At 74.7% G+C, this 57,671-nt stretch carries 20 protein-coding genes (2 of these 20 running past the window's edge); 4 read left to right on the forward strand and 16 right to left on the reverse strand.

What is annotated here, in order from left to right:
• Positions 1–237, forward strand: partial view of a hypothetical protein gene (locus J0910_RS03205; RefSeq protein ID WP_420157005.1) — the end only. Its footprint begins 345 nt before the window's first position; 237 of the gene's 582 nt are visible here — the last part of the coding sequence; its start codon lies off the left edge, out of view; it ends in the stop codon at positions 235–237.
• A 222-nt stretch (positions 238–459) separates the two neighbouring features.
• Here the strand turns inward: J0910_RS03205 and J0910_RS03210 are convergent, their stop codons facing one another.
• Entirely contained in the window at positions 460–657 is a 198-nt protein-coding gene (locus J0910_RS03210) for a zf-HC2 domain-containing protein (RefSeq protein ID WP_420157006.1), read from the reverse strand.
• 6 nt (positions 658–663) lie between these two features.
• On the opposite strand from J0910_RS03210, the gene J0910_RS03215 reads away from it, so the two are divergent.
• The gene (locus tag J0910_RS03215; protein WP_420157007.1) at positions 664–1,251 is read left to right on the forward strand and encodes a sigma-70 family RNA polymerase sigma factor; all 588 of its coding nucleotides are present in this window, start codon (positions 664–666) and stop codon (positions 1,249–1,251) included.
• A 562-nt stretch (positions 1,252–1,813) separates the two neighbouring features.
• Here the strand turns inward: J0910_RS03215 and J0910_RS03220 are convergent.
• Genes J0910_RS03220 through J0910_RS03230 form a run of 3 tightly spaced genes read right to left on the reverse strand, consistent with a single transcriptional unit; the run spans position 1,814 to position 4,294 of the window.
• On the reverse strand, positions 1,814–3,064 hold the full coding sequence (locus J0910_RS03220; RefSeq protein ID WP_420157008.1) for a Dyp-type peroxidase: 1,251 nt from the start codon (positions 3,062–3,064) through the stop codon (positions 1,814–1,816).
• Positions 3,064–3,663, reverse strand: coding sequence for a copper chaperone PCu(A)C (locus tag J0910_RS03225; protein ID WP_420157009.1), 600 nt, complete (start codon positions 3,661–3,663; stop codon positions 3,064–3,066). The genes J0910_RS03220 and J0910_RS03225 overlap by 1 nt, the downstream gene beginning before the upstream one ends.
• A 40-nt stretch (positions 3,664–3,703) precedes the next feature.
• Positions 3,704–4,294 (reverse strand): copper resistance CopC family protein, encoded by a 591-nt coding sequence (locus tag J0910_RS03230; protein ID WP_420157010.1) that lies wholly within the window; start codon positions 4,292–4,294, stop codon positions 3,704–3,706.
• Between the two features lie 179 nt (positions 4,295–4,473).
• On the opposite strand from J0910_RS03230, the gene J0910_RS03235 reads away from it, so the two are divergent.
• Positions 4,474–5,235 (forward strand): DUF1266 domain-containing protein, encoded by a 762-nt coding sequence (locus J0910_RS03235; protein WP_420157011.1) that lies wholly within the window; start codon positions 4,474–4,476, stop codon positions 5,233–5,235.
• A 19-nt stretch (positions 5,236–5,254) separates the two neighbouring features.
• On the opposite strand, the gene J0910_RS03240 is transcribed toward J0910_RS03235, so the two are convergent.
• The 5 genes from J0910_RS03240 to J0910_RS03260 all read right to left on the reverse strand — a co-directional run bounded on the left by J0910_RS03240 (position 5,255) and on the right by J0910_RS03260 (position 12,534).
• Positions 5,255–6,475: a PI-PLC domain-containing protein gene (locus J0910_RS03240; RefSeq protein ID WP_420157012.1), complete on the reverse strand. Its 1,221-nt coding sequence runs from the start codon at positions 6,473–6,475 to the stop codon at positions 5,255–5,257.
• Between the two features lie 247 nt (positions 6,476–6,722).
• The gene (locus tag J0910_RS03245; protein ID WP_420157013.1) at positions 6,723–7,823 is read right to left on the reverse strand and encodes an alpha-xenorhabdolysin family binary toxin subunit A; all 1,101 of its coding nucleotides are present in this window, start codon (positions 7,821–7,823) and stop codon (positions 6,723–6,725) included.
• A 68-nt stretch (positions 7,824–7,891) separates the two neighbouring features.
• Positions 7,892–10,222, reverse strand: coding sequence for a hypothetical protein (locus tag J0910_RS03250; RefSeq protein WP_420157014.1), 2,331 nt, complete (start codon positions 10,220–10,222; stop codon positions 7,892–7,894).
• A gap of 40 nt (positions 10,223–10,262) precedes the next feature.
• Positions 10,263–11,345, reverse strand: coding sequence for a hypothetical protein (locus J0910_RS03255; protein WP_420157015.1), 1,083 nt, complete (start codon positions 11,343–11,345; stop codon positions 10,263–10,265).
• 85 nt (positions 11,346–11,430) lie between these two features.
• Positions 11,431–12,534, reverse strand: coding sequence for an alpha-xenorhabdolysin family binary toxin subunit A (locus J0910_RS03260; RefSeq protein ID WP_420157016.1), 1,104 nt, complete (start codon positions 12,532–12,534; stop codon positions 11,431–11,433).
• 438 nt (positions 12,535–12,972) lie between these two features.
• On the opposite strand from J0910_RS03260, the gene J0910_RS03265 reads away from it, so the two are divergent.
• Positions 12,973–13,542, forward strand: a complete 570-nt coding sequence (locus J0910_RS03265; RefSeq protein WP_420157017.1) for a dihydrofolate reductase family protein — start codon at positions 12,973–12,975, stop codon at positions 13,540–13,542.
• 112 nt (positions 13,543–13,654) lie between these two features.
• Here the strand turns inward: J0910_RS03265 and J0910_RS03270 are convergent, their stop codons facing one another.
• From J0910_RS03270 to J0910_RS03300, 7 genes are all read right to left on the reverse strand, one after another.
• Positions 13,655–14,881: a cytochrome P450 gene (locus J0910_RS03270; protein ID WP_420157018.1), complete on the reverse strand. Its 1,227-nt coding sequence runs from the start codon at positions 14,879–14,881 to the stop codon at positions 13,655–13,657.
• A 95-nt stretch (positions 14,882–14,976) separates the two neighbouring features.
• A complete protein-coding gene (locus J0910_RS03275) occupies positions 14,977–16,206 on the reverse strand; it encodes a cytochrome P450 (protein WP_420157019.1) in 1,230 nt (409 codons plus the stop codon).
• Between the two features lie 11 nt (positions 16,207–16,217).
• Positions 16,218–17,435, reverse strand: a complete 1,218-nt coding sequence (locus J0910_RS03280; RefSeq protein ID WP_420157020.1) for a cytochrome P450 — start codon at positions 17,433–17,435, stop codon at positions 16,218–16,220.
• A gap of 109 nt (positions 17,436–17,544) precedes the next feature.
• A complete protein-coding gene (locus J0910_RS03285) occupies positions 17,545–29,157 on the reverse strand; it encodes a type I polyketide synthase (RefSeq protein ID WP_420157021.1) in 11,613 nt (3,870 codons plus the stop codon).
• A 105-nt stretch (positions 29,158–29,262) separates the two neighbouring features.
• Positions 29,263–39,570: a type I polyketide synthase gene (locus tag J0910_RS03290; RefSeq protein ID WP_420157022.1), complete on the reverse strand. Its 10,308-nt coding sequence runs from the start codon at positions 39,568–39,570 to the stop codon at positions 29,263–29,265.
• A 58-nt stretch (positions 39,571–39,628) separates the two neighbouring features.
• Positions 39,629–45,268, reverse strand: coding sequence for a type I polyketide synthase (locus tag J0910_RS03295; RefSeq protein ID WP_420157023.1), 5,640 nt, complete (start codon positions 45,266–45,268; stop codon positions 39,629–39,631).
• Between the two features lie 43 nt (positions 45,269–45,311).
• Positions 45,312–57,671 carry the 3' portion of a type I polyketide synthase gene (locus J0910_RS03300; RefSeq protein WP_420157024.1) on the reverse strand. 1,974 nt of this gene lie beyond the right edge of the window, so the window shows 12,360 of its 14,334 coding nt (coding positions 1,975–14,334); its start codon lies beyond the right edge, outside the window; the stop codon is at positions 45,312–45,314.

The following is a 57,671-nucleotide window of genomic DNA, read 5'->3' on the forward strand; positions in this document are numbered from 1 at the left end:
CTGGTCAGCGCCTGGTGGCTGCGGCGCGGCGAGGCCGCGGCGTTCACCCTGCTCCGGCTGGTCACCGACGCCGTCCTGGCCGCGCTGCCGGCCCCGGTCGCCCAGGGCCCGCGGCTCACCCCGCCGCCGCGCGCCGCCCGCCCCTGGGGCGGCCCCGAAGCGGCCCGCCGCACCACCCGCCTCCTCCGGCACGCCGTCGTGCTGCGCGCCCCGCCGCTCCCGCGGCCGGCCGCCTGAACCCGGGCGGCCCGGCCTCCGCACCGGCGCGCGCCGGGGCCGCCCCGAGCGGGCGGCCCGCGCCCGCCGGATCCCCTACTCACCAGCGCGCCCCGACGGGTGTCGGGCGCGCCGCCCGCCGTCCCCGCGTCCCGCGCCGCACCGCGCCGGGGCGCCGCACGGCGTGCGCGAGCAGCAGAGGAACCAGCGATGGGAACGGAAGCACGGAACGGAGCGGTCCGGCTAGCGCCGGGCGGGCCGGTCCGCGGAGGAGGAGCCGAGGGCCGCCGCGACGAGGGACTCCAGCTCCTCGAAGCCGGCGCGCCAGTCGGCGCAGGAGCCGCAGGAGCGGAGGTGCCGCCGGACGGTGCTCGGGCGCGCGCCGGGGTCCTCCCCGTCGAGCTCGGCGGAGAGCGCGGTCCGGCAGTCGATGCACCTCATGGGCCCATGATCGCGCAGCCGGGGACCGGCTCGGACGAGGACCGGCGGCTGACCGGGCTGGCCCTGGCCGCCAGGGACGGCGAGTCCGGGGCGCTCGCCGAGCTGATCGCCGCGACCCGGGGCGACGTGGAGCGCTACATCCGCCGGCTGGCCGACCCGCAGTCGGCCGAGGAGCTCGCCCAGGAGACCTACATCAGGGTGATGCGCGGCCTGCCGCGGTTCGCCGGGCGGTCCTCGGTGCGCACCTGGCTGAGGTCGATCGCCCGGTACACGGTGGTGGACCGGTACCGGGCGCAGGCCGCCCGCCCCCGGACCCGCCCGGTCGAGGAGGACGACGGGGCGGAGCGCGGCGCCCCGCCGCAGGGCTCCCGGATCGACGAGCACGTCGCACTGGACGACCTGCTGGCCGGGCTCGCCGAGGAGCGGCGCACCGCGTTCGTGCTGACCCGGCTGCACGGCTACTCCTACGCGGAGGCCGCGCGGATCACCGCCGTCCCGGTGGGCACGGTCCGCTCCCGGGTCGCCCGGGCCCGCGAGGACCTGGCCCGCGCCCTGCGCGCCGCGGACCGGGCCGGACGCCCCGAGCCGCGCTGACCGGGGGAGGGGAGGCCGGGACCCCGCCTCCCGCCCCGGAGCGGGACCGCTCCTCGGCCGGCCGGACGTCCGGGTGCTCCCGGGCGAGGAGAGGGCCCTGCCCTCCGCGCGGGCCCGTCCCGGCACGGCCCGGACGCCGCCGGACGGCCCCGGGGCGCGGGGCGGGCCCGCTCTTCCGTCCCGGAACGGGCCCCTTCGGCCCTCGCGGCCAGGGCGGCCGGACGGGTCGGCCCTGCGGCCCGGCCGGTGCCCGGGGCGGAAGGGCGGATCCGCCTCCTGCCCCGGAGCGCGGGCCCCCGGCCCTTTCGACCGTCCGCCCGGGGTGTGCCTTCCCCGCAGGGCGGGGGCCCCTTTCGGTTTCGGCCGGGGGCGCCGGACGGCCCGGTTCCGCGGAGGCCCGGGGGCGGGCGGGGCGGGGCCGCGTCCCAGGTCGCCGGCGGGCCCTCCTCCTTCCCGGTTACCCTCGCCTCGCGGCTCCGGGCCGCTTCCGGGCGGTGGGGTGCGCGGGCCGGCGCGGCGCCGCCACGGGGGAGGCGCGGCCCCGGGGGGCGCGGGGCCGGGGTCACCTCCGGAACAGGGGTTCGCCGATGAAGCCGTCCTCGGGGCAGCCGGGCGGGACGGCGAAGACCGCGGAGCCGATCGCGGTGACCCACTCGTTGAGCAGGTCCAGCTCGTCCAGGCGGCGCTGGACGGGGACGAACTGGCGGACCGGGTCGTGCTGGTAGGCGGCGAAGAGCAGACCGGCGTCCTGCCCCCCGGGGCCGGAGCGGTCGTAGTTGTAGGCGCGGCGGAGGAACCGCTCGGCGGGGTCGCCGCTGCGGGCCCGGCGGATGTGCGCGTACTCGGTGATCCGGGGGAACCCGAGCGGATCGAGCGCCTCGAAGTCCGGCTCGTCGTGCTCGGCCTCCCCGGTCAGCGGGGCGCCGTCGGAGAGCCGCCGGCCGACGGCGGCCTCCCGCCCGGTGCGGTCCAGCCGGTCCCAGGAGTCCAGGTCCATCGCGATCCTGCGCAGCACCAGCCCGGTACCGCCGCGCATCCACTCCGGGCCGCCCGCGCCGGCCCCTCCGCCTCCGCCGCCCCCTCCGCCCCACACCAGCCGGCGGAGGTCCTCCGTGCCCGGGGCGGGGTTGACCGTCCCGTCCACCTGACCCATCAGGTTGCGCATGGTGGTGCCCTCGGGGAGCGCGCCCCGGGTGTTCCGGAAGCCGTCCTGGACCCAGCGGAGCCCGGCGAACGCGCGGGTGTCCTTGGTCAGCATCCGGGCGGCGTGCGCCACGGCGAGCGGGTCGTCGGCGCAGACCTGCAGGAGCAGGTCGCCGCCGCTCCACTCGTCGCGCAGCCGGTCCTCGGCGAACCGGGGCAGCGGCCGCAGCCACTCCGGCGCCGCGTCCGGGTCGACCCGCTCCACCAGACCGGGGCCGAAGCCGAAGGTCACGGTGAGCCGGGCGGGCGCGGCGGCCAGCTCCGGTTCGGAGTCGGCCAGCGCGCCCTCGCCCCGGGTCAGCCGGGACGCGTCGTCGGTGAGCAGCCGGAGCAGCCGCCGGACCGCCTCGGCGCCGGTGCCGCGGTCCAGGTCGAACGCGAGGAAGGAGGCGAAGGCCTGCGGCGGCGTCTCGATCCCGGCCTGGTGCTCGCCGTGGAACGGGACGGTCTCGGCGCCGTGCGGCTCCGGGCCGTCCGGGGCCGGCGGATCGGAACCGCGGAGCAGCGCGCCCGCGCCGACCGCCCCGGCCGCGCCGAGGCCGGCGGCGGCCCCGCCGAGCAGCAGGTGCCGGCGGGACGGGCCGCGCCGCCCCGCGTCCGCGCCGCCCATCAGCGGCCGCCGTCCCCGCCGTGGCCGCCCTCGCCGCCGTGCTCCTCTCCGCCGCGGCCCTCGTGGCCCTCCCCGCCCCCGCCGTAGTCCTCGTCGGCGCCCTCGTACTCCTTGACCGGCGCGGTGAACCCGGCGGTCGAGCCGTCGGCGAACTCCAGCTCCACGGTGATCTCGGTGCCGGGCCGCAGGTCCTCCCGCAGGTCCATCAGCATGATGTGGTCGGCGCCGGGCTCCAGCAGGTGCGAGCCGTCCGCGGGGACCGGGAACCCGCCCTCCTTCTCCCGCATCACCGGGTTCCCGCCCTCGTCCGGGGCGACCTCGTGCAGCTCGACCCTGCCCGCCGCCGGGGAGGAGGCGGCGGTGACGGCGGCCTCCGCGCCGGAGCCGTTGACCAGCTCGCCGAAGACGCCGGTCATGCCGTCCTCCTCGGTGGCCGCCTTGACCCAGGCGTCCTCGACGGAGACGGCCTCGCCGCCGGCCGCGGGCGCACCGCCTCCGCCGTCTCCGCCGTCTCCGCCGGAGCCTCCGCCGTCCGGCGCGCCGCAGCCGGCGAGCAGCAGTGCGGCGGCGGCCAGCGCCGCGATGCGAGTGGTGTCCATGGTCATCGTCCTTCCTGAGGGTGAGCGGAGAGGGCAGGGGTCACGGCGCGGAGCGCCGGGCGGAGGCGATCGCGACCGCGGCGTAGCCGGCCGCGCCGAGCGCCGCGCCGGCCAGGCCGAGCAGTACCCACCGGCCGGCCGGGTCGGAGGCGGGGCCGGCGGGTTCCCGGTCCGGGGCCGCCGCCGGGGAGGGGGAGGCCTGCGGTGCGCCCTGCGCCGGGTCGGGCACCGGCGCGTCCGGGTCGCCGACGGTGAAGCCGAAGCCGCCGCTGACCGGGTGCCCGTCGCCGGAGACCACCCGCCAGCGCACCGCGTAGCCGCCGTCCGGGAGCCCGTCCACGGCCTGGACCACCTCGGCGCCGTCCACCTCGGGCTCCCCGGAGGCGACCGCCTCGCCTTCGGCGTCGACCACGGTCACCGCCGCTCCGACGTCCAGCAGCTCGCCGCTGAAGACCAGGGCGACCTCCTCGGGGGGCGACTCCAGGGCCTCCCCGTCCCCGGGGGCCGCGTCGATCAGCCGGTCGTGCGCCTGGGCGGGGGCGCTTCCGAGCGCGGCCCAGGCCAGCGCGGAGGCGGCCGCGACCGCCGCCGCGCGCCTTCGGTTCCGTCCGGTCGGCACCGCTGTGGACATGCGCCCCTCCGCTCCCGCGCCGGCCCCTCCGGGCGGCGTCGCAGAGGGAGTCGGATCCGGGCGCCCGGGAGTTCCCGGGAACCCGCCCCGGAGCGAACCGACCGGGCGGCGGGGTCGGATAGCCTCGGAACGCCTTTTCACCCTCCCTGGCGTCGTGTATCCGGAATGAGGCGATCCACATGGCCGTCCCGGCCGCCTCCCCGCGGCTCATCGCGGACCCGAGAGGGCACTTCTTCGGGCCGATGGCGCACGCCTACGCCTGCGGTGCGCAGATGGCGGTCGGCAACGAGGCGCCGTGGAACATCGTGTTCGGCTCCTGCTCCTGCTGCGGGGTGGCGGAGAAGCGGGAGATGCTCCGGGAGAGCTGGGGCGTGCACGACCCCGCGGAGTGGCGCTCCACCCTGGAGGGGCTGCTCGACGAGCGCAGCAGCGACCAGGGCGCCACCCTGGTGATGGAGATCCGCTGGCAGACCGCGCAGTGGTACCGGCAGCCGATCGACCCGGCCACCTGGCAGGCGGCGGTGGGGGACTGGTGCCGGCGGAACGGGCAGTCCGACATCCACGGGCCGCTGATCGAGACGGTCGAGCGGATCCTGCGCTACGAGGCCCGGCTGGCCGCCGACGGGGTGCTCCCCTACGGCGCCGTCATCCGCGACATGATCGCCTACGACTTCGGCCGCGCGGTGAACTTCGCCCGCTGGGGCGTGCACGCCGAGTACACCGACCCGGCCACCGCCGAGTCCTCCATCCTGCACGCCGGCGCGCAGAGCCGCCGGTTCTACTCCTCCTGGGCGCACCTGTCCGCCGGCTACATCCTGGGCCGCTGCCTCCGCTTCGACGAGGACGAGTTCGGCCCGTTCTACACCGGCCCGGTCGCCGCCCACCACGCCCTGATGCAGGACCCGCAGAGCCCCTGGCTCAACCTCCCGTTCCAGATGTGACCGGCGCCGGCCCGGCGGGTCAGGTCTCGGTGCCGCAGCTGCGGATCCACCGCTCGCCGTTGCCGAGGTGGTTGGTGTTGATGAAGTCCACGCCGGCCTCCTGCTGCGCGAGCCAGGCGTCGCGCCGGGCCTCGCCCTCGCACTCCTGGCGCCCGGGGACGATCTGGCCGTGGCAGGGGATGAAGTCCCCGTTGGAGCCGTCCCGGTACTGCTCGTCGGGCGCTCCCCAGAAGCGCACCTTGAGGCCGGAGCGGTGGGCCTGGTCGACGACCTTGTTCAGCTCGCCCTGCTCGCGGTCGTCGATCTTGTTGTTGCCCTGGTCGCCGCAGTGGCCCTTGCCCCATTCGGCGTTGAACATGGTGAAGTTCTCGGCGTACTCGCGGTCGTACTCGGGGCTGTCGATGTTGACCTTGGGCGGCAGTTCGCACCCGTTCACCGGCGCGATGTCGAAGCTGACGTTGTCCGGCTTGTTCCGCAGCACGTAGTCGTCGCCGGGCCTGCCGCCGCTGAACACCACGTTCACGTCGGGCGGCAGGCCTTCGAGCTGCTCCAGCGCCCGGTCGTACGCGCGCCGCCTGTCCTCTTCGCTCTCCTGGCCCTTGATCTCGACGACCAGCTGGAACGGCTCGTCGCGGCCCGGGTAGACCTCCCCGCCGTTCTCCTCGGCGCGCTCCTTCAGCGCCTCCACGTAGGTCGAGCGCAGCGTCCCCCGGGGGCGGTCGGTGGGGTCGTGCTTGAGGACGAGGTCGCCCTCCTCGTAGGTCATCGGGTCGTACTGCTCGCCGAACCAGGTGTCGTCCTCGCTGTAGGGCCAGATGTCGGCCTCGACGCTGGTGGCGCCGTGCCGGAGCGCGTCCTCCAGCGGGTGCTCGTTCTCGTAGTCGTTGTGCGCGTGCAGCCCCTCGGCCCACTCCGCGTCCGGGTCGGCGCAGCCCGGCTTCTCGATCGGGGGCCGCGGCGGCTCGTCGGCGGCGCCGTCCGGCGGGCCGGGGTACATCTGCGCCTCCGGGTCCTCGGCCGCGGCCTCGCCGCCGCTGCCGCCGGCCTCGCCGCAGTCCTCGCCGCCGGTGATCCGGCAGAACGCGGTGGCGCACATGTCGGCGACCCTGCCCGGGACGCCGACCGCGGTGACCCCGGCGAGCACCGCGGCGACCAGGAGGACGACGCCGCCGTACTGGGTGAAGGAGGCGCCGCGGTCGGCCCCCGGCCGGCCGCGGCGGGGGGAGGCGATCGGCGTCATGGCCGCTCCCGGTCGCATAGGAGGGGATCCGGGGCGCGGAGACCGTGCGCGGCCGGCGGCGGAGGGGCGTCCGCGGAGCCGAACGGGCGCACAGCGCCTCAGAACGGGACGGACAGGATCGTCCCATCCCCTTCCGGAACGGCACAGGGCTCCCGGACCCAAGTCCGGGCCCAAACGGCGCCGCCGCCCTCCCTCCGGAGGGGGAGCCCGGCACCGCCCCGGCCGGGGCGGTGCCGGGGCCGGCGCGTCAGCTCCGGGTCGGCGCGAACGCGGAGGGGGGCTTGATGTAGGCCCGGTCGAGGTAGTCCGCGGCCTCCGCCGACACGGCCTTCCAGTCGTCGATGGCCTGCTGGATCTGCAGGTCCACGATCTCCTCGGCCTTCTTGACGTCGTTCTCGGCCAGGTCGCGCAGCGCGGCCAGCTCGGCGGCGACCGACTCCCAGGCCGAGCGGATCGCGCCCAGGGTGCCCAGCGCGGTACCGGAGTGCGACTCCGTGCCCGCCAGCGACTCGCAGGCGTCCAGCACCGAGCGCCGGATGTGGGCGTTGCGGGTGAGCTTCTTCTGCTCGTCGTTGATCTTCTGCTCGATCCGGTCGATCTCCTTCCGGGCCTCCACCGCCTTGTCCGCGTAGACGGAGGCGACGGTCACGGCCGCGATGAAGCCGAAGAAGGGGACCCAGGCGTAGGCGGGCGTGGTCGCGGCCACCACCACGTCGCGGTTGTACTCCTCGTTGGCCTCGGCCAGGGCGGCGCGGTCGTCGGCGATCTGATCGCGGACCGCCCGCCACTCCGCGTCCTCGTGGTCGTAGCGCTTCTCGTACTTCTCCTTGAGCGGGGCGAGCAGCCGGGTGTCCTCGGCCGCCCGCTGCTGGAACGCCCGGACCAGCTCCGCGACCCCGCCCCCCTGCGCGGCCAGTTCCCGGGACCGGGCGATGCACCCGTCCAGGACCTCCTGGAAGCGGCCGCGGGCGGTCGGGTCCTCCAGCCCGCGCTCCTTCACCAGCCTGAGCAGCTCGCCGTAGGTGTCCTGGGCCTCGTGCCCGTAGACGCGGACCGCTTCGGCGACCTCGACGCTGCGCGGCATCACGGTGCCGTTCCACTCCGCGACGTGGCCGTGCATCGACGCGTAGCGGTCCCTGATGTCGGCGAAGTCCGCGGCGTCGTCGCCGGGGGTCAGCTGGAACCGGTTCCGGATCGACTCGTCGTCGGCGGGCAGCGCCAGCACCGCGGCGCAGTACGCCTGGAGGTGGTACCACTCGGCCTGGGAGAGCAGGAACCGCCGCCCGCCGTCCGAGCCGGTGCCGCGGAGCCGGTCGGCCTGCCCCTTGATGTCGATCTCCAGGGTCATCGGAGCCCCCGTCTCGTGGTCGTGCGGTGCGGCCCGGGGGCCGCGCGCGGCGGCCCCCGGGCGGGCGGTCAGTAGGACTCGTGCCGGATCATGTCGCCGGTCATCTCCACGGTGACCGAGGTGACCCCGCTCAGGTCCAGGCCGGGGTTGTTCTGCTTCAGCACGGTGAACCGCCAGCCGGTGAACGGGGTGGGCTGCATCAGCACCTTGCCGAACTCCTCGGAGACCTTGCCGTCCGTGACGATCTCCGGCCGGCCTCCGGTGATCCTGTACTCGAACGTCCGGTGGGAGGGGCGGGCGCTGAACGCGAACTCCGTGCCGCGGAACCGGTCCTGGTAGCCGCCCGAGCCGTGGATGCCGATCACGATGCTCTTCCCGGCGGCCGGGACGGCCCCGTCCAGGTAGATCCGGATCGTGTTCAACCGCACCCGGTCCAGCCCTTGGAATTCGGGGTGGCGCAGGTCGATCGGGAGGTCGAGGCCCTCCTTGCCGGACAGCCCCTCCAGCTTCTTCTTCTCCGTCACCTTCCACGAGGCGGTGCGCTGCTGCGGCGGCGGGTCGAAGCGGTTCAGCGCCGCCTCGTACTCGCGGGCGATGCCGGCCAGCCGCCCGGCCAGCCCGGCCGCGTCGGCGGCCATGGTGGGCACCGTCTCGGGTTCGGCCAGCGCCCAGTACCGGTAGGCGCGGCCGTAGTTCTCCAGCGCGATGAACATCCACCGCTTCTGGTCCAGGTAGCCCTGGTAGAAGGCCTGCGCGGCGCCGTCGCCGAGGGTCTTGGTCCGCTCCAGCTCCTTGATGTGGGCCTCCATCCGCAGGCACTGGCGGCGGGAGAGCTCGGCCTGCAGGGTGGCCCGGATCAGCTGCTGGGAGGCCTGGAGGTAGCCGGCCTGCGCGGTGACGAACGCCCGGCCGTAGACGGAGAGGCCCTCCAGTGCGGCGAGGTAGGAGGCGCCCTCCGCGAAGTGCCCGAGCATCGCACGCGCGATGACCTGGAAGTTCTCCCACTCGGCGATCGCGTTCACCGAGCCGTGGCCCGCGGTCTTGCGGAGCAGTTCCTCGATCTTCTTCATCGAGGCCGCGTCCAGGTCGCGGACCATCTCCTTCATCTCGGTGTCCAGGCCGCGCAGCTCGTTGATCAGCTCCAGGGCGTCCTGAATGGCCTTGGTGGTGCGGGCGATGTCCGCGGCCTGCTTGATGATGTCCTGCGCCAGCTCGATCGTCTTGACCAGCTTCGCGATCGCCGGGCCGGCCTCGAAGACGCCCATCGCGCCGGAGGCGATCGCGGTGCCCAGCGAGATCAGCGCGGAGGAGCCCTTGAGGACCGCTTCGAGGACGCCCTTCTTCTTCAGGTACTCGATCTGGCCCTCGAAGTCGCGCTTGGCCCGGTCCACCTCGTTCTTCTGGCTCTCCAGGTCCTTCTTGGCCTTGTCCAGCGCCGCGGCCGCGCCTTCGGCGTTGAACTTGGCCTGGTCGCGCAGCTGGGTGTGGAAGGAGTGGGTGTCCTTCATGTTCGCCAGCAGCACCTTGGCGGCATTGACCCGGTCCCCGATGGAGAGTTCCCGGTTGCGCAGCGTGATGTAGTTCCCCTCGTAGGCCGCCACCGCCTTCTGGTAGACGCCGAGGTGCTTCCCGTACAGGTCCCGGTTGAGGGAGGGGACGTAGCGCCCGTGCGGGAGGTCGCTGTCGTGCAGCTGGAGCAGGCTGCTCGCCTGGGCGAAGAGCTCCCGCAGGTGGGTGCTCTGCGCGGCCAGGCGGGCCGTCCAGCGCAGCATGGCCACCGCCCGGGCCCGGTCGGCCGCCCAGAACTGGGTGGCGTGCTGGAACAGCATGGTCAGCGACCGGCCGAGCTGCACCGGCTCGCCGCTGCCCGGCACCGGCACGGTCTTCTGCTCGGTCACCTGCGCCTCGTCGTCCGCGACGCGTATGCGCAGCCCGGCCCGCTTTCCCAGGGCCTCGGGCCGGTCCCGCCATCCGCCGCCGGACTTCGGGACGCACAGCGGCAGCTTCCCCGCCTTCTCCTCGTCGGCGATCTCGGAGGTGTAGAGCACCAGGCCGGAGCCGTTCGCCATGCGCAGGGCGGCGCCCTTGGCGACCGCGATCCGCCGGGCCGTGATCTGCCAGCCGACGCCCTCCTTCAGCTCGGCCGCCGGGGAGGCCGAGAGGGTGACGGTGTCGGCGTAGAGCTGGACGATGCGCACGCTCGGCTCTTTGGCCAGGCGTTCGACCACCTTGCCGGTGTCCAGCTCCCGGCCGTGGAAGTAGGCGTTGTTCCCGTCGATGACCGGGCTGGTCAGCGCCGGGACGCCGAGCGCCTTGGGCAGGCCGTCGCCGGCCCCGCCGGCATCGGCGGCGCCCCGGGCCCGGGGGACGGTACGGGAAGCGGTCTGCTCGCTGGTCATCGTGCTGCTCCTCGGAGGTTCGGGCTGCGGGTCGGCACGGTCAGACCACCGTCTGCAGTGCCAGGTAGGGCGGCCGGGCGATGTCCGTCCGCTCCAGGTGGGCGTCGGTCTGGACGGCGAGCGTCTTCCACTGGACGATCGAGCGCGGCAGCCGGGCCGCGGCCGACGCGGCGGCCGTACGGGGGTCGGCCTCCGCGGCGTCGGCCAGCGCCGACAGGTCGGACGCGATCTCCAGCCATCCGTCGCGCAGCCGCTCCAGCAGGGCGGCGGCGCGGCCGGAGTGCTCCGCCATGGCGCCCAGCGCGTCGGCGGCGGCCGTGGCGCACACTCCGGCGCGGGCCCCGGCCAGCAGCCGGAGGGGGTCGTCCGAAGTGATCGCCGCGCTCTCCAGCTCGGTGCGGATCCGCAGCAGCTCGGTGATGTAGACCCCGTCCGCGGTGGGCGCGGTCAGCAGCCCGTACAGCGGGATCCACCGGTAGGCCGGGACCGTCCCGGCCGCGTGCGCGGCGCGGGTGTACTCCTCGTTCGCCTCGGCCAGCGCCCGCTGCGCGGCGGTCAGCCGCCCCCGGGCCTTGGCCCAGGCGGGATCGTCGGAGCCGCAGGGGGCGTGCGCGGCGAGCCCGCGGGCCCGCTCCGCCAGCTCCCCGGCGTCCCGGCGGAACTCCGCCACCAGGCCGCGGGCCCGTTCGGCCGCGGCCGCGCACTCCGCGGCCTGCGCGGCGCGGCCGCGGGCCGGCCGGGCGAACTCCGCGCGCCGCTCCGGCGCGTCCAGCCCGCCGGCGGCCAGTTCGGCCATCTCGCCGTAGTCCATCTCCGCCGTCCTGGCGAAGGCGCGCAGGTCCACGGCGGCGTTCACCCCGGCGGGCAGCGCATCGCCCTCCCAGCGGTCGGCGAGTTCGCGGGCCTCGGCGTAGAGGCCGAGCGCCTCGGCGGAGTCCCCGGTGCCGGCGGCGGGGTCGAGCCCCGTCCGCGCGGCCAGGGCGGCGCCGTCGGTGGGCAGCGCCTGAACGGTGGTGCAGTGCAGCTGGACGAGGTGCCACTCCGGCCCGGCGAGCAGGGGGCGGCCGCCGGGGGCCGCGCGGAGCCGGTCCGCCTGGTCCCGGAGGTCGAGGGCGTCGGTCATCGGGGAGTCCGTTCTCGCTGTCGTTCCGGTCGGGCGGGGCGGCGGGCGCCGCGGCGCCCGCCGCCCCGGAGGGAGGGGAGCCCGGTCAGGCGGCGAGCTGGAGCTCGGCGTAGCTGGGCTTCTTGATGTAGGCGCTGTTGATGTAGCCCTGGGCGTCGTTGGCGATGGCCTCCCAGTCGTTGATGGCCTGCTGCACCTGTAGGTCCACCAGCTCCTCGGCCTTCTTGATGTCCTCGTCGACCAGCTTGGCCAGGTCGCGCATGCTCTTGGCGATGGAGATCCAGCCCGACTGCATCTTGTTGAGCGTGTCCAGGGCGAGGTCCACGTTCTTCTTGGTGTCGTCCGCCGAGTCCTTGGCGTACTTCGCCGACTTGGTGATGTGCGCGTTCCGGGTCAGCTTCTTCTGGGCGTCGCCGATCTTCTTCTCCAGCGCCTCGATCTCGGCCTTGGCCCTCAGTGCCTTTTCGGTGTAGATGCCGGCGACGGTCGCGGCCGCGATGAAGCCGAAGATGGTGACCCAGGCATAGGCGGGCGTGGTCGCGGCCACGGTCACATCGTGGTTGTACTCGTCGTTCTTGGCCTTCAGCTCGTCCTGGTCCTTCTTGATCTGGTCCTTGAGCTTCTGCCACTCGGCGTTCTTCTCGTCGTACTTCTTGTCGTATTCGACCTTGAGGTCGCCCATGTCCTTGGCGTCCTGCTTGGTCTGGTCCCGGAACGTGGTGATGTATCCGGAGACCTTATCGGCGCTCTTGGCGAACTGGTCCGCCTTCTTCGCCCGGTCGTCCACGATCCTGAGGAACCTCTTCTTCCTCTCTTCGTCGCCCAGGCCCTCCTTCGCCAGTTTGAGCATTTCGCCGTAGTAGATGTGGGCGTTGTTCCCGTAGTTCTTGATGTCGGTGGCCAGCTTGATGCTCTCCGGCATCGCGGTGTCGTCCCAGAACTTGACGTGGTCGTACATCTTCTTGTACTGGTCCCTGAGGGTCTTGAAGTCCTCGGGCTTGTCATCGGAGGTGAGGGCGAGCTTGATCTTGATCATCGCGTCGGTGGTCGGCAGGGCCTGCACGGTGGTGCAGTAGACCTGGACGTTCCGCCATTCCGCCTCGGTCAGCAGGAACCGCTTCTTCTGGTCGACATGGTTGATTCCGCGGAGCTTGTCCGCCTGGCCTTTGATGTCCGGCTCGGTGGCCATGGAAATTCCCTTCCGTATGCACGTGCGGCATGCTCTTCTTTGGAAGAAGGTGCTATTTCGGGGGGTGGAGAGGTCCCCTGACCCTCTGGGTCGGGGTTTTCGGGCCTCTTTTTCATTCCCTTGCTCCCCGGTGCTGATTATGCGCGCGTATGCATGTGCCAAAAACAGGCCAGACGAAAAGGGCTCTGTTCTGGGTGGCCGAAACACGATCGGTCGGCAACCTGGTGGCCCGGTTCGCTGATGATTCCCGGTGAAATGGTGCATCTCGTGGGGGCGGCGGATTCCGATTCCATGTCCGGGAAGCCGCCGTAACCGTCGCCCCGGCTGCGGGCGCGGTGCCGGAAGGCCGGATCGCGCCGTCCGGCGATGAGTCCGCCGGCCGCGCGCGGTCGTAACCGGGAGAGGCAGGAGAAGAGCGACGACGAGCGGAGGCCCGGCATGCGGCGGCTGATCCTCACCGAGAACATCACCCTGGACGGCGTCATCGAGGCGTCCGGCGACTGGTTCGGTCCCGGCGGCTCGGACCCGGACGCGGACGACTCCGACATCCTGGAGGAGCTCAAGAGGCAGATGGCCGAGGAGCGGGCGCTGCTCCTCGGGCGGGTGACCTTCGAGGAGTTCCGCGGCTACTGGCCGGCCCGGGCCGGGGAGCCGGACGGCATCGGCGACCACCTGAACGCGGTCGCCAAGTACGTCGTCTCCCGCACCCTGGGCGACCCGGGGTGGGCGAACACGACGGTGCTGCGCGGGCCGGTCGAGGACGAGGTCCGCGCGCTGAAAGCCGGGGAGGGCGGCCCGATCGGGATGACCGGGAGCACCGCCCTGGCGCGTGCGCTGACCGCCGCCGGGCTCATCGACGAGTACCGGCTCTTCGTCTACCCGGTGGTCATCGGCGGCGGCACCCGGCTCTTCCCGGACGGCACCCGGCTCCCCCGCCTGGAACCGGTGCGGACCGAGCGGTTCCGGTCCGGCGTCGTCCTGCTCCACTACCGGGCGGACCGCGGCTGAGCACGGCGGGCGGAGCCCGCCGCCGGCCCCCGGGCGGGCGGGGGCCGGCGGCTCGGCGCCTCCCCCCGGGCCGGGTGCGAGCCCGGCCCGGGGGGAGGCGCGGCCGAGGCCGCTACCAGGTGACGGGGACCTCGGCGACGTGCGGGACGCCGAGGCCGCCCGCGCGGACCTCCTCGGCGGGGATGGCCAGCCGCAGGGTGGGGATGCGGGACAGGATCGTGAAGTAGGCGACATCCAGGGCGACGTTCGCGAAGTTCATCGCGACGCACTGGTGCGGGCCGTGGCCGAACGCCAGGTGCGACCTGCCCTCCCGGGTGAGGTCGAGCGTGTGCGGGTCGGAGAAGACCGAGGCGTCCCGGTTGATCGCCTGGGTCGCCATCACCACCGCGTCGCCCGCCTTGACGGAGCGCCCGCCGATCTCGATGTCCTCCACCGCCAGCCGGGACAGCACGTCGCCCACCGACAGGTAGCGCAGCAGCTCGTCGACCGCCCCGGGGTGCGCCTCGGGGTCCTTGCGGACGGCGTCCGCCTGCTCGGGGTGGGCCAGCAGCACGAACAGCCCCGACGCGATCATCGACAGGGTGGACTCGTTCCCGCTGCCGGTGACCAGCATGACCGCGTTGACCAGCTGCTGGTCGGTGATCTCGTCGGACCGCTCGGCGGCCTTGGCGAGCACGGTGCTGACCAGGTCGGTGCCGGGCTCGGCCCGGCGCCGCGCCAGCTGCCCGGCGTAGTAGCCGCCCAGGTGGTAGATGGCGGGGAAGAGCATCTCCGGGTCGCTGCCGAGCCCCTGGAGGTGGTGCACGTACGCCTCCCGGTCCTCCTCGGCGACGTCGAACAGCTCGGCGAGCATCATGGACGCGAACGGGATCGCGTACGAGTGCAGCAGGTCGGTCGCCGGCCCCTTCTCCAGGATCCCGTCGACCAGCCCGTCGGCGATCCGCTGCAGCCGCGGCCGCAGCTCCCGGGTCCGCTTGACGGTGAACGCGGAGATCACCAGGCGGCGCAGCGCGTTGTGCTCCGGGTCGTCCATCAGGTTGAAGGTCTTGGACTCGCCCTCGGGAACCGGCTGGGGCATCCCCGTGCCCGGCATCAGCTTCGCGTTGTGCGGGAAGTCCGGGTTGCCCCGGTCCGCGGAGATCCCCGGGTGGGCCATCAGGGCGCGGGCCTCGTCGTAGCCCGTGACGATCCAGGCCTTCCGGCCGTCGAGCAGCTCCGCCTCGGCCAAGGGGCCCTGCTCGACCAGCTCGGTGTAGCCGTCCGGCAGGTGGTACGGGCAGTTGCCGCGCTTGGGCGGGAAGGACGGGGCCGCGCCGGTGACGGTGGTGGTGTCGGTCATGGCTTCTTTTCTCTCGGGGGCCGCGGCGGCGCCGGGGCGCCGCCGCGGGCGGACTGTGGTGTGCGGGTGCGGCGCGGGGCCCCGCGCCGCACCCCTCAGGCCCGTACGGTCGCCAGCGGGATCCGCTCGGGGCCGAACAGCATGTGCGTCTGCTGGAACTCGACGGGGGCCGAGCCCGGCGCCGGGCTCATCCGCTCGTACCGGTCGAACAGCGCGTTCAGCGCCCCCGTGATCTCCACCCGGGACAGCATGGCCCCGAGGCAGAAATGGATCCCGTGGCCGAGCGAGACGTGCTTGTTCGGGTGCCGGCGGATGTCGAACCGCTCCGGGTCGGGGAACACCCGCTCGTCGTGGTTGGCGGAGAGCATCCACGGGACGACCACGCTGTTCGCCGGGATGGGGTGCCCCGCGACCTCGGTGTCGGCGGTGGTGTAGCGCTGCAGCCGGGTCGACGGCGGCCAGCAGCGCAGGATCTCCTCCACCGCCCGCGGGATCAGTGAGCGGTCCGCCCGCAGCTCCGCCTCGACCTCCGGGTGCTCCAGCAGCGCCAGCACGGCGTGCCCGAGCACCGCGGCGGTGGTGAGGTGGCCCGCCTGCAGGATCTGCACCGCCAGGTTGGCCACCTCGTGGTCGGCCAGCCGCTGCCCGTCCAGCTCCGCGTTGAGCAGGTCGGTGATCAGCCCCGGAGCGGGGTCGGCCTCACCGCGCCGGACCGCGCAGAGCTGGAGCAGGTAGCCCATCAGCTCCATGAACGGCCCGCCCAGGGCCGAGTCGACCGACGCCCGCACCGCCGCCTCGTCGGTGAGGTCGGGCGGCTCGATCAGCATGATCTTCTCGACCAGCTCCTGGAACGCCCCCGCGTCGCCCGCCGGGATGCCGAACAGCTCGGCGATCACGGTCGCCGGCAGCGGTACCGCGAACCCCTCGACGAAGTCGAACTCCGCGGGCAGCCCGTCCAGCAGCGCCTCGCTGATCTCGGTCACCCGCGGCGCCAGAGCGCGCATCTTGCGCGGCGTGAACGCCTGCGACGCCAGCTTCCGCAGCTTGCTGTGGACCGGCGGGTCGGCGACCAGCATCATGCCGTCGGTCATGTTGGGCACATCGCTCGGCAGCACGTGCGCCGGGTTGCTGGAGAACACCGCGGTGTCCATGGCCACCCGGAGCACGTCGTCGTAGCGGAAGACGTGGTAGGTCCCGGACGGGTCCCGGTACACCGGCTTCTCGTCGCGCATCCGCCGCAGCCAGGCGAGCTGCTCGCCCAGCCCCTTCCGGGCCGGCGGCGGGAACGGTGCGGGCCCCGCCGCCGCAATGGCCTGCTCTGTCATGGCCGCCCCCCTCACGCGCGCTTCACGGTGACCGGGACCGACCGGACGGTGTACATCTCGCCCTCGTAGAACTCGATCCGGGCGCCCGGGTCGACCTCGATCGCGGCGAACCGGCGGAACAGCGCCTCCAGCCCGATCCTGGCCTCGGTCTTGGCCAGCATCGCGCCGAAGCAGTAGTGGATGCCGTGCCCGAAGGTGACGTGCCGGTTCGGCTTGCGGGCGGCGTCGAACCGCTCCGGGTCGGCGAACACCCGCTCGTCGTGGTTGGCCGAGATCAGCCACTGCAGGACCATGCTCCTGGCCGGGATCGGCACACCGCCGATCTCTGTGTCCACCGTGGTGAACCGCTGGATCCGCGGCGCCGGCGGCTGGGTGCGCAGGATCTCCTCGACCGCGTCCGGGATCAGCGCGTGGTCGGCGCGCAGCCGCCGCTCCAGCTCCGGGTCGGCGGCCAGCGTCAGCACCGCGCTGCCCAGCACCGACGTCGCGGTGATGTGCCCGGCCTGGACCAGCTGGATGGCGAGGTTGGCGACCTGGTGGTCGGCCAGCCGCTCGCCCTCCACCTCGGCCTGGATCAGGTCGCTGATGAACCCGTCGCCGGGCTCCTCCCGCAGCCGGGCGCACAGGCCGTGCATGTAGGACTGCATCTCCATGAACGGCCCCATGTAGGCCTCTTCGATGGAGGTCTCCACCTCCTGCTCGTCGTTGGGGTTGGGCGCCGAGACCGCGAGCAGCCGCTCGGTCCACCCCAGGAACAGCGGCAGGTCCTCCTTGGGGATGCCGAGCAGCTCGGCGACCACGTTGATCGGCAGCTGCTGGGAGAACGCCTGGACGAAGTCGAACTCGTCGCCGGGCAGGGCGTCCAGCAGCTCCTCCGCGATCTCCCCGATGCGCTCGTTCAGGTTCTTGACCCGGCGGGGGGTGAACGCCTGGCTGGCGATCCGGCGCACGCTGGTGTGCTGCGGCGGGTCCATCACCGCGAGCATGCCCGAGGTCAGCTCCGCGGCCGCGGACGGCATCACATAGGACGAGTCGCTGGAGAACGTCACCGGGTCGCCCAGCACGCTCTGCACGTCGTCGTAGCCGAAGACGTGGTACATGCCGAACGGGTCGCGGTAGACGGGGTGCTCGGCCCGCATCCGCCGGGTCCAGGCGACCAGGTCGCCCAGCCCCTCCCGCGCGGACGGCGGGACCATGGCGGGGTCGATCTGCGGCATCTGCTCTGTCATCGTCACACTCTCTCGATCGGTTCGATCTCGTTCGAAGGTGGAGCCGGCGGCGGGGTCCGCGCTCAGGCGGACCCCGCCGGGGCCCCGGCCGCGTCCGGAGACGGAGCGGCTACAGCGGCTTGCGCATCCACTCGCGGACGGCCTCACCGGTCGAAGAGGCGTGCTCCTCCATCATCGACCAGTGGTTTCCGGCCGCGTCGAGCGCGGTGTGGGGCAGGTCCCACGACGCCCGCCAGGCGTCTCCGGGGGGCCCGTCCGCCCCTCCGCTCACGGAGTGCAGCGACTCCGAGGCGCGGACGAAGAGGGTGGGCACCCCGGTCTCCTGCGGCTTCCAGTCGGCGAACACCCGGAAATAGCAGCCCATGGCCAGCAGCCGGGTGTCGTCGACGCCCCCGACGGCCTCCTCGCGCTCGATCGAGCTGTTCATGAACGTGCTCCTGAACCGCTCGATCTCCCGGCTGCCCGGCACGTAGGTGTCGAGCAGGACGACGCCCATCGGCGGGGTGCCCAGCTCCTCCAGGTAGGTGGCGGCGGCGTGCGCCAGCCACCCGCCCGAGGAGTGCCCCAGCAGCACGAACGGCGACCCGCCCGAGGCCTCCCAGACCATCTCCGCCTGGAGTTCGACGGCCGCCTCGGCCGACGCCGGGAGCGGCTCGCCGCGGCGGAACCCGGGCGCGGGCACCATGGCCACGTCCCGCTCTCCGCGGAAGGCCGCCGAGAACCGGGCGTACTGCTGGGCCCCGGTGATCGCCACCGGCGCGGCGAAGCAGACCAGGGCGGGCTGCTCGGTGCCCCGGCTGAGCACGACGTGGTCCGGCGTCTCCGCCAGCTCCGCCACCCCGGTGAACGAGGGGCGCAGCCGCGACGCGCTCTTGATGAACTCCACGCCCTCGGCGATCTTGCCCTCGGCCACCGCCTGCCGGTACAGCAGCTCGATGGTCCCGGCGGCCGCCTCCGGCGCGGCGGACGCGGCGGCGTCCGCCCCGGCCTCCCGCTCGCGGGCGTCCTCCGGCCCGCCGTCCCCGCCCAGCTCCTCGGTGAGCAGGGCGACCACGTCGCGCGGGGTCGGGTGGTCGAAGACCAGAGTCGCCGGGAGCCGCAGCCCGGTCGCCGCGATCAGCCGGTTGCGCAGCTCCACCGCGGTGAGCGAGTCGAAGCCCATCTCCGGGAAGCCGACGCCGTCCGGGACGGCGTCGGGCCCGGAGTAGCCGAGGACCGCGGCGACGCTGCCGCGCACCATCTCCAGCAGGGCCTCGCCGCGCTGCTCGGGGGAGAGCCCGGCCAGGCGCCGGCGCAGCGACGACGGGTCGGCCCCGGTCTGCCCGCCCGGCCCCGCGGCCCGCCGGGCGGTGGCCCGGATGAGCCCGCGGAACAGCGGGGGAACAGGACCGGCCCCGAACTGGACGCGCAGCGCCCCGATGTTGACGTGCAGCGGCACCAGGAGCGCCCGGTCCACCGAGGCGGCGGCGTCGAACAGCTCCAGGCCCTCCGCCGAGGAGATCGGGCGCAGCCCCGACCTGCTCAGCCGCTCCTTGCCGTCCTCGCCCAGCTCACCGGTCATCTCGCTGGCCTGCTCCCACAGGCCCCAGGCCAGCGACGCCGCGGGCAGCCCGAGGCCGCGGCGGTGCGCCGCGAGGGCGTCGAGGAACGCGTTGGCGGCGGCGTAGTTGCCCTGCCCGGGGTTGCCCAGGATCCCGGCGGCCGAGGAGAACAGCACGAAGGAGGAGAGGGCCATGCCCCTGGTGAGTTCGTGCAGGTTCCAGGCGGCGTCGGCCTTGGGGCGGAGCACGGTGTCCAGGCGCTCGGGGGTGAGGGACTCGATGACACCGTCGTCCAGCACACCGGCGGCATGTACGACCGAGGTCAGTGGGAACTCTGCGGGGATGTCCGCCAGCAGGTCGGCGAGTGCGTCGCGGTCGGCGGCGTCGCAGGCCGCGATGGTCACCCGGGTACCCAGTTCCTCCAGTTCGGCGGCCAGTTCTGCGGCGCCGGGCGCTTCCATGCCGCGTCGGCCGGTGAGCAGCAGGTGGCCCGCACCGCGTCCGGCGAGGTGCCGGGCGACCAGCGCGCCGAGCGCACCGGTGCCGCCGGTGATGAGCACGGTGCCGTGCGGGTCGGGCGCCGGGGCGTCCGCCTCGGCGGGGGCGGCGGCCCGGGCCAGGCGGGGCACCAGCACCTTGCCCGCGCGTACCGCCGCCTGCGGCTCACCGCCGGCCGCCACGGCGGTGAGCACGGCGGTCGAGGCCGCGTCCTCGTCCGCGTCGATCAGTACGAACCGGTCGGGGTGCTCGGCCTGGGCGGTCCGGAGCAGGCCCCACACCGCCGCACCGGGCAGGTCGGTGATCTGCTCGTCCGCTCCGGCCGCGACCGCGCCCCGGGTCACGACGACCAGCCGGGAGCCGGCGAACCGCTCCTCGGCCAGCCACCCCTGCACCAGGCCGAGCGCCCGCGCGGTCGCGGAACGCACCTCGGCGGACGCGTCCACCGCCCCGCCGACGGCTCCGCCGGAGGCCGGGGTGAAGGCGGCGAACACCACCTCGGGCACCGGCGCACCGCCCGTGCCGAGGGCGGCCAGGTCCGCGGCGGGCTCGGCTCCGGCGGCCGCCGGAGCGGCCGGCCGGTCGCCGCCGCCCAGCACCGCGGACGAGACTCCCGCCCCCGACGCCGCCGGGACACCGCTCCACTCCACCGCGAACAGCGAGTCGTGGCCCTCACCGGAGGGCACCGCCAGCTGCTCGGCCGAGATCTGCCGCAGCACCAGGCCGCCGACCGAGAGCACCGGGGCGCCGGCGGCGTCGGCCACCGCGACGGAGACGCCGTCCGGGCCGTCGGGGGCGATCCGCACGCGCAGGACGGAGGCCCCGACCGCCTGCAGCGCCACGTCCGTCCAGGCGAACGGAAGCCGCACCGCCGCCTGCTCAGAGGGCCTTTCCCGCAGCATTCCGGCGTGCAGGGCGGCGTCCAGCAGGGCGGGGTGCACGCCGAACCGGGCGGCGTCGTCCTGCTCCTCCTGGTCCAGGGCCACCTCGGCGAACACCTCGTCACCGCGCCGCCAGGCCGCCCGGAGCCCCCGGAAGACCGGTCCGTAGCCGAAACCCTGCTCGGAGAGCCGGTCGTAGAAGCCCTCGGTGTCCGCCGGGACGGCGCCGGGCGGAGGCCACTCGGCGAGGTCGAAGGGGTCGGCCGCAGCGGGGGAGAGGGTCCCCTCGGCGTTGCGGGTCCACGGTTCGTCCGGCCCGGCCTCCTCCCGGCGGGAGTGCACGCTCACCGGCCGGCGGCCGTCCTCGCCGGGTGCGCCGACGGCCACCTGGACCTGCACCGCACCCTGTTCGGCCAGGACGATCGGGGCCTGCAGGGTGAGCTCCTCGACTCGGGCGCAGCCGGCCTCGGAACCGGCCTGGAGCGCCAGCTCCAGCAGAGCGGTTCCGGGAAGCAGAACCGTCCCCAGCACGGCGTGATCCGCCAGCCAGGGGTGGGTGCGCAGCGACAGCCGGCCGGTCAGCACCCGGCCGCCGGTCTCCGGCAGCTCCACCGCCGCCCCCAGCAGGGGATGGTCCGGGGAGCCGAGCCCCGCGGCCGACACCCCCGCCCGGCGCCCACCGGCCTCAACGGACGCCTCCAGCCAGTAGCGCTCGCGCTGGAAGGCGTAGGTGGGCAGGTCGGTGCGCTCGGCGCCGGTGCCGGTGAAGACCTGGGTCCAGTCCACGGGGACGCCGTTGACGTGCGCCTCTGCCAGGGAGGTGAACAGGCGCTCCGGCCCGCCTTCGTCGCGGCGGAGGGTGCCGATGGCGGCGACCGCCTTCTCCTGGGCTTCGGCGGTCTCCTGCAGGCCCATCAGCAGCACCGGGTGCGGGCTGCACTCGATGAACGTGCCGTGGCCGTCCTCCAGCAGCCTGCGGGCGGTGTCCTCCAGCAGGACGGTCTGGCGGAGGTTGGTGTACCAGTACCCCGGGTCCAGCTCGGCGGTGTCGATCGGCTCGGCCAGCACCGTGGAGTAGAACGGGATCTCGGAGCCGCGCGGCTCGATCGGGGCCAGTGCCTCCAGGATCTGTTCTTCGATCCGCTCGACATGGGCCGAGTGCGAGGCGTAGTCCACGGGGACGCGCTTGGCGCGCACGCCGTCGGCCTCGCAGCCGGCCAGCAGCTCGTCGAGGGCGTCGGTGTCGCCGGAGACCACCGTTGCGGCGGGGCCGTTGACGGCGGCGACCGACAGCCGTCCGTCCCACTCCTCCAGACGTCGGGCGGTCTCCTCGGCGGGCAGGGCCACGGAGACCATGCCGCCCTTGCCGGACAGTTCCAGCAGGGCCTTGCTGCGCAGCGCGACCACGCGGGCGGCGTCTTCGAGCGAAAGGGCTCCGGCGACGCAGGCGGCGGCGATCTCTCCTTGGCTGTGCCCGACGACGGCGTCGGGCTGCACGCCGTGTGCGCGCCAGACCTCGGCGAGGGAGACCATGACGGCCCACAGCGCGGGCTGGACCACATCGACGCGCTCCAGGGACGGTGCGCCGTCGGTGCCGCGCAGGACGTCGATCAGTGACCAGTCGGTGAAGGAGGCCAGCGCGGCCGCGCATTCGCTCATCCGCTCGGCGAAGACCGGGGAGGAGTCCAGCAGCTCGACGGCCATCCCGGCCCACTGGGATCCCTGGCCGGGGAAGACGAACACCGTCCGGCCCGGGGACCCGGCGGTGCCGCGCACCGCGCCGGAAGCGGCGTCGTCGTCGGCCAGCGCGGTGAGCCCGGCAAGCAGCTCTTCCCGGTCCCGGCCGATCAGAACGGCGCGGTGCTCGAACATCGGCCGCGTGGTGACCAGGGAGTACACCGTGTCCAGCGGCTCCGGTGCGGCGTCCGCGGCGAGGTGGTCGCGGAGCCGCTCGGCCTGGGCGCGCAGTGCCGTCTCGGTCTTCGCCGACACGACCAGCGGCATGGCCGGCAGAGTCCGCGAGGTCTCGGACTTCGGGAGCCCGGAGACCGCGCCGGAACCCGCTTTCGCCGGTTGCCCGATCGGCGCCTGCTCGACCACGACGTGCGCGTTGGTGCCGCTCACCCCGAAGGACGAGACCCCGGCCCGGCGGGGTTCGCCGGTCTCGGGCCAGGGCTGCGCCTCGTTGAGCAGTTCCACGGCGCCCGCCGACCAGTCCACGTGCGGCGAGGGCCGCTCGGCGTGCAAGGTCTTCGGCAGTGTGCCGTGGCGCATGGCCATGACCATCTTGATCACGCCGGCCACGCCGGCCGCGGCCTGGGTGTGGCCGATGTTGGACTTGATCGAGCCGAGGAAGAGCGGCCGCTCTTCGGGCCGGTCCTGGCCGTAGGTGGCGAGGAGCGCCTGGGCCTCGATCGGGTCGCCGAGGCTGGTGCCGGTGCCGTGCGCCTCCACAGCGTCCACGTCGGCCGGCGTCAGGCCGGCGTTGGCCAGGGCCTGGCGGATGACCCGCTGCTGGGACGGGCCGTTGGGGGCGGTCAGCCCGTTGGAAGCGCCGTCCTGGTTGACCGCCGTCCCGCGCACCACCGCGAGCACCTGGTGGCCGTTGCGGCGCGCGTCGGACAGCCGCTCCACCAGGAGCATGCCCGCCCCCTCGGCCCAGCCGGTGCCGTCGGCCGACTCCGAGAAGGACTTGCACCGGCCGTCATGGGCCAGCCCGCCCTGGCGGCTGAACTCGATGAACGCCGCCGGGGTGAACATCATCGTGACACCGCCGACCAGCGCCATCGAGCACTCGCCGCTTCGCAGCGCCTGCCCCGCCATGTGCAGGGCGACCAGCGACGACGAGCACGCCGTGTCGATGGTGACCGCCGGGCCCTCCAGGCCGAAGGTGTAGGCGACCCGGCCGGACGCCACACTGCCCGCGTTCCCGTTGCCGAGGTAGCCGCCCAGGTCGTCCGGCACGCTGGTCAGGCGGGACGCGTAGTCGTGGTACATCAGCCCGGCGAACACGCCGGTCCGGCTGCCGCGCACCGTCGCCGGGTCGATCCCGGCCCGCTCGAACGCCTCCCAAGAGGTCTCCAGCAGCAGCCGCTGCTGCGGGTCCATCGCCAGCGCCTCGCGCGGGGAGATCCCGAAGAACCCGGGGTCGAACCGGTCGGCCTCGTAGAGGAAACCGCCCTCGCGGGTGTAGCCGTCATCGCCGCCGTCACCGAGGTCCCAGCCGCGGTCCGAGGGGAAGGCGGAGACGCCGTCGCCGCCGGAGGCGACCAGATCCCACAGCTGCTCCGGCGAGGAGACGCCGCCCGGGTAGCGGCAGGCCATCCCGACGATGGCGATCGGGTCGTCGTCGGCGGCCGCCGCGACGGCCGCCTGCTGCACCGCCGGGGCGTCGCCCAGCAGCTCCGCCAGCAGGTGGTCCACCAGCGCGGCCGGGTTGGGGTAGTCGAAGATGAGCGTGGCCGGGAGCCGCTGCCCCGTCACCGCGTTCAGCCGGTTGCGCAGCTCCACCGCGGTCAGCGAGTCGAAGCCCAGCTCGGTGAAGGCGCGGTCGGCGTCGACGGACTCCGCGGAGGAATGGCCGAGGACGGCGGCCGCATGCGTGCGGACCAGCTCCGACAGTGTGCGGTGCCGCTCCTGCTCGGACATCCCGGCCAGCCTGCGCTGGAAGGCGTCGGCGTCGGGGGAGGCCTCGGCCGACCGCCGGACGGGGGTCCGGACCAGCCCGCGCAGCATCCACAGCAGCATCCCGGAGGCGGCCTGGCCGCGCAGCGCGGCCATGTCCAGGTGGGTGAGGACCAGCAGGCGCTCGTCCGAGGAGAGCGCGGCGTCGAAGAGGTCCAGCCCCTCCTCCCGGGACAGCGGGATCATGCCGCCGCGGCTCATCCGCCGCAGGTCGGTCTCGCCGAGTTCGCCCGCCATACCGCCGGTCTGCGCCCACAGGCCCCAGGCCAGCGAGACACCGGGCAGCCCGTCGGCGCGGCGCCGCTGGACCAGCCCGTCCAGGAAGGCGTTGGCGGCGGCGTAGTTGGCCTGCCCGGAGCCGCCCAGCGTTCCAGCGGCCGAGGAGAACAGCACGAACGCCGACAGGTCCAGGTCCCTGGTGAGTTCGTGCAGGTTCCAGGCGGCGTCGGCCTTGGGCCGCAGCACCGTTTCGAACCGCTCGGGGGTGAGGGACTCGACGGTGCCGTCGTCGAGGACGCCGGCGGCGTGTACGACCGAGGTCAGCGGGTGCTCTGCGGGGACGGACGCCAGCAGGTCGGCGAGTGCGTCGCGGTCGGCGGCGTCGCAGGCGGCGATGGTCACCGTCGCGCCCAGTTCCTCCAGTTCGGCGGCCAGTTCTGCGGCGCCGGGCGCCTCCATCCCCCGGCGGCCGGTCAGCACCAGGCGGCGGGCGCCGTGCGCGCTCACCAGGTGCCGGGCGAGCATCCCGCCCAGCGCACCGGTGCCGCCGGTGATCAGCACCGTGCCCTCCGGGTCGAACACCGGGGCGTCCGACCCGGCCGGCTCCGGCCGCGCCAGCCTGGCCATCACCGCGCGGCCGCCGCGCAGCGCGACCTGCGGCTCGGCGGAGGCCAGCACCGCCGCCAAGTCGGTCGCCGCGGGAGCGTCGGTGTCGGTGTCGATCAGCACGAACCGGCCCGGGTGCTCGGCCTGCGCGGCGCGGAGCAGACCCCACACCGCCGCGCCGGCGAGGTCGGTGACCCGGTCGTCCGCGCCGACCGCCACCGCGCCCCGGGTCACCAGGACCAGGCGCGACCCGGCGAACCGCTCCTCGGCCAGCCACCCCTGCACCAGCGCGAGCGCGCGGGCCGTCGCGGTGCGGACGGCAGCGGGAACGCCGTCCGCCGCCGCCCCCGGCGACACCAGGGCGAACACCGCGTCGGGCGGCGGGGAGTCCGCCTCCGCCAGCTCGGCGAGATCGGCGACGACCTGCTCGGCCGACCGCACCCCCGGTCCGGTTCCGGCGAGGGCGGGTCCGTCGCCTCCGTCGTCCAGGAACGCCCACCGCCCTCCGGCGGCACCGGCGCCCGCCGGCTCCGGCAGCGCCACCCACTCCAGCCGGAACAGCGAGTCGCGGTGCCCGGTGCGCCCGGCCGAGAGCTGGTCCTGGGTGACCGGCCGCGACACCAGGGACTCGATCGAGGCCACCGCCCGGCCGGTGCCGTCTGCGGCGTCGAGGGAGAGCGAGTCCGCGGTGACCGACGACAACCGGACGCGCAGGCTCGTCGCGCCGGAGGCGTGCAGCGACACCCCGGACCAGGAGAACGGGAGGCGCCCCTGCGTCGGAACGGCCTGGCCGTCGCGTTCGGCGGTGCTCAGACCCGCCGCGTGCAGGGCGGCGTCGAGCAGGGCGGGGTGTACGCCGAACCGGGCGGCTTCGGCCTGTTCCTCCTCGGGCAGGGCGACCTCGGCGAACACCTCGTCGTCCCGCCTCCAGGCGGCCCGCAGCCCCTGGAACACCGGGCCGTAGTAGAAACCGGCCTCGGTCACCCGCTCGTACAGGTCGCCGACCTCCAGCGCGACCGCACCCGCCGGAGGCCACTGCGCCAGGTCGTCCGAACCGGCGGTACCGCCACCGGTCAGCGTGCCCGCGGCATGCCGGGTCCAGGGCTCGTCGAACTCGGCGTCGGCGCGGCGCGAGTGCAGGCTCACCGGGCGGCGGCCGGAGTCGTCGGCCGCACCGACGGCCAGCTGCACCTGCACCGCCTCGTCGTCGGGGAGCACCAGGGGGGCTTCGAGGGTCAGCTCCTCCACCCGGTCGCAGCCGACCTGGTCACCGGCGTGGATCGCCAGCTCCAGCATGGCCGTGCCCGGCAGCAGCACGGTGCCCATCACCGCGTGGTCGGCGATCCAGGGGTGAGTGCGGAGCGAGAGCAGGCCGGTGAAGAGGAACCCGTCGTCGTCGGCGAGCGCCACGGCGGCGCCGAGCAGCGGGTGGTCCGGGGAGCCCAGACCCGCGGACGACACGTCGCCTTCGGTCGGGCCCGGCTCCAGCCAGTAGCGTTCGCGCTGGAAGGCGTAGGTGGGCAGTTCCACCTGCTGGGCGCCGGTGTCGGCGAAGAACGCGGTCCAGTCCACGGCCGATCCGTTGGTGTGCAGGGTTCCGAGCGCGCTGACCAGTGCGACCGTCTCGGGCCGGTCCTTGCGGGCGGTGGGGACGAGCAGGGCGGTCTCGGAGCCGACGCTGTCCTGTGCCATGGCGGTGAGGACGCCGTCGGGGCCCAGTTCCAGGAAGGCGGTCGCGCCCTGGGCGCTGAGGGTGCGGATTCCGTCGGCGAAGCGGACAGCCTCCCGCACGTGGCGGACCCAGTAGTCGGGGGAGCAGAGCTGTTCGGCGGTGGCGGTTTCCCCGGTCAGGTTGGAGACGACCGGGATGGCCGGGGGCGCGAAGGACAGTCCTTCGGCGGTCTTCCGGAAGTCCTCCAGCATCGGTTCCATGAGCGGCGAGTGGAAGGCGTGGCTGGTGTTGAGCCGCTTGGTCTTCCGTCCCTGCTCACGGAAGTGGTCCGCGATCTCGATGACCGCGTCCTCTTCGCCGGAGACGACGGTGGAGGTCGGGCCGTTGATGGCGGCGATCGCGGCCCGGCCTTCGAAGCCGGTCAGGGCTTCGGTGATTTCGTCTTCGGTGGCCTGGAGGGCGACCATGGCTCCGCCTGCGGGGAGGGCCTGCATCAGGCGTCCGCGTGCGGTGACCAGCGCGGCGGCGTCCTTGAGGGTGAGGACTCCGGCGGTGTGTGCGGCGGTGATCTCTCCGATGGAGTGGCCGGCCAGCAGGTCGGGGGTGATGCCCCAGGATTCGACCAGGCGGAAGAGCGCGGTTTCGATGGCGAAGAGTCCGGCCTGGGTGTAGGCGGTCTGGTCGATCAGCCCGGCCAGGTCGGAGCCCTCTTCTGCCCAGACGACCTCGCGAAGCGGCCGGTCCAGGTGGGCGTCGAGCGCAGCGCACGCGGTGTCGAAGGCTTCGGCGAAGACGGGGAAGGCCGCGTGCAGTTCGCGGCCCATGCCGGCGCGCTGGGATCCCTGCCCGGAGAAGAGGAACGCGGTCTTCCCGGTCGCTCCGGTGGTGCCTTGGACGAGGTTGGCGGCGGGCTCGCCGGAGGCGAGCGCGCCCAGCCCTGCCAGCAGGCCTTCGCGGTCACCGCCGGTCACGACCGCGCGGTGGTCCATGGCCGAGCGGGTCGTGGCCAGGGAGAAGGCCACGTCGTCCATGGCCAGGTCCGGGTGCGCGGTCAGGTGCGCGTGCAGCCGCTCGGCCTGGGCGCGCAGCGCCGCCTCGGTCTTGGCCGAGACGGTCACCGGCAGCGCGGCCGGTGTCCTCTCCGACCGGGGCCGGAGCACCGTCTTCGCCGTCTCCGGGCCCTTCTGCCCGGACTCCTCTTCGGGAACCTGCTCGATCGGTGCCTCTTCAACGACGATGTGCGCGTTGGTGCCGCTCACGCCGAAGGACGAGATGCCCGCCCGGCGGGGCTCACCGGTCTCGGGCCAGGGCCGCTCCTCGGTGAGCAGTTCGACGGAGCCCGCCGACCAGTCCACGTGCGGGGTCGGCTCGTCCACGTGCAGGGTCTTGGGGAGCGTGGCGTGGCGCATGGCCATGACCATCTTGATGATGCCGCCCACCCCGGCCGCCGCCTGGGTGTGTCCCAGGTTCGACTTCAGCGAGCCGAGCCAGAGCGGCCGGTCGTCGGGGCGCTCCCCGCCGTAGGTGGCCAGCACGGACTGGGCCTCGATCGGGTCGCCCAGGGTGGTGCCGGTGCCGTGCGCCTCGACCGCGTCGACCTTGTCCGGGGAGAGCCCCGCGTTCGCGAGCGCCGCCCGGATCACCCGCCGCTGCGACGGGCCGTTCGGCGCGGTCAGCCCGTTGGAGGCGCCGTCCTGGTTGACCGCGCTGCCGCGCACCACGGCCAGGACCGGGTGCCCGTTGCGGCGCGCGTCCGACAGCCGCTCCACCAGCAGCATGCCCGCACCCTCACCCCAGCTGGTGCCGTCCGCGGCGGCCGCGAAGGACTTGCAGCGGCCATCGGGGGCCAGCCCGCGCTGGCGGCTGAACTCCACGAACGCCGCCGGGGTGGACATCACCGTCACGCCGCCGGCCAGCGCCATCGTGCATTCGCCGTTGCGCAGCGCCTGAACCGCCAGGTGCAGGCCCACCAGCGACGACGAGCACGCGGTGTCGATGGTGACCGCCGGGCCCTCCAGGCCCAGCGTGTAGGCGACCCGGCCGGAGGCGATGCTCCCGGCGGTGCCGTTGCCGACGAAGCCCTCGAAGCCCTCCGGGACGGGCTGCAGGCGCGCGGCGTAGTCGTTGTACATGAGCCCGGCGAACACGCCGGTGCGGCTGCCGTGCAGCTGCTCCGGGGCGATCCCGGCCCGCTCGATCGCCTCCCAGGAGATCTCCAGCAGCAGGCGCTGCTGCGGGTCCATCGCCAGCGCGTCGCGCGGGGAGATCCCGAAGAACGCGGGGTCGAAGTGGTCGGCGTCGTGCAGGAGGCCGCTCTCGCGCACGTAGAAGGTGCCCGGAGTGTCGGGGTCCGGGTCGTACAGCTCCTCCAGGGGCCAGCCGCGGTTGTCCGGGAACTCGGAGATCCCGTCGCCGCCGGCGGAGAGCAGCCCCCACAGCTCGTCGGGCGAGGAGACGCCACCCGGGTAGCGGCAGGCCATCCCGACGATCGCGATCGGCTCGCGCGCGTCCGACTCGACCTCGCGCAGCCGGGTCTGCACCGCCCCGAGCCGCTGCCGCGTCTGCTGGAGGTCTGCGGTCACCCGCTTGAGGTATTCCCGAAGCTTGTCTTCATTCGCCATCAGAGCGTGTGCTCCTCGAAAGTCGTAGGGGTGGTGCGGGCGGGGAGGCCGGGCGCGGGCCTCCGCGCGTCGGGGTGCTGCGTGTCAGGGGAGGCGGCGCGCATCTCAGGAGAGGTCGAGGTCGTTGTCGATGAGGGCGAACAGGTCCTCGTCCGACGCCGATTCGAGGGCCGATTCGAGCCGGTCGGCGGAGACCCCGCCGCCGCCCTCCCCACCGGCCGGTTCGTACAGGGCGGCCAGGAGGTCCTCCAGCCTCCTGCGGACCGCCGTCCGGGTGGCGTCGTCGGTGTCCGGCGCGGCCAGGCCGGCCTCCAAGCGGTCCAGGTCGGCGAGGACGGCGGTGCCCGAGGCGGCGGCCCCGTCCGGGATCAGCTCCGCCGCGAGGTACTCGGCGAGCGCGACCGGGGTCGGGTAGTCGAACACCAGGGTGGCGGGCAGCCGCAGACCGGTGGCCGAGTTCAGGTTGTTGCGCAGCTCCACGGCGATCAGCGAGTCGAACCCGAAGTCGTTGAACGCCCGGGCGGGCTCCACCGCCTCGGCCGAGGTGTGGCCGAGGACCCCGGCGACGTGCGTCCGCACCAGGTCCAGCAGGGCGCTCTCCTGCTCGGCGCGGGGCAGCGGCGCCAGGCTCTGCGCCAGCGACGCCCCGGAGTCGGCGGGACCCGACTCCACGACCCGCCGGGTCACGGGCCGGATGAGCGCGCGCAGCAGCGGCGGCACGCGCCCGGAACCGATCTGGGCGCGCAGCGCGGCGGTGTCCATGTTCATCGGCACCAGCACGGCGTCGTCCAGAGTGCGCGCCGTGTCCAGCAGCGCGAGCCCCTCCTCGGTGGTCAGGGCGCTGAACCCGCCCCGGTTCATCCGCCGCCGGTCGGCCTCGGTCAGGTCCCCGAGCAGCCCGCTGGCCTGCTCCCACAGGCCCCAGGCCAGGGCCATCGCGGGCAGCCCGGCGGCCCGGCGGTGCTGGGCCAGGGCGTCCAGGAACGCGTTGGCGGCGGCGTAGTTGGCCTGCCCGGCGTTGCCCAGGGTGCTCGCCGCCGACGAGTACAGCAGGAACGACGACAGGTCCAGGTCCCTGGTGAGCTCGTGCAGGTTCCACGCCGCGTCGGCCTTGGGCCGCAGCACCGCCTCGAACCGCTCCGGGGTGAGGGACTCGATGACGCCGTCGTCCAGCAGGCCGGCGATGTGCGCCACCGCGGTCAGCGGGTGCTCCGCCGGAATGCCCGCCAGCACGCCGGCCAGTGCGTCCCGGTCGGCGGCGTCGCAGGCGGCCACGGTCACCCGGGCGCCCAGGTGCTCCAGTTCGGCCACCGACTCGGCGGCCCCGGGGGCGTCGGCCCCCCGCCTGCCGACGAGCACCAGGTGCCGCGCCCCCTCCTCGACCAGGTGCCGGGCGAGCATGCCGCCCAGCGCCCCGGTGCCGCCGGTGATGAGCACGGTGCCGTCCGGGTCGAACGAGGGCGCGGCCGCGCCCTCGGCTCCGGTGCCGGCGGCGGGCGCCTCGACCCGGACCAGCCGGGGCGCCAGCGGCTCGGAGCCGCGCAGCACCCGCTGCGGCTCCTCCCCGTGCGCCGCGGCCAGCAGCGCCGTGCCGGACGGCGCCTCCTCGTCCAGGTCCACCAGCAGGAACCGGTCCGGGTGCTCGGCCTGGGCGGTGCGCACCAGACCCCACACCGCCGCGCCGGCCAGGTCGGCGACGTCCGCCCCGTCCCGGGCGGCCACGGCCCCCCGGGTCACCACCGCCAGGCGGGTGTCGGCGAGCCCGTCCTCGGCAAGCCACGCCTGGAGCAGGCCGAGCACCCGGGCGGTCGCCCGGCGCGCCGCCTCCGGGGCCGGACCGGGCTCCGGCTCCAGCGGCAGGAACGCAACCCGGGGGAGCGGGGCCCCGGAGGACGCCAGCGCGGCCGGATCCGCGTACGGCTCCGCCCCGACCCCGGCCTGCTTCAGGGCCGCGGCCAGCCCGAGGCCGTCGGCACCGAGGAGGGCGCAGGCCTCCCCGGAGCCCTGCCCCTCCGACCCGGCCGGAACCGGGGTCCACTCGACCCGGAACAGCGAGTCGAGGCGGTCCCCCCGGCCGGAGTCGAGCTGCTCGGGCGAGGCCGACCGCAGCAGCAGGGACGCCACCGAGGCGACCGGGCGGCCCGCACCGTCGGCGAGGGTCAGCGACACCGTGTCCGGCGCGACCGGCGACATCCGCAGGCGCAGGCGGGACGCCCCCGCGGCGTGCAGGGCCACGCCCGACCAGGAGAACGGCAGGTGCCCCACGCCCACGGCGGTCACGAAGTCGCCCAGGCCCACGGCGTGCAGCGCGGCGTCGAGCAGCGCGGGGTGTACCCCGAACGCGTCCGCGCCGTCCTTCTGCTCCGCGGGCAGCGCGATCTCGGCGAAGACGTCGTCTCCCGCGCGCCAGCCGGAGTGCAGGCCCTGGAAGGCCGGCCCGTAGAAGAACCCGGTCGAAGTGAGGCCCTCGTAGAGGCCGCCCACGTCGACCGGGGTCGCCCCCTGCGGCGGCCACTCGGCCAGGTCATCGGGGTCGGAGCGCACGTCGTCGGTGAGGAACCCGGTGGCATGCGGCGTCCACGGCTCATCGAACCCGGCGTCGGCGCGGCGCGAGTGGATGCTCACCGAGCGGCGCCCGGTGTCGTCCGCCGCACCGACGGCCACCTGGATCTGGACACCGGTGGCCTCGGGGAGCAGCATCGGCGCGGCGATCGTCAGCTCCTCGATCGCGCGGCAGCCGACCTGCTCCCCCGCGCGCAGCGCGAGCTCGACGAACGCAGTGCCGGGCAGCAGCACGGTGCCCATCACCGCGTGGTCGGCCAGCCAGGGGTGGGTGCGCAGGGACAGCAGCCCGGTGAACACCGAACCCCCGGAGTCCGGCAGCGTCACCGCGGCCCCGAGCAGCGGGTGCTCCGCCGCGCTCAACCCGGCCGAGGCCACGTCCCCCACCGACCACGGAACGTCCAGCCAGTGGCGTTCGCGCTGGAAGGCGTAGGTGGGGAGGTCGACGTGCTCGGCGCGGACCTGCGCGCCGATGCCGGCGAAGAGGGCCGTCCAGTCCGGGGTCACGCCGCTGGTGTGGAGCCGGGCGATGGCGGTGGTGAGCGCTTCGGCTTCGGGGCGGTCCTTGCGGCTTGCGGCGACGGCCGTGGCGGCGGTGTTGAGGGTGTCCTGTGCCATGGCGGTGAGGACGCCGTCGGGGCCGAGTTCGAGGAAGGCGGTCGCGCCCTGGGCGCTGAGGGTGCGGATTCCGTCGGCGAAGCGGACGGCTTCGCGGACGTGGCGGACCCAGTAGTCGGGGGAGCAGAGCTGTTCGGCGGTGGCCTGCTCTCCGGTCAGGTTGGAGACGACCGGGATCTGCGGCGGTGCGAAGGAGAGGCCTTCGGCGGTCTTCCGGAAGTCCTCCAGCATCGGTTCCATGAGCGGCGAGTGGAAGGCGTGGGAGACCGTCAGCCGACGGGTCTTCCGTCCCTGCTCACGGAAGCGGTCCGCCACCTGGGTAACCGCGTCCTCTTCGCCGGAGACGACGGTGGAGGTCGGCCCGTTGATCGCGGCGATGGAGAGTTCGTGTTCGCGTCCGTCCAGGTGGGGAAGGACTTCGTCCTCGGTGGCCTGGATCGCGATCATCGCTCCGCCTGCGGGCAGGGCCTGCATCAGGCGTCCGCGTGCGGCGACCAGCGCGGCGGCGTCCTCCAGGGACAGCACCCCGGCGGTGTGTGCGGCGGTGATCTCCCCGATGGAGTGGCCGGCCAGCAGGTCGGGGGCGATGCCCCAGGACTCGACCAGGCGGAACAGGGCGGTTTCGACGGCGAAGAGTCCGGCCTGGGTGTAGGCGGTCTGGTCGATCAGCCCGGCCAGGTCGGAGCCCTCTTCTGCCCACATGACCTCGCGCAGCGGCCGGTCCAGATGGGTGTCCAAGGCCGCGCACGTCGCGTCGAAGGCGTCGGCGAAGACGGGGAAGGCCGCGTGCAGCTCGCGCCCCATCCCGGCGCGCTGGGACCCCTGCCCGGAGAAGAGGAAAGCCCGCTTCCCGGCCGCGCCGGCGGTGCCCTGGACGAGGTTGGTCGCGGGCTCGCCGGACGCCAGCGCGCCCAGCCCTGCCAGCAGACTCTCGCGGTCACCCGCGATGACCACGGCCCGGTGCTCCAGCGCCGAACGGGTCGTCGCCAAGGCGAGCGCCGCGTCCGCCACCGTGGTACCCGGGTACGCGGTCAGGTGCGCGTGCAGCCGCTCGGCCTGGGCGCGCAGCGCCGCCTCGGTCTTGGCCGAGACGGTCACCGGCAGCGCGGCCGGTGCCGTCCCCGGCCGGGATCCGGCAGGCGCCTCCGCCCTCTCCTCAGTGGGCCCCTCGTCGGGCGCCTGCTCGATCGGTGCCTCTTCAACGACGATGTGCGCGTTGGTGCCGCTGATCCCGAAGGACGAGACGCCGGCCCGGTACGGCTCACCGGTCTCCGGCCAGGGGCGGGACTCGGTGAGCAGTTCCACGGAGCCCGCCGACCAATCGATGTGCGGCGAGGGCGCGTCCACGTGCAGCGTCTTCGGCAGCACCCCGTGGCGCATGGCCATGACCATCTTGATGATGCCGCCCACCCCGGCCGCCGCCTGGGTGTGGCCGATGTTGGACTTGATCGAGCCGAGCCAGAGCGGCCGGTCCTCGGAGCGGTCCCTGCCGTAGGTGGCCAGCACGGACTGCGCCTCGATCGGGTCGCCCAGCGTGGTGCCGGTGCCGTGCGCCTCAACCGCGTCCACCTGGGAAGGGTGGAGTCCCGCGTTGGCCAGTGCCTGGCGGATGACCCGCTGCTGGGAGGGGCCGTTCGGTGCGGTGAGCCCGTTGGAGGCGCCGTCCTGGTTGACCGCGCTGCCGCGCACCACGGCCAGGACCGGGTGCCCGTTGCGGCGCGCGTCCGACAGCCGCTCCACCAGGAGGACGCCCGCGCCTTCCGCCCAGCCGACGCCGTTCGCCGACGCGGCGAACGACTTGCACCGGCCGTCGGGGGCCAGCCCGCCCTGGCGGCTGAACTCGATGAACCCGCCCGGGGTGGCCATCACGGTGACACCGCCGGCCAGCGCCATCGAGCACTCGCCGTTGCGCAGCGCCTGAACCGCCAAGTGGAGCGCGACCAGCGAGGAGGAGCACGCCGTGTCGACCGTGACCGCCGGGCCCTCCAGGCCGAAGGTGTAGGCGACCCGGCCGGAGACGACACTGGCCGCGCTCCCCGTCCCCATGAACCCCTCGACCTGGTCGGGGGCCATGCCGAGCAGCGAACCGTAGTCGTAGGCCGAGGTGCCGGTGAACACGCCGATCCGGCCGCCGCGGACCGACGCCGGATCGACCCCGGCCCGCTCGAACGCCTCCCAGGAGATCTCCAGCAGCAGCCGCTGCTGCGGGTCCATCGCCAGCGCCTCGCGCGGGCTGATCCCGAAGAACCCGGCGTCGAACTCGGCGGCGTCGTGTACGAACCCGCCCTCGCGGGAGTACGTCTTTCCGGGCTGCGGTTCGGGGTCGTACACGGCCTCGATGTCCCAGCCCCGGTCGGTCGGGAACTCCGTGATCGCGTCGCCGCCGGAGGCCACCAGCCGCCACAGCTCCTCCGGGGAGGACGCGCCGCCGGGGTACCTGCAGCCCATGCCGACGACCACGATCGGGTCGCCGTCGTGCGACACGGCGACCGCGGGTGCGGCCACCGCGGCGTCCGCGCCCAGCGACTCCGCGTTCAGAAGGTCGGCGACCGCCTCCGGCGTCGGGTGGTCGAAGACCAGGGTGGCGGGCAGCGCCAGACCGGTCGCCTCGGTCAGCCGGTTGCGCAGCTCCACCGCGGTCAGGGAGTCGATGCCCAGCTCCTTGAACGGCCGCCCGCTCTCGATCCCGCCGGCGGACGCGTGCCCGAGCACTGCGGCCGCCCGCTCGCGGACCAGGTCGGTCAGAACACGGATCCGGTCGGCGTCGGACAGGCCGCTGAGCCGCTCGGCCAGCGCGGACGCCGATCCCGAGCCGCCCGGGGGCGCCCCGGCGGCCTGCCGCTCCGACCGCGCCTCGGGTAGCTCGCTCAGCAGTCGGCCGGGCCGGCCGGCGGTGAAGGCCGGGGCGAACCGGTCCCAGTCGATGTCGGCGACGACGGCGGTCGGCGCGCCGCTCTCCACCGCGCGGCACAGCGCGGTGATCGCCGTGCCGGGCTCCATCTCGCGGAGCCCTCCGCCGAGCAGCCGGTCCCCGGCCGCCCCCGACCGGGTCCAGAGGCCCCAGGAGACCGAGGTGGCGGCGAGGCCGAGTGCCGCGCGCTGCTCGGCGAGGGCGTCCAGGTAGGCGTCGGCCGCACCGGAGGCCGCTCGGCCCACGCCGCCGATCGCCCCGGCGACCGAGGAGAACAGTACGAACGCGGACAGGTCCAGGCCGGCGGTGAGCTCGTGCAGGTTCCGCGCGGCGTCCGCGCTCGTCCGCAGCGCCGCCGAGAGGGCGTCGGGGGACAGCTCGGCGACGGCGCTGTCCGGGAGCGGGTCGGCGATGTGCACGACCGCGGTCAGCGGGGCGGTGCCGTCGATCCCGGCCAGCAGTTCCGCGACCGCGTCGCGGTCGGCGGGGTCGCACGGGGAGACCGTCACGCGCACCCTGAGGCCGCTGAGCTCGGCCACCAGGCCTGCGGTGTCCGCGTCCTCGGTGCCGCCCGCCAGCACCAGGTGCTCGGCGCCGTTGTCGGCCAGCCACCGGGCCACGTACGCCCCGGCGGCGCGGGTACCGCCGGTGACCAGCACGGTTCCGCTCGGTGCCCACCCGGACGCGGTGGGCGCCTCGGCGGACGCGCGCATCAGGCGGCGCCCGTAGGCGGCGGAGGAGCGGATCGCGACCTGGTCTTCGCCGCCGGTTCCGGCGAGCGCTCCGGCGAGCCGGGTGAGGGCGCGGTCGTCCAGCTCGTCCATGGCGCCGGGCAGGTCGATCAGGCCGCCCCAGCGCTCCGGGTGCTCCAGGGCGGCCACCCGGCCCAGGCCCCAGGCCTGCGCCTGCTCCGGGTGCGGCGCGCCGTCCGAGTGCCCGGTGGACACGGCGCCGCCGGTGACGCACCACAGCGGTGCGGTGACACCGGCGTCGTCCAGCGCCTGCACGAGACCGGCGGTCGCGGTCGCCCCGCCACCCAGGGCGAGGAGAGAGACGACGGCGGTAGGGCTCTCCTCGGCGAGGGCGTCGGTGATCAGGCGGGAGGTGGCGGCGCGGTCGTGCCCGTGGAAGGGGACCGGCAGCGCGACCACGCGGCCGCCGTGCTGCTCGACCGCCCTGGTCACGGCCACGGCGGCCGGGGCGGCGGCCTGGTCCGCCTCACCCGCCGGGGTGGCGAGCAGCCAGGTCCCGGAGAGCACCGGAGCCTCCGGTTCCGGGAGGGCCTTCCAGCCGACCCGGTAGCGCAGGCCGTCCACGACGGCCTCGTCGCGCCGCCGGCGGCGCCAGCGGGACAGGGCGGGGAGCATCGCGCCCAGCACGGTGTCGTCCACCTGCAGTGTCCCGGCCAGCAGCTCCAGGTCCTCGCGCTCGACCGCGTCCCAGAACTCGGTATCGAGCGGATCGGCGGCGAGGGCCCGCTGCTCTTCGGTCTCCTCCAGCCAGTAGCGCTCGCGCTGGAAGGCGTAGGTGGGCAGTTCCACCTGCTGGGCGCCGGTTCCGGTGAAGAACGCGGCCCAGTCCGGGGTCACACCGCTGGTGTGGAGCCGGGCGATGGCGGTGGTGAGCGCTTCGGCTTCGGGGCGGTCGGCGCGCAGGGCGGGGACGGTGGTCGCCTCACCGGTCAGGCTGTCCTGTGCCATGGCGGTGAGGACGCCGTCGGGGCCGAGTTCGAGGAACCGGGTGGCGCCTTCGGCCTCCAGAGTGCGGATTCCGTCGGCGAAGCGGACGGCCTCCCGCACGTGGCGGACCCAGTACTCCGGCGAGCACAGCTGTTCGGCGGTGGCGGTCTCACCGGTCAGGTTGGAGACCACCGGGATGGCCGGGGGCGCGAAGGAGAGTCTTTCGGTGGTCTTCCGGAAGTCCTCCAGCATGGGTTCCATGAGGGGCGAGTGGAAGGCGTGGGAGACCGTCAGGCGCTTGGTCTTGCGTCCCTGTTCACGGAAGCGGTCCGCCACCTGGGTAACCGCGTCCTCTTCGCCGGAGACGACGGTGGAGGTGGGCCCGTTGATGGCGGCGATCGCGGCCCGGCCTTCGAAGCCGGCCAGGGCCTCGGTGGCCTCGTCTTCGGTGGCCTGGAGGGCGACCATGGCTCCGCCTGCGGGCAGTGCTTGCATGAGGCGTCCGCGGGCGGCGACCAGCGCGGCCGCGTCTTCCAGGGTGAGCACCCCGGCGGTGTGTGCGGCGGTGATCTCCCCGATGGAGTGGCCCGCCAGCAGGTCCGGGGTGATCCCCCAGGACTCCATGAGCCGGAACAGCGCGGTTTCGACGGCGAAGAGTCCGGCCTGGGTGTAGGCGGTCTGGTCGATCAGCCCGGCGGCCTCGGAGCCTTCCTCGGCCCACATGACCTCGCGCAGCGGCCGGTCCAGGTGGGCGTCCAGCGCCGCGCACGTCGCGTCGAAGGCGTCGGCGAAGACGGGGAAGGCCGCGTGCAGTTCGCGGCCCATCCCGGCGCGCTGGGACCCCTGCCCGGAGAAGAGGAACGCGGTCCCCCGGGTCGAGACCGACCCGCGGGTCACGTTCCCGGCGGCCGTCCCTTCGGCCAGCGCGGTGAGCCCCGCGAGCAGTTCGTCGCGGTCGCCGCCGGTCACGACCGCGCGGTGGTCCAGCGCCGAGCGGGTCGTGGCCAGGGAGAACGCGAGGTCGAGCGGTTCCAGGCCGGGTTCGGAGTTGAGATGGGCCTGCAGGCGCCGGGCCTGGGCGCGCAGCGCCGCCTCGGTCCGGCCCGACACCGCCCACGGCAGCACGGGAAGGTGCCTCGGGGCGGTGACGGGCCCGGTGGCCTCGTCCTGCTCCCGCTGCCCCTCTTCCTCGTCCTCCTGCCCGGCCGGCTGCTCTGCCGACCCCTCTGCCGGTCGGGGGGCCTGTTCCGGCGGCGCCTGCTCGAAGATGGCGTGCGCGTTGGTGCCGCTGGCTCCGAAGGAGGAGACGCCGACCCGGTGCGGCTGCCCGGTCTCGGGCCACGGGCGCTCCTCGGTGAGCAGCTCGATCGCCCCGGCCGACCAGTCCACGTGCGACGTCGGTTCGTCCACGTGCAGGGTCTTGGGCAGCACCCCGTTGCGCATGGCCATGACCATCTTGATCACGCCCGCCGCACCGGCCGCGGCCTGGGTGTGCCCGATGTTGGACTTGACCGAGCCCAGGAGCAGCGGCCGGTCCGCCGGGCGTTCCCGCCCGTAGGCGGAGAGCAGCGCCTGGGCCTCGATCGGGTCGCCCAGCGTGGTGCCGGTGCCGTGCGCCTCCACCGCGTCGATCTGGTCCGCCGACAGGTCGGCGTCGGCCAGCGCCTGACGGATCACCCGCTGCTGGGACGGCCCGTTGGGGGCGGACAGCCCGCTGGACGCGCCGTCCTGGTTGATGGCGCTGCCGCGCAGCACGGCGAGCACGGGGTGCCCGTTGCGGCGCGCGTCGGAGAGCCGTTCGACCAGCAGCATGCCGACGCCTTCGCCCCAGGCGGTGCCGTCGGCGGCCGAGGCGAACGCCTTGATCCTGCCATCGGGGGCGAGCCCGCGCTGGCGGCTGAACTCGATGAACCCGCCGGGGGTGACGATCACGGTCACGCCGCCCGCCAGCGCCATGGTGCACTCGCCCCGGCGCAGCGCATGCGCGGCCAGGTGCAGGGCGACCAGCGACGACGAGCACGCGGTGTCGACGGTGACGGCGGGGCCCTCGAAGCCGAAGGTGTAGGCGACCCGGCCGGACGCGACACTGCCCGCGTTCCCGGTGCCGAGGTAGCCCTCGACGTTCTCCGGAACGGAGTTCAGGCGGGACGCGTAGTCGTGGTACATGACGCCGGCGAAGACGCCGATCCGGTCGCCGCGCACCGCGGCCGGGTCGATGCCGGCCCGCTCGAACGCCTCCCAGGAGGTCTCCAGCAGCAGCCGGTGCTGCGGGTCCATGGCCAGGGCCTCGCGCGGGCTGATGTCGAAGAACCCGGGGTCGAACTCGGTGGCGCCGTGGACGAATCCGCCCTCGCGCACGTACGACGTGCCGGACCGGTCGGGGTCCGGGTCGTAGAGGGCGTCGGCGTCCCAACCGCGGTCGGTCGGGAACTCCGAGATCGCGTCGCCCCCGGAGGCCACCAGCCGCCACAGGTCCTCCGGGGACCGGACCCCGCCGGGGAAGCGGCAGGCCATGCCGACGATCGCGATCGGCTCGCTCTGCCGGTCCTCCAGCTCGCGCACGCGCCGGCGCGCCTCGCGCAGGTCAGTGGTCGCCCACTTCAGGTACTCGCGAAGCTTGTTCTCTTTTTCGTCTCTTGCCATCTTCTGGGAGCTCCTCGGGGCGGTGGAACGGTGCCGGTGGGCGTGTCGGGCGGGCGCGTCAGGAGGTGCGCAGTTCGTCGAGGACGTCGAAGAGCTCGTCGTCCGTCGCCGCGTCCAGGTCGCGCTCGTCGTCGGCGTCACCGTTGATCTCCGAGTCGTCGCTCCACCGCGACAGGAGATCCTTGAGTCGTCGGGAGATCGCGGTGCGGGCGTCGCCGTCCGCGCCGTAGGGGGCGAGCATCGCCTCCAGCCGGTTCAGCTCCTCCAGCACCGGCACCACGGACACCGCCTCGTCGGCCCCCAGCTCCTCGCCCAGCCGGGCGGCGAGCGCCTCGGCGGTGGGGTGGTCGAAGACGATGGTGGCGGGCAGCCGCAGGTCGGTCACCGCCTGCAGGCGGTTGCGCAGCTCGACCGCGGTGAGCGAGTCGAACCCCATGTCGAGGAGGCCGCGGTCGGGCTCCACCGACGCCGCGCCGGAGTGGCCCAGCACCGTGGCGACGTGCGTGCGCACCAGCTGGAGCAGCACCCGGCCGCGCTCGGCTTCGGGCAGGCCGGCCAGGCGCTGCTTGAGCTTGGGCGCCTCGTCGGCGCCGGGCTCCGCCGCCCGCCGGAGCGGGGCGCGGATCAGCCCGCGCAGCAGTGCGGGGACGGCGCCCGGGTCGGGGGCGGCGCCGAGCGCGGCGGTGTCCAGGCGGGTGGGCACCAGGACCGCGTCGTCCAGCAGGAGGGCGGTGTCGAACAGCTCCAGACCCTCCCGGGAGGAGATGGCCAGGGTGCCCTCGCGCCGCAGCCGGGTCAGGTTGGTCCGGTCGAGGCCGCCGGTCATCTCGCTGGTCTGCTCCCACAGGCCCCAGGCCAGCGACGCCGCGGGCAGCCCGAGGCCGCGGCGGTGCTCGGAGAGGCCGTCGAGGAACGCGTTGGCGGCGGCGTAGTTGGCCTGGCCCGCAGTACCGAACACACCGGCGGCCGAGGAGAACAGGACGAAGGAGGAGAGGGCCGTGTCCCGGGTGAGTTCGTGCAGGTTCCAGGCGGCGTCGGCCTTGGGGCGGAGCACGGTGTCCAGGCGCTCGGGGGTGAGGGAGTCAACGGTGCCGTCGTCGAGGACGCCTGCGGCGTGTACGACCGAGGTCAGCGGGTGCTCTGCGGGGATGTCCGCCAGCAGGTCGGCGAGTGCGTCGCGGTCGGCGGCGTCGCAGGCCGCGATGGTCACCCGGGTACCCAGTTCCTCCAGTTCGGCGGCCAGTTCTGCGGCGCCGGGCGCTTCCATGCCGCGCCGGCCGGCCAGCAGCAGGTGGCCCGCACCGCGTCCGGCCAGGTGCCGGGCGACCAGGCCGCCGAGCGCACCGGTGCCGCCGGTGATGAGCACGGTGCCCTCCGGGTCGGGCGCCGGGGCGTCCGCCTCGGCGGGGGCGGCGGCCCGGGCCAGGCGGGGCACCAGCACCTTGCCCGCGCGCACCGCCACCTGCGGCTCACCGGTGGCCAGTACGGCAGCCAGGTCGGCGGCGGAGGCATCGGTACCGGCGTCCGCGTCGATCAGTACGAACCGGTCGGGGTGCTCGGCCTGGGCGGTCCGGAGCAGGCCCCACACCGCCGCGCCGGGCAGGTCGGTGATCTGCTCGTCCGCTCCGGCCGCGACCGCGCCCCGGGTCACGACGACCAGCCGGGAGCCGGCGAACCGCTCCTCGGCCAGCCACCCCTGCACCAGGCCGAGGGCGTGGCCGGCGGCCGAGCGCACCTGTGCGGCCATCGGCTCGGCGCCGTCCACCGGGGGCAGCTGCGCCAGGACGGCCTCCGGCACCGGCGCGCCTTCGGCGACCGCCTCGGACAGCCCGCTGAGGTCGGCGAAGACCGGGATCCCCGGGGCCGCATCGGGGCCATCGGCGCTGAGCACCGCGACCGGGCCGGGCCGGGCGGAGGACTCCGGCTCCGACCGCCAGTCCACCCGGAACATCGAGTCGCGCCGGCCGCCGCGGGCCGCCCGGAGCCGGTCCTCCTGGACCGGACGCGACGCCAGGGCCCGGATCGACACCACCGGGGCGCCGGAGGCGTCCGCGGCGTCGACCGTGATCTCGTCCGGCCCGGTCAGCGCCAGCCGCACGCGCAGGGCGGAGGCCCCGACCGCGTGCAGCGACACCCCGGACCAGGAGAACGGCAGGCGCCCCGTGCCGTCGGTGTTGAGTGAACCGAGCGCGAGCGCGTGCAGGGCCGCGTCCAGCAGGGCGGGGTGCACGCCGAAGCGGGCGGCTTCGGCCTGCTCCTCCTGGTCCAGGGCCACCTCGGCGAACACCTCGTCACCGCGCCGCCACGCGGCGCGCAGCCCCTGGAACGACGGTCCGTAGGCGAACCCCCGCTCCGCGGCCAGCTCGTACATGTCGCCCACCGGGACGGCCTCCGCCCCCGAAGGCGGCCACACCATCAGGTCGGCGCCCGCGGGCGCCGTGCCCGCGGCGAGCACGCCGTTCGCGTGGCGGGTCCAGGCCCGCTCCGGCTCCGAACCCTCCGACGCCCCCTCCTCGCGGGAGAACACCGCGACCGAGCGGCGGCCGTCCTCGCCGGGTGCGCCGACGGCCACCTGGACCTGCACCGCACCCTGCTCGGCCAGGACGATCGGGGCCTCCAGGGTGAGTTCTTCGACCTGGGCGCAGCCGACCTCGGAGCCGGCGCGCAGCGCCAGTTCCACGAAGGCCGTGCCGGGCAGCAGGACGGTGCCCAGCACGGCGTGGTCCGCCAGCCAGGGGTGGGTGCGCAGCGACAGCCGGGCGGTGAACAGGACGCCGTCGCCCTCGGCCAGCGCCACGGCGGCGCCGAGCAGCGGGTGCCCGGCGGTGCCCAGGCCGGCGGAGGACACGTCCGTCCGCCCTCCGGCGCCGCTCTCAGAGACGTCCAGCCAGTAGCGCTCGCGCTGGAAGGGGTAGGTGGGCAGGTCGACGCGCTCGGCTTCGGCGCCGGTGGGGGTGCTGCCGGTGAAGGCCTTGGCCCAGTCCACGGCGGCGCCGTTGACGTGGGCCTCCGCCAGGGAGAGGAGCAGCCGGCCGGGTCCGCCGTCCTCGCGGCGGAGGGTGCCGACGGTGGCGGCCGCCTTGCCGTGCGCCTCGGCGGTCTCCTGCACGCCCATCAGCAGGACGGGGTGCGGGCTGCACTCGATGAACGTGTCGTGGCCGTCGTCGAGCAGGGTGCGGACGGTGTCCTCGAACTCCACCGTCTGCCGGAGGTTGGTGTACCAGTACCCCGGGTCCAGCTCGGCGGTGTCGATCGGCTCGGCCAGCACCGTGGAGTAGAACGGGATCTCGGAGCTGCGCGGTTTGATCGGGGCGAGCGCGTCCAGCAGGCGCTCTTCGATCTGCTCGACGTGGGCGGAGTGGGAGGCGTAGTCCACGGGGATGCGTTTGGCGCGGACGCCGTCGGCTTCGCAGGTGGTGATGAGTTCGTCGAGGGCGTCGGTGTCGCCGGAGACGACGACGGAGGAGGCGCCGTTGACGGCGGCGACGGAGAGCCGTCCGTCCCACTTCTCCAGGCGTCGGCCGATGTCTTCGGCGGGCAGGGCCACGGAGACCATGCCGCCTTGGCCGGAGAGTTCGGGCAGGGCCTGGCTTCTCAGGGCGACGACGCGGGCGGCGTCTTCGATGGTGAGGGCTCCGGCGACGCAGGCGGCGGCGATCTCGCCCTGGCTGTGCCCGACGACGGCGTCGGGCTGCACGCCGTGTGCGCGCCAGACCTCGGCGAGGGAGACCATGACGGCCCACAGCGCGGGCTGGACCACGTCCACCCGCTCCAGCGACGGCGCGCCGTCGGCGCTGCGCAGGACGTCGAGCAGCGACCAGTCGGTGAAGGACGCCAGGGCGGCCGCGCATTCGCTCATCCGCTCGGCGAAGACCGGGGAGGAGTCCAGCAGCTCCACGGCCATCCCGGCCCACTGCGAACCCTGGCCCGGGAAGACGAACACCGCCTTGCCCGCGCCGCGGGTGACGTCCTCGACGACGCGGGGGTCGGACTCTTCGGCGGCCAGCGACGCCAGCCCTTCCAGCAGTTCTCCGCGGTCGCGGCCGACGACCACGGCCCGGTGCTCGAAGGAGACCGAGCGGGTCGTCGCGAGGGACAGCCCCACCGCCGCCGCAGACGCCTCCGGGCGGTCCGCCGGGTCCGCGTCCTCCCGCAGGCGGGCCGAGAGCCGCTCGGCCTGCGCCCGCAGCGCGGTCCGCGTCCGGGCGGAGAGCACCCACGGCACCACCGGCGCCGGGCCCGCCGGGGCGGCCTGCGGTCCCTGCCGCACGGCCGGCCCCTCGGACTCCGGAGCCTGCTCGGACGGCGCCTGCTCGACCGGCGCCTCTTCGACCACGACGTGCGCGTTGGTCCCGCTCAGGCCGAACGAGGAGACCCCGGCCCGGCGCGCCCGGCCGCCCTCCGGCCACGGCACCGCCTCGTTCAGCAGCTCCACCTCGCCCGCCGACCAGTCCACGTGCGGGGTGGGCTCCTGCGCGTGCAGGGTCCGCGGCATCACCCCGCTGCGCAGCGCCATCACCACCTTGATCACGCCGGCCACACCGGAGGCCGCCTGGGTGTGCCCGATGTTGGTCTTGACCGACCCGAGCATCAGCGGGCGCCCCTCGGGGCGGTGCCTGCCGTAGGTGGCGAGGAGCGCCTGCGCCTCGATCGGGTCGCCCAGCTTGGTGCCGGTACCGTGCGCCTCGACCATGTCCACGTCGGCCGGGGTGAGCTGGGCGTTGGTCAGCGCCTGGCGGATCACCCGCTGCTGGGCGGGGCCGCTGGGCGCGGACAGGCCGTTGGACGCCCCGTCCTGGTTGATCGCCGAGCCGCGCACCACCGCCAGCACCTCGTGCCCGTTGCGGCGCGCGTCCGACAACCGCTCCACCAGGACCATCCCGGAGCCCTCGGCGAGGCCCATCCCGTCGGCGCCGGCGGAGAACGCCTTGCACCGGCCGTCCTCGGCCATCCCGCGCTGGCGGCTGAACTCCAGGATCACCGCCGGGGTGGACATCACCATCACGCCGCCGGCCAGCGCCATCGAGCACTCGCCGCGCCGCAGCGACTGCACCGCCAGGTGGAGCGCGACCAGCGACGACGAGCACGCCGTGTCCACGGTGACGGCCGGGCCCTCCAGGCCCAGCGTGTAGGCGACCCGGCCGGAGAGCACGCTGCTCGCCTTCCCGGTGACCAGGTGCCCCTCCAGCCCCTCGGGGGCCTCCTGCAGCGCCGCGCCGTAGTCGGAGAACCCGCCGCCGACGAACACCCCGGTGCGGCTGCCGCGCATCGACGCCGGGTCGATGCCGGCCCGCTCGAACGCCTCCCAGGCGGTCTCCAGCAGCAGCCGCTGCTGGGGGTCCATGGCCAGCGCCTCACGCGGGGAGATCCCGAAGAACCCGGCGTCGAACTCGGCCGCGGCGCGGAAGAACCCGCCCCCGCGCGAATTGGTCTTGCCCCGGCTGTCCGGGTCCGGGTCGTAGAGGTCCTCGTCCCAGCCGCGGTCGTCCGGGAACCCGCCGGTGGCGTCGACCCCGTCCGCCACCACCCGCCACAGGTCCTCGGCGGAGCGCACGTCCCCCGGGTAGCGGCAGGCCATGCCGACGATCGCGATCGGCTCGAACTCGCGCCCCTCCAGCTCCCGGACCCGCTGGCGGGTCTCGCGGAGGTCAGTGGTCGCCCACTTCAGGTACTCGCGAAGCTTGTTCTCGTTCTCCATGCGGTGGGCTCCTCGGGGCGGGGTGGGGTTGTCGTTCATCGGGTCAGGACCTCCGGAGCTCGTCGAGCACGTCGAACAGCTCGTCGTCGGTCGCAGCCCCCAGGTCAGGGGCGCCGGAGGCGCCCGCCGCGGCGTCCGACCCGTCGGTCCACCGGGACAGCAGGCTCTTCAGGCGCTGGGTGATCTCGGTCCGGGTGGCGTCGTCGGCGTCGGACACCGCCAGCTCCCCTTCGAGCCGGGCGAGCGCCTCCAGGCCGGAGGCGCCCGCCGCGGACTCCGGCAGGAATTCCTCCAGCAGGCGGCGGGCGAGCGCCGCGGCCGTCGGATGGTCGAAGACGAGGGTGGCGGGCAGCCGCAGGCCGGTCGCGGTCTGCAGCCGGTTGCGCAGCTCCACGGCGGTCAGCGACTCGAAACCGAGGTCCTTGAACGCCTGCTCGGGTTCGACGGCGTCCGGGGAGTCGTAGCCGAGGACCCCGGCCGCGGCGGTGCGGACCAGGTCCAGCACCACGCGCTCGCGCTCGGCCGAGGGCAGCGCGCCCAGGCGCCCCCGCATCTCCGCGAGCACCCCGGTGCCCGCCTCGTCCGGGGCCGCCTCGCCGACGTCGAGAACCCTCCTGACCTCGGGCAGTTCGCTGATCAGCGGGCTCGGGCGGACCGAGACGAAAGCAGCGGTGAACCGGTCCCACTCGACGTCGGCGACGGCCACGAACGTCTCGTCGAGGTCGAGTGCGCGCTGCAGGCCCTGCATCGCGGTCTCCGGGTCCATGTCGGAGATGCCGTGCCCCTCGGGGTTGAGGTCCATCAGCTCCTCCACGACGTCGCCGTTGTCCATGACGTGGACGGCGTCCCACACGCCCCACGCCACCGACGTGGCGGTCAGCCCCCGCGCCCGGCGCCGCTCGGCGAGCGCGTCCAGGTAGGCGGCGGCCGCGGCGTAGGCGCCGTGGTCCCCGCTGCCCCACACCCCGGCGATCGAGGAGAACAGCACGAACGCGTCGAGCCGGTCGCGGTCGAAGATCTCGTCGAGGTGGGCGGCGCCCGCCACCTTCGCGTTGATCACCTCGGTGAACTCGGACATCGTGGTGTCGGCCAGCGGGACCAGCCGGACCAGGGCCGCGGCGTGCACCACGGCGCGGATCGGCTCTCCCCCGGACTCGACCTCGCGGACCAGCGCGGCCAGCGCGTCGCGGTCGGCGACGTCGCAGGCGGCCACGGTCACCCGGGTGCCCATCGCCTCCAGCTCGGCCTCCAGCTCGGCGATGCCGCGCGCGGCGCGGCCGCGCCTGCTGGTCAGCACCAGGTGCTCGGCACCGCCGCGGGCCAGCCAGCGGGCGAGGACCGGGCCCAGCGCACCGGTGGCCCCGGTGACCAGCACGGTTCCCCGCGGACGCCACGGTTCGGCCCGCTCGGCCGCGCTCCCGGCGGGAGCCCGGTGCAGGCGCCGGCCGAGCAGCCCGGCGGGGCGCACCGCGACCTGGTCCTCCCCGGTGGCGCCGGACAGCACGGCGCACATCCGGTCGAGCACGCCGTCCCCGGGGGCCCGGCCATCGAGGGCCGGGGGCAGGTCGACCAGCCCGCCCCAGCGGTGCGGCTGCTCCAGGCCGATCACCCGGCCCAGGCCCCACACCTGGGACTGCACCGCGTTCGGCGGCGCGTCGGCGGGGTCCGCCGACACCGCGCCGGAGGTCGCGAACCACAGCGGTGTACGCCACCCGAGGTCGCCCAGTGCCTGCATGAGCACCAGGGACAGGGCGAGGCCGACCGGGACGCCCGGCTCGCCGGGCACCTCCCGCTCGTCCAGGCCGGCCAGGGAGAGCACGCCCGCCGGTTCCGTCCCGGGCAGGGCCGCGCGCAGGCGCTCGGCGACGGTCCCCCGGTCGGTGCCGGCCGCGTCGAAGACGACCTCGGCGACGTCGCAGCCGTGCCGCCGCAGCGCCTCCGCGGCGGCCGCCGGAAGCTCCCCGCCGGCGCCCGCCTCGGGGACGGCGACCAGCCAGGTTCCGGAGAGCGCGGGCGCGGCGGGGCCGGCCACCGGGGTCCACCCGATCCGGTAGCGCCAGCCGTCCACGGTCGTCTCCTCGCGGCGCTTGCGGTGCCACCGGGACAGAGCGGGCAGGACCGCGCCGAGGGCGTCGCCCTCCACCTCCAGGGCGTCGGCCAGCTCGCCGACGTCCTCCCGCTCGACGGCGGCCCAGAACTCGGAGTCGACCGCGCCGGCCCCGCCGGGGACGGCGTCCGCGGCGGAGGAGGGGGCGGCGTCCAGCCAGTAGCGTTCGTGCTGGAAGGCGTAGGTGGGCAGGTCGGTGCGCTCGGCGCCGGTGCCGGCGTACAGCGCGGCCCAGTCGACCGGGGCGCCGTGCGCGTACGCCTCGCCGAGCGAGGTGAGGAAGCGGACCGGGCCGCCTTCGCCGCGGCGCAGGGTGCCGACGGTGACGGCCGCCTTCTCCTGGGCCTCGGCGGTCTCCTGCAGGCCCATCAGCAGCACCGGGTGCGGGCTGCACTCGATGAACATCCCGTGGCCCTCCTCCAGCAGCACGTCCACCGTCTGCGCGAGCCGGACCGTCTGCCGGAGGTTGGTGTACCAGTAGGCGGCGTTGAGTTCTGCGGTGTCGATGGGCTCGCCGGTGACGGTGGAGTAGAAGGCGGTCTCGGAGGTGCGCGGCTCGATCGGCGCCAGCACGTCGAGCAGCCGCTTCTCGATCTCCTCCACGTGGGCGGAGTGGGAGGCGTAGTCCACCGGGACGCGTTTGGCGCGCACGCCGTCGGCCTCGCAGGCGGCGATCAGTTCGTCGAGGGCGTCGGTGTCGCCGGAGACGACGACCGAGGACGCGCCATTGACGGCGGCGACGGAGAGCCGTCCGTTCCACTCCTCCAGACGTCGGGCGGTCTCGTCCGCGGAGAGCGCGACCGAGACCATGCCGCCCTTGCCGGACAGTTCCAGCAGGGCCTGGCTTCTCAGGGCGACGACGCGGGCGGCGTCTTCGAGGGTGAGGGCTCCGGCGACGCAGGCGGCGGCGATCTCGCCCTGGCTGTGCCCCACGACGGCGTCGGGTTCGACACCATGTGCGCGCCAGACCTCGGCGAGGGAGACCATGACCGCCCACAGCGCGGGCTGGACCACGTCCACCCGCTCCAGGGACGGGGCGCCGTCTGCGCCGCGCAGGACGTCGAGCAGCGACCAGTCGGTGAAGGACGCGAGGGCGGCCGCGCATTCGCTCATCCGCTCGGCGAAGACCGGGGAGGAGTCCAGCAGCTCGACGGCCATCCCGGCCCACTGCGAGCCCTGACCGGGGAACACGAACACCGTCCGGCCCGGGGACCCGACCGTGCCGCGCACCGCGCCGGGGCCGTCGACGCCGTTGGCGAGCGCGTCCAGCCTCTGCAGCAGTTCCTCGCGGTCCCGGCCGGTGACCACGGCCCGGTGTTCGAAGGCGGACCGGGACGTGGCCAGGGAGTATCCGATGTCCACGGGGTCCAGGTCGGTGTGCTCCCGGACGTGGGCCGAGAGCCGCTCGGCCTGGGCCCGGAGCGCGGCCGCGCTCCGCGCCGACACCACCCACGGCAGCGCCGGCGGCGGAGCCACGGGCGCGTCCCCGATGACCTCGGCGGCCTCGGCGTCCGCCGCCGGTGCCTGCTCGATCACGACGTGCGCGTTGGTGCCGCTCATCCCGAACGAGGAGATCCCCGCCCGGCGGAGTCCGCCGGTCTCCGGCCACGGCCGCTCCTCGGTGAGCAGCTCGATCGCGCCGGAGGCCCAGTCCACGTGCGGCGAGGGCCGCTCGGCGTGCAGGGTCTTGGGCAGCACCCCGTGGCGCATGGCCATGACCATCTTGATCACGCCCGCCGCACCGGCCGCCGCCTGGGAGTGGCCGATGTTCGACTTGACCGAGCCCAGGAGCAGCGGCCGATCCTCGGGCCGGTCCTGGCCGTAGGTCGCCAGCAGCGCCTGCGCCTCGATCGGGTCGCCGAGGCCGGTGCCGGTGCCGTGCGCCTCCACGGCGTCCACGTCCGAGGGGGACAGGCCCGCACCGGCCAGCGCCCGCCGGATCACCCGCTGCTGCGAGGGCCCGTTCGGCGCGGTCAGCCCGTTGGACGCCCCGTCCTGGTTGACCGCGCTGCCGCGCACCACCGCCAGCACCTCGTGCCCGTTGCGGCGCGCGTCCGACAGCCGCTCCACCAGGAGGAGGCCGACGCCCTCGGCCATGCCCATACCGTCCGCGTCCGCCGAGAACGCCTTGCACCGGCCGTCCTCGGCCAGCCCGCGCTGGCGGCTGAACACCGACAGCGACCCGGGCGAGGACATCACGGTGACGCCGCCGGCCAGTGCCATGGTGCATTCGCCGCTGCGCAGCGACTGCACCGCCATGTGCAGGGCGACCAGCGACGACGAGCACGCGGTGTCGATCGTCGCGGCCGGGCCCTCCAACCCGAAGGTGTAGGCGATCCGGCCCGCGACGATGCTGCCCGCGGTCCCGGTCAGCAGGTGCCCCTCAAGCCCCTCGGGCACCTCCCGCAGCCCCGTCCCGTAGTCGGAGGAGATCGCGCCGACGAACACCCCGGTCTGGCCGCCGCGCATCGACGCGGGGTCGATGCCGGCGTTCTCGAACGCCTCCCAGGTAGCCTCCAGCAGCAGCCGCTGCTGCGGGTCCATCGCCGACGCCTCGCGCGGGCTGATCCCGAAGAACGCCGGGTCGAACAGCGAGGCGCCCTGGAGGAACCCGCCGCCGCGGGCGTAGATCTTGCCCTGCTTGTCGGGGTCGGGGTCGTACAGGTCGTCCACGTCCCAGCCGCGGTCGCGCGGCAGGCCGGACACCGCGTCGCCGCCGTCGCGGAGCAGCCGCCACAGCTCCTCGGGCGACGCCGCGCCGCCCGGGTAGCGGCAGCTCATCCCGACGATGGCGATCGGGTCGCCGTCGGACGGGGCCGGTGCCGCAGCCACCTGCGGGACCGCGGCGCCGGCCGTCGCCCCGGACAGCTCCTCCAGCAGGTAGGCGGTGAGCGCGGCCGGGTTGGGGTAGTCGAAGACCACGGTCGCCGGGAGCCGGAGCCCGGTGGCGGCACCCAGCCGGTTGCGCAGCTCCACCGAGGTCAGCGAGTCGAACCCGAGGTCCTGGAACGCGCGGTCGGGGCCGATGCCGCCGGCGGACCCGTGGTTCAGCACCAGGGCGACCTCCGTACCGACCAGGTCGAGCATGATCCGCTCGCGCTCGGAGGCGGAGGCTTCGGCCAGCCGGAGCACCAGGGCCGAGGGGCCGTCGGTCCGGGCGTCCGGCCCGGATTCCTCGGCCTCCGCGATCCGCTGGACCTCGGGGACGTCCCGGAACAGCGGGTTGCCGTGGCCGCCGGCCTTGACCACCTGCTCCCAGCGCATGTCCACCACGACGGGGGCGGCCTCGTCCCGGTCCAGCACATGCTGGAGGGCGACGATGGCCAGCTCCGGGTCCATCGAGGGGACACCGCGCTGCTCCATGCGCTCCTCGACCGCGTCGGCCATGCCCCCGGCGGCCCAGTGCCCCCAGGCGATGCCGCTGGCCCGCAGGCCGAGGTCCCGGCGCCGCCGCGCCAGCGCGGTCAGGTAGGCGTTGCCCGGACCGTAGTTGCCCTGGCCCATGGCGCCGAAGAGGCCGCCGACCGAGGAGAACAGCACGAACGCCGACAGGTCCAGATCGGCGGTCAGCTCGTGCAGGTTGGCCGCACCCGCGACCTTGACCCGCAGCACCCTGTCGATCTGCTCCAGGGTCAGGTCGCCGAGCAGGGCGTCGTCCAGTACCGCGGCGGTGTGCACGACCGCGGTCAGCGGGTGCTCCGCCGGGACCGACGCCAGCAGACCGGCCAGCGCGTCCCGGTCGGAGATGTCGCAGGCCGCCACGGTCACCCGGGCGCCCGCACCCTCCAGCTCCGCCACCAGCTCCGGAGCCCCCGGCGCGTCCATGCCGCGGCGGCTGGTCAGCACCAGGTGCTCGGCGCCGTTGGCCGCCAACCAGCGGGAGACGCGCGAGCCGAGGGCGCCCGTACCGCCGGTGACCAGCACCGTCCCGCTGGGCCGCCAGGCTTCCTCGGCGGGGGTATCGGTGCCGGCGGCGGCGCGCACCATGCGGCGGGCGTAGAGCCCGGAATCGCGCACGGCGACCTGGTCCTCGCCGTCGGCCGCGGCGAGCACGGCGCACAGCCGGGCACCCGCCCGGCCGCCGGCGGCCGCGGGCAGGTCGATGAGGCCGCCCCACCGCTCCGGGTGCTCCTGGCCGACCACCGGACCCAGTCCCCAGAGCAGGGCCTGCTCCGCGTCGTCCAGGGTGTCGGAGCCGCCGGTGGCGACCGCGCCGCGAGTGGCGACCCACAGCGGGGCCTCGACACCCGCGTCGCCGAGCGCCTGCACCGCCTCCACGGTCGCGGCCAGCCCCAGCGGAACGGCAGGGCGGTCCGGGTGCCGCCGGGCGTCCAGGCCCAGCAGCGAGAGGACGCCCGCCGGCGCCGCCCCGCCGTCCGCCCCCGGCAGGCCGGCCGCGGCTTCGCCGAGCCGCGCGGCCAGCGCGGCCCGGCCGGCCGCGGCGTCCAGGTCGATGCGGACCGGCTCGCCGCCGTGCGCGCGCACCGCGTCGGCGGCGGCCCCGGCCCAGTCGTCGGCCGCGCCGCCGACCGGAACGAGGAGCAGCCAGGCGCCGGAGAGGACCGGGGTGTTCCGCTGGGAGAGCCGCTGCCAGTCGATCCGGTAGCGCCAGCGGTCGACGGCCGTCTGCTCGCGGTGCCTCCTGCGCCACGAGGCGAGGACGGGCAGCACCGACTCCAGGGAGGAGCGCTGCTCCGGGGCGCCGGCGTGCAGGGTGTCGGCAAGCGTGGCGAGGTCTTCGCGCTCCACCGCCTCCCAGAACCGCTCGTCCGCGGGGTCCGCCTCCCCGCCGGAGGGGTCGTGGGGAGCCGCCCCGGAGATGCGGCCGTTCGGCCAGTAGTGCTCGTGCTGGAAGGGGTAGGTGGGCAGGTCGGTGCGCTCGGCGCCGGTGCCGGTGAAGACCTGGGTCCAGTCCACGGCGGTGCCGTTGGCGTGCGCTTCTGCCAGGGAGGTGAACAGGCGCTCCAGGCCGCCCTCATCGCGGCGCAGGGTGCCGAGCACGGTGGCGCGGTGCTCGGCGGCCGCGGCGGTGTCCTCCACCGCCGCCGTCAGCACCGGGTGCGCGCTGACTTCGATGAAGACGGTGTGGTCGTCTTCGAGGAGCCTGCGGGTGGTGTCCTCCAGTAGGACGGTCCGGCGGAGGTTGGTGTACCAGTAGGCGGCGTTCAGTTCTGCGGTGTCGATCGGCTCCCCGTTGACCGTGGAGTAGAAGGCGGTCTCGGAGGTGCGCGGCTCGATCGGCGCCAGCACGTCGAGCAGCCGCTTCTCGATCTCCTCCACGTGGGCGGAGTGGGAGGCGTAGTCCACCGGGACGCGCTTGGCGCGCACGCCGTCGGCCTCGCAGGCGGCGAGCAGCTCGTCGAGGGCGTCGGTGTCGCCGGAGACCACCGTTGCGGCAGGGCCGTTGATCGCGGCCAGGGAGATGCGCCCGTCCCAGGCCTGCAACCGCTGGGCGGTCTCGTCCGCGGAGAGCGCGACCGAGACCATGCCGCCTTGGCCGGAGAGTTCCAGCAGGGCCTGGCTGCGCAGGGCGACGACGCGGGCGGCGTCTTCGAGGGTGAGGGCTCCGGCGACGCAGGCGGCGGCGATCTCGCCCTGGCTGTGCCCGACCACCGCGTCGGGTTCGACGCCGTGTGCGCGCCAGACTTCGGCGAGGGAGACCATGACCGCCCACAGGGCCGGCTGGACCACATCGACCCGGTCCAGGGTCGGTGCGCCCTCGGTGCCGCGCAGGACGTCGATCAGTGACCAGTCGGTGAAGGAGGCCAGGGCGGCCGCGCATTCGCTCATCCGCTCGGCGAACACCGGGGAGGAGTCCAGCAGCTCCACGGCCATCCCGGCCCACTGCGAGCCCTGGCCCGGGAACACGAACACCGTCCGGCCCGGGGAGCCGACCGTGCCGCGCACCGCGCCGGGGCCGTCGACGCCGTTGGCGAGCGCGTCCAGGCCGTCCAGCAGTTCTTCCCGGTCCCGGCCGATCAGAACGGCGCGGTGCTCGAACGTCGATCGGGTCGCGACCAGGGAGTACGCCGTGTCCAGCAGGCTCGGCCGGATCTCCGAGCCCTCCGGAGCATCCGAACCGATGAAGGCACGCAGCCGCCGGGCCTGCTCGTGCAGTGCCGCCTCGGTCTTCGCCGACACGACCAGCGGCATGGCCGGCAGAGTCCGCGAGGTCTCGGACTCCGGGAGCCCGGAGATCGCGCCGGAACCCGCTTCCGCCGGCTGCTCCTGCTCGACCGGCGCCTGCTCGACCACGACGTGCGCGTTGGTGCCGCTCATCCCGAAGGAGGAGACCCCGGCCCGGCGGGGTCCGCCGGTCTCGGGCCAGGGGCGGGCCTCGGTGAGCAGTTCGACGGAGCCCGCCGACCAGTCCACGTGCGGGGTGGGCTCGTCCACGTGCAGGGTCTTGGGGAGGGTGCCGTGGCGCATGGCCATGACCATCTTGATGATGCCGCCGACACCGGAGGCCGCCTGGGAGTGGCCGATGTTCGACTTCAGCGAGCCCAGCCAGAGCGGCCGGTCCTCCGGCCGGTCCTGCCCGTAGGTGGCGAGCACCGCCTGCGCCTCGATCGGGTCGCCCAGAGCCGTGCCGGTGCCGTGCGCCTCCACCGCGTCCACCTCGGCGGCTTCGAGCCGGGCACCGGCCAGCGCCTGGCGGATCACCCGCTGCTGCGACGGGCCGCTCGGCGCGGTCAGCCCGTTGCTGGCACCGTCCTGGTTGATCGCCGTCCCGCGGACCACGGCCAGCACCTGGTGCCCGTTGCGGCGGGCGTCCGACAGCCGCTCGACCAGCAGCACGCCCACGCCCTCGGCCCAGCCGGTCCCATCGGCGGCCGCCGCGAACGGCTTGCACCGGCCGTCCGGGGAGAGCGCCCGCTGGCGGCTGAACTCCACGAAGCCCACCGGCGTGGACATCACCGTCACGCCGCCGGCCAGCGCCATCGAGCACTCGCCACGCCGCAGCGACTGCACCGCCATGTGCAGCGCGACCAGCGACGATGAGCACGCCGTGTCGACCGTGACCGCCGGCCCCTCCAGCCCGAAGGTGTAGGCGACCCGGCCGGAGACGACGCTGGCCGCGTTGCCCGTGCCGACGTACCCCTCCACCTCGTCGGAGGACCAGCCCAGCAGCGAGCCGTAGTCGAGCGCGGAGGTCCCGGCGAACACGCCGACCCGGTCGCCGCGGACCGAACCGGGGTCGATCCCGGCGTTCTCGAACGTCTCCCAGGAGGTCTCCAGCAGCAGCCGCTGCTGCGGGTCCATCGCCAGCGCCTCACGCGGGCTGATGCCGAAGAACCCGGCGTCGAACTCGGCGGCGTCATAGACGAACCCGCCGGAGCGCGCGTAGATCTTGCCCTGCGCGTCGGGATCGGGGTCGAACAGCGCGTCGGTGTCCCAGCCGCGGTCGGTGGGGAACTCCGCGATCACGTCGCCGCCGGAGGCCACCAGCCGCCACAGGTCCTCGGGCGAACCGACCCCGCCCGGGTAGCGGCAGCCCATGCCGACGATGGCGATCGGCTCGTCGTCGTCGGCGGCGACCACCGTCGGCGCGTCGACCGAGCGGCGCAGGCCCAGCAGCTCCGCGCCGATGTACTCGGCCAGCTCGGCCGGGCTCGGGTGGTCGAAGATCAGGGTGGCGGGCAGCGCCAGCCCGGTCGCCGTGTTCAGCCGGTTGCGCAGCTCCACCGCGGTCAGCGAGTCGAAGCCCAGCTCCTTGAAGGCACGGGAGGCCTCCACGGTCTCCGCGGACGCGTGCCCGAGGACCAGGGCCACCTCGTCGCGGACCAGGTCGGTGAGGAGCCGGGCGCGCCCGGCGTCGGACAGCCCGGCCACCCGCAGCGCCAGGGCGGACCCGCCGGCGGCGGTGTCCGCGGAGCCGGCCGGGCGCAGGGCCGCGCGCACCTCAGGCAGGTCGCTCAGCAGCGGACTCGGCCCGGTGGACGCGAAGGCCGCCGTGAAGCGGTCCCAATCGATGTCCGCCACCACGGTCGCGGGCGCGCCGGAGCGGACGGCCCGCGCCAGGGCGGCGACGGCCGCCCGGGCGGGCATCGGCTCGACACCGCCGTGCCGCGCGGTGTCTTCGGCCGCGCCGTCCCGGGCCGAAGGTCCGGTGCCCTCCGCCGCCCAGGTCCCCCAGGAGACCGAGGCGGCCGCAAGGCCCAGCCCCGCGCGGTGCTCGGCCAGCGCGTCCAGGAAGGCCGACGCCGCCGCGAGCGGGGCCTGCCCGGCGCCGCCGATCACCCCGGCGGCCGAGGAGAACAGCACGAACGCGGACAGGTCCAGGTCCGCGGTCGACTCGTGCAGGTGTACCGCGCCGGCCGTGCCGGTCCGGAGCGCCGCCTCGAAGCGGTCCGGGGCCAGGCCGTCGATGGCGCCGCCGTCCACCGTGCCCGCGGCGTGAACCACCGCGGTCAGGGGGAACTCGGCCGGGACGGACGCCAGCAGCTCCGCCAGCGCGTCGCGGTCGGCCGGGTCGCAGGAGGAGACGGTCACCTCGGCACCGAGGCCGGTCAGCTCGGCGACCAGGTCCGCGGTGCCGGAACCGTCGGCGTCAGCGCCTCCGGTCAGCACGAGGCGCTCGGCGCCGTTGCCCGCCAGCCAGCGGGCGGCGTGCGCGCCCGGCCCGCGGGTTCCGCCGGTCACCAGGACCGTGCCGTGCGGCCGCCACACGTCGTCGGCGGACCCCGCCGGCTTGGAGCGCACCAGGCGGCGCCCGTAGGCGGCGGAGGAGCGGATCGCGACCTGGTCTTCGCCGCCGGTTCCGGCGAGCGCTCCGGCGAGCCGGGTGAGGGCGCGGTCGTCCAGCTTGTTCACGGCGCCGGGCAGGTCGATCAGGCCGCCCCAGAGCTCCGGGTGCTCGTGCCGGACGACCGAAGCCAGCCCCCAGACGGGGGCCTGTCCCGGGAGGGGGGCCCGGTCACCGGGCGCCGCGGCGACCGCGCCGCCGGTCAGGAACCACAGAGGCGCGGTGACACCGGCGTCGCCCAGCGCCTGGACCAGCGTCAGAGCGGCCGCGGCGCCGTCCGCGTCCAGGTCCGTTCCGCTCTCCGGGGCGAAGAGGGAGAGGAGGGAGACGACGGCGGTGGGGGCCTCCTCCGCGAGGGTGTCGGTGATCAGGCGGGCGGTGGCGGCGCGGTCGTGCCCATGGAGGGGGACCGGCAGCGCGGCCACGCGGCCGCCGTGCTCTTCGATCGCCGTGCCCACGGCCGCGATCACGGTGGCGATGTCCTCGTCCGCGTCGCACGCCGGGAAGGCGAGCAGCCAGGTCCCGGAGAGCACCGGAACCTCCGGCTCCGCGACGGGCTTCCAGGAGGTCCGGTACCGCCAGCGGTCTGCGGCCGACTCGTCCCGGGAGCGCTTGCGCCAGCGGGACAGGGCGGGGAGCATCGCGCCCAGCACGGCGTCGTCCACCTGCAGTGTCCCGGCCAGCAGCTCCAGGTCCTCGCGCTCGACGGCATCCCAGAAGGCGGCGTCCGCCGAGCCGGGCCCGGCCTCCGCCTTCTCCTCCTGGGGGGCTTCCAGCCAGTAGCGTTCGCGCTGGAAGGCGTAGGTGGGCAGTTCCACCTGGTGGGCACCGGTCCCGGCGAAGAGCGCGGCCCAGTCCGGGCTCACGCCGCTGGTGTGGAGCCGGGCGATGGCGGTGGTGAGCGCTTCGGCTTCGGGGCGGTCCTTGCGGCTTGCGGCGACGGCCGTGGCACCGGCGCCGAGGGTGTCCTGTGCCATGGCGGTGAGGACGCCGTCGGGGCCCAGTTCGAGGAAGGCGGTCGCGCCCTGGGCGCTGAGGGTGGTGATGCCGTCGGCGAAGCGGACGGCTTCGCGGACGTGGCGGACCCAGTAGTCGGGGGAGCAGAGCTGTTCAGCCGTCGCGAGGGCACCGGTCAGGTTGGAGACGACCGGGATCTGCGGCGGCGTGAAGGAAAGTCCTTCGGCGGCCTTCCGGAACTCCTCCAGCATGGGTTCCATGAGCGGCGAGTGGAAGGCGTGGGAGACCGTCAGCCGCTTGGTTTTGCGGCCCTGGTCGCGGAAGTGGTCCGCGATCTCGATGACCGCGTCCTCTTCGCCGGAGACGACGGTGGAGGTGGGCCCGTTGATCGCGGCGATGGAGACCGCGTGTTCCCGGTCCTTGACCAGGACGTTCACTTCGTCCTCGGTGGCCTGGAGGGCGACCATCGCCCCGCCCTGGGGCAGTGCCTGCATGAGGCGTCCGCGTGCGGTGACCAGCGCGGCGGCGTCCTCCAGGGTGAGCACCCCGGCGGTGTGTGCGGCGGTGATCTCCCCGATGGAGTGGCCCGCCAG

The sequence above is a fragment of the Nocardiopsis oceanisediminis genome (assembly GCF_048595525.1).
Lineage (GTDB): Bacteria > Actinomycetota > Actinomycetes > Streptosporangiales > Streptosporangiaceae > Nocardiopsis_A > Nocardiopsis_A oceanisediminis.

What these genes read in the sequence shown, in the direction of transcription:
- J0910_RS03210 (WP_420157006.1), bottom strand. Translation starts at nt 657, where the DNA reads ATGAGGTGCATCGACTGCCGGACCGCGCTCTCCGCCGAGCTCGACGGG.
- J0910_RS03215 (WP_420157007.1), top strand. Translation starts at nt 664, where the DNA reads ATGATCGCGCAGCCGGGGACCGGCTCGGACGAGGACCGGCGGCTGACC.
- J0910_RS03220 (WP_420157008.1), bottom strand. Translation starts at nt 3,064, where the DNA reads ATGGGCGGCGCGGACGCGGGGCGGCGCGGCCCGTCCCGCCGGCACCTG.
- J0910_RS03225 (WP_420157009.1), bottom strand. Translation starts at nt 3,663, where the DNA reads ATGGACACCACTCGCATCGCGGCGCTGGCCGCCGCCGCACTGCTGCTC.
- J0910_RS03230 (WP_420157010.1), bottom strand. Translation starts at nt 4,294, where the DNA reads ATGTCCACAGCGGTGCCGACCGGACGGAACCGAAGGCGCGCGGCGGCG.
- J0910_RS03235 (WP_420157011.1), top strand. Translation starts at nt 4,474, where the DNA reads ATGGCCGTCCCGGCCGCCTCCCCGCGGCTCATCGCGGACCCGAGAGGG.
- J0910_RS03240 (WP_420157012.1), bottom strand. Translation starts at nt 6,475, where the DNA reads ATGACGCCGATCGCCTCCCCCCGCCGCGGCCGGCCGGGGGCCGACCGC.
- J0910_RS03245 (WP_420157013.1), bottom strand. Translation starts at nt 7,823, where the DNA reads ATGACCCTGGAGATCGACATCAAGGGGCAGGCCGACCGGCTCCGCGGC.
- J0910_RS03250 (WP_420157014.1), bottom strand. Translation starts at nt 10,222, where the DNA reads ATGACCAGCGAGCAGACCGCTTCCCGTACCGTCCCCCGGGCCCGGGGC.
- J0910_RS03255 (WP_420157015.1), bottom strand. Translation starts at nt 11,345, where the DNA reads ATGACCGACGCCCTCGACCTCCGGGACCAGGCGGACCGGCTCCGCGCG.
- J0910_RS03260 (WP_420157016.1), bottom strand. Translation starts at nt 12,534, where the DNA reads ATGGCCACCGAGCCGGACATCAAAGGCCAGGCGGACAAGCTCCGCGGA.
- J0910_RS03265 (WP_420157017.1), top strand. Translation starts at nt 12,973, where the DNA reads ATGCGGCGGCTGATCCTCACCGAGAACATCACCCTGGACGGCGTCATC.
- J0910_RS03270 (WP_420157018.1), bottom strand. Translation starts at nt 14,881, where the DNA reads ATGACCGACACCACCACCGTCACCGGCGCGGCCCCGTCCTTCCCGCCC.
- J0910_RS03275 (WP_420157019.1), bottom strand. Translation starts at nt 16,206, where the DNA reads ATGACAGAGCAGGCCATTGCGGCGGCGGGGCCCGCACCGTTCCCGCCG.
- J0910_RS03280 (WP_420157020.1), bottom strand. Translation starts at nt 17,435, where the DNA reads ATGACAGAGCAGATGCCGCAGATCGACCCCGCCATGGTCCCGCCGTCC.
- J0910_RS03285 (WP_420157021.1), bottom strand. Translation starts at nt 29,157, where the DNA reads ATGGCGAATGAAGACAAGCTTCGGGAATACCTCAAGCGGGTGACCGCA.
- J0910_RS03290 (WP_420157022.1), bottom strand. Translation starts at nt 39,570, where the DNA reads ATGGCAAGAGACGAAAAAGAGAACAAGCTTCGCGAGTACCTGAAGTGG.
- J0910_RS03295 (WP_420157023.1), bottom strand. Translation starts at nt 45,268, where the DNA reads ATGGAGAACGAGAACAAGCTTCGCGAGTACCTGAAGTGGGCGACCACT.